Source organism: Streptomyces sp. NPDC054863, assembly GCF_053610825.1.
In genome coordinates, this window is record NZ_JBSGZD010000034.1 from 1 (window position 1) to 46091 (window position 46091).

Annotated in this window: 49 protein-coding genes and 9 pseudogenes; 31 read left to right on the top strand and 27 right to left on the bottom strand. The window is 68.5% G+C overall.

What is annotated here, in order from left to right; all coding sequences use genetic code 11:
* Window positions 1–2: 2 nt before the first annotated feature.
* On the bottom strand, window positions 3–95 hold the full coding sequence (locus tag ACWGIG_RS09515; RefSeq protein ID WP_453321004.1) for an albusnodin family lasso peptide: 93 nt from the start codon (window positions 93–95) through the stop codon (window positions 3–5).
* On the bottom strand, window positions 59–595 hold the full coding sequence (locus tag ACWGIG_RS09520) for an ISL3 family transposase (protein WP_453320962.1): 537 nt from the start codon (window positions 593–595) through the stop codon (window positions 59–61). Before ACWGIG_RS09520 ends, ACWGIG_RS09515 begins: the two co-directional genes overlap by 37 nt.
* A 1467-nt stretch (window positions 596–2062) precedes the next feature.
* Between ACWGIG_RS09520 and ACWGIG_RS09525 the strand changes: the two genes are divergently transcribed.
* From ACWGIG_RS09525 to ACWGIG_RS09535, 3 genes are all read left to right on the top strand, one after another.
* The gene (locus ACWGIG_RS09525; protein ID WP_453320963.1) at window positions 2063–2899 is read left to right on the top strand and encodes a helix-turn-helix domain-containing protein; all 837 of its coding nucleotides are present in this window, start codon (window positions 2063–2065) and stop codon (window positions 2897–2899) included.
* An 82-nt stretch (window positions 2900–2981) separates the two neighbouring features.
* Window positions 2982–3452, top strand: coding sequence for a cupin domain-containing protein (locus ACWGIG_RS09530; RefSeq protein WP_453320964.1), 471 nt, complete (start codon window positions 2982–2984; stop codon window positions 3450–3452).
* Window positions 3449–4168: an SGNH/GDSL hydrolase family protein gene (locus ACWGIG_RS09535; protein WP_453320965.1), complete on the top strand. Its 720-nt coding sequence runs from the start codon at window positions 3449–3451 to the stop codon at window positions 4166–4168. Before ACWGIG_RS09530 ends, ACWGIG_RS09535 begins: the two co-directional genes overlap by 4 nt.
* Here the strand turns inward: ACWGIG_RS09535 and ACWGIG_RS09540 are convergent.
* Genes ACWGIG_RS09540 through ACWGIG_RS09550 form a run of 3 tightly spaced genes read right to left on the bottom strand, consistent with a single transcriptional unit; the run spans window position 4152 to window position 5707 of the window.
* Window positions 4152–4880: a VOC family protein gene (locus tag ACWGIG_RS09540; protein WP_453321005.1), complete on the bottom strand. Its 729-nt coding sequence runs from the start codon at window positions 4878–4880 to the stop codon at window positions 4152–4154. The genes ACWGIG_RS09535 and ACWGIG_RS09540 overlap by 17 nt on opposite strands.
* A 27-nt stretch (window positions 4881–4907) precedes the next feature.
* Window positions 4908–5291: a VOC family protein gene (locus ACWGIG_RS09545; RefSeq protein ID WP_453320966.1), complete on the bottom strand. Its 384-nt coding sequence runs from the start codon at window positions 5289–5291 to the stop codon at window positions 4908–4910.
* A gap of 38 nt (window positions 5292–5329) precedes the next feature.
* Complete coding sequence (locus ACWGIG_RS09550; protein WP_453320967.1) at window positions 5330–5707, bottom strand: VOC family protein; 378 nt, start codon at window positions 5705–5707, stop codon at window positions 5330–5332.
* Window positions 5708–6052: 345 nt separating this feature from the next.
* Here ACWGIG_RS09550 and ACWGIG_RS09555 point away from each other — a divergent pair, with 345 nt between their 5' ends.
* Window positions 6053–6670 carry a TetR/AcrR family transcriptional regulator gene (locus ACWGIG_RS09555; RefSeq protein ID WP_453320968.1) on the top strand — a complete coding sequence of 206 codons (618 nt, stop codon included), beginning with the start codon at window positions 6053–6055 and terminating at the stop codon, window positions 6668–6670.
* A gap of 89 nt (window positions 6671–6759) precedes the next feature.
* Window positions 6760–7851, top strand: a pseudogene (locus ACWGIG_RS09560) (winged helix DNA-binding domain-containing protein).
* Here ACWGIG_RS09560 and ACWGIG_RS09565 read toward each other — a convergent pair.
* The 3 genes and pseudogenes from ACWGIG_RS09565 to ACWGIG_RS09575 all read right to left on the bottom strand — a co-directional run.
* Window positions 7832–8307 (bottom strand): annotated as a pseudogene (locus tag ACWGIG_RS09565) (IS110 family transposase); the annotation flags it as partial. The pseudogenes ACWGIG_RS09560 and ACWGIG_RS09565 sit on opposite strands and share 20 nt — an antisense overlap.
* A 313-nt stretch (window positions 8308–8620) precedes the next feature.
* Complete coding sequence (locus tag ACWGIG_RS09570; protein ID WP_453320969.1) at window positions 8621–9403, bottom strand: maleylpyruvate isomerase family mycothiol-dependent enzyme; 783 nt, start codon at window positions 9401–9403, stop codon at window positions 8621–8623.
* 433 nt (window positions 9404–9836) lie between these two features.
* Window positions 9837–10154, bottom strand: a complete 318-nt coding sequence (locus tag ACWGIG_RS09575; protein ID WP_453320970.1) for a hypothetical protein — start codon at window positions 10152–10154, stop codon at window positions 9837–9839.
* Window positions 10155–10579: 425 nt separating this feature from the next.
* On the opposite strand from ACWGIG_RS09575, the gene ACWGIG_RS09580 reads away from it, so the two are divergent.
* Window positions 10580–10732: a hypothetical protein gene (locus ACWGIG_RS09580; RefSeq protein WP_453320971.1), complete on the top strand. Its 153-nt coding sequence runs from the start codon at window positions 10580–10582 to the stop codon at window positions 10730–10732.
* A 376-nt stretch (window positions 10733–11108) separates the two neighbouring features.
* Window positions 11109–11360: a hypothetical protein gene (locus ACWGIG_RS09585; RefSeq protein ID WP_453320972.1), complete on the top strand. Its 252-nt coding sequence runs from the start codon at window positions 11109–11111 to the stop codon at window positions 11358–11360.
* Window positions 11361–11848: 488 nt separating this feature from the next.
* Here ACWGIG_RS09585 and ACWGIG_RS09590 read toward each other — a convergent pair whose 3' ends face one another.
* From ACWGIG_RS09590 to ACWGIG_RS09615, 6 genes and pseudogenes are all read right to left on the bottom strand, one after another.
* A complete protein-coding gene (locus ACWGIG_RS09590) occupies window positions 11849–12553 on the bottom strand; it encodes a cation transporter (protein ID WP_453320973.1) in 705 nt (234 codons plus the stop codon).
* A gap of 1 nt (window position 12554) precedes the next feature.
* Window positions 12555–12890: an ArsR/SmtB family transcription factor gene (locus ACWGIG_RS09595; protein ID WP_453320974.1), complete on the bottom strand. Its 336-nt coding sequence runs from the start codon at window positions 12888–12890 to the stop codon at window positions 12555–12557.
* A 299-nt stretch (window positions 12891–13189) separates the two neighbouring features.
* Window positions 13190–13466, bottom strand: a pseudogene (locus ACWGIG_RS09600) (hypothetical protein).
* Between the two features lie 604 nt (window positions 13467–14070).
* Window positions 14071–14721 (bottom strand): response regulator transcription factor, encoded by a 651-nt coding sequence (locus ACWGIG_RS09605; RefSeq protein WP_453320975.1) that lies wholly within the window; start codon window positions 14719–14721, stop codon window positions 14071–14073.
* Between the two features lie 329 nt (window positions 14722–15050).
* A complete protein-coding gene (locus ACWGIG_RS09610) occupies window positions 15051–15239 on the bottom strand; it encodes a hypothetical protein (RefSeq protein WP_453320976.1) in 189 nt (62 codons plus the stop codon).
* A gap of 14 nt (window positions 15240–15253) precedes the next feature.
* A complete protein-coding gene (locus ACWGIG_RS09615) occupies window positions 15254–15577 on the bottom strand; it encodes a hypothetical protein (protein ID WP_453320977.1) in 324 nt (107 codons plus the stop codon).
* 345 nt (window positions 15578–15922) lie between these two features.
* On the opposite strand from ACWGIG_RS09615, the gene ACWGIG_RS09620 reads away from it, so the two are divergent.
* The 3 genes from ACWGIG_RS09620 to ACWGIG_RS09630 all read left to right on the top strand — a co-directional run bounded on the left by ACWGIG_RS09620 (window position 15923) and on the right by ACWGIG_RS09630 (window position 19229).
* The gene (locus ACWGIG_RS09620; protein ID WP_453320978.1) at window positions 15923–16399 is read left to right on the top strand and encodes a VOC family protein; all 477 of its coding nucleotides are present in this window, start codon (window positions 15923–15925) and stop codon (window positions 16397–16399) included.
* A 217-nt stretch (window positions 16400–16616) separates the two neighbouring features.
* Window positions 16617–17525 carry a transposase family protein gene (locus ACWGIG_RS09625; RefSeq protein WP_453321006.1) on the top strand — a complete coding sequence of 303 codons (909 nt, stop codon included), beginning with the start codon at window positions 16617–16619 and terminating at the stop codon, window positions 17523–17525.
* Between the two features lie 711 nt (window positions 17526–18236).
* The gene (locus tag ACWGIG_RS09630; protein ID WP_453320979.1) at window positions 18237–19229 is read left to right on the top strand and encodes a polyprenyl synthetase family protein; all 993 of its coding nucleotides are present in this window, start codon (window positions 18237–18239) and stop codon (window positions 19227–19229) included.
* On the opposite strand, the gene ACWGIG_RS09635 is transcribed toward ACWGIG_RS09630, so the two are convergent.
* The gene (locus tag ACWGIG_RS09635) at window positions 19213–20928 is read right to left on the bottom strand and encodes a hydroxysqualene dehydroxylase (RefSeq protein WP_453320980.1); all 1716 of its coding nucleotides are present in this window, start codon (window positions 20926–20928) and stop codon (window positions 19213–19215) included. The genes ACWGIG_RS09630 and ACWGIG_RS09635 overlap by 17 nt on opposite strands.
* A 300-nt stretch (window positions 20929–21228) precedes the next feature.
* On the opposite strand from ACWGIG_RS09635, the gene ACWGIG_RS09640 reads away from it, so the two are divergent.
* From ACWGIG_RS09640 to ACWGIG_RS09665, 6 genes and pseudogenes are all read left to right on the top strand, one after another.
* On the top strand, window positions 21229–21459 hold the full coding sequence (locus tag ACWGIG_RS09640; RefSeq protein ID WP_453320981.1) for a hypothetical protein: 231 nt from the start codon (window positions 21229–21231) through the stop codon (window positions 21457–21459).
* Between the two features lie 409 nt (window positions 21460–21868).
* Complete coding sequence (locus tag ACWGIG_RS09645) at window positions 21869–22162, top strand: hypothetical protein (protein ID WP_453320982.1); 294 nt, start codon at window positions 21869–21871, stop codon at window positions 22160–22162.
* A 107-nt stretch (window positions 22163–22269) separates the two neighbouring features.
* A complete protein-coding gene (locus ACWGIG_RS09650) occupies window positions 22270–22548 on the top strand; it encodes a transposase family protein (RefSeq protein ID WP_453320983.1) in 279 nt (92 codons plus the stop codon).
* 140 nt (window positions 22549–22688) lie between these two features.
* Window positions 22689–22895: pseudogene (locus tag ACWGIG_RS09655) on the top strand (ISL3 family transposase); the annotation flags it as partial.
* 59 nt (window positions 22896–22954) lie between these two features.
* A complete protein-coding gene (locus tag ACWGIG_RS09660; RefSeq protein WP_453320984.1) occupies window positions 22955–23893 on the top strand; it encodes a transposase in 939 nt (312 codons plus the stop codon).
* Between the two features lie 375 nt (window positions 23894–24268).
* Window positions 24269–24502, top strand: coding sequence for a hypothetical protein (locus ACWGIG_RS09665; protein WP_453320985.1), 234 nt, complete (start codon window positions 24269–24271; stop codon window positions 24500–24502).
* Between the two features lie 152 nt (window positions 24503–24654).
* Here the strand turns inward: ACWGIG_RS09665 and ACWGIG_RS09670 are convergent, their stop codons facing one another.
* From ACWGIG_RS09670 to ACWGIG_RS09680, 3 genes are all read right to left on the bottom strand, one after another.
* On the bottom strand, window positions 24655–24876 hold the full coding sequence (locus ACWGIG_RS09670) for a hypothetical protein (RefSeq protein WP_453320986.1): 222 nt from the start codon (window positions 24874–24876) through the stop codon (window positions 24655–24657).
* A gap of 37 nt (window positions 24877–24913) precedes the next feature.
* Window positions 24914–25123: a hypothetical protein gene (locus ACWGIG_RS09675; RefSeq protein ID WP_453320987.1), complete on the bottom strand. Its 210-nt coding sequence runs from the start codon at window positions 25121–25123 to the stop codon at window positions 24914–24916.
* Window positions 25124–25400: 277 nt separating this feature from the next.
* Window positions 25401–25778, bottom strand: coding sequence for a hypothetical protein (locus ACWGIG_RS09680; protein ID WP_453320988.1), 378 nt, complete (start codon window positions 25776–25778; stop codon window positions 25401–25403).
* Window positions 25779–26173: 395 nt separating this feature from the next.
* Between ACWGIG_RS09680 and ACWGIG_RS09685 the strand changes: the two genes are divergently transcribed.
* Together ACWGIG_RS09685 and ACWGIG_RS09690 are read left to right on the top strand one after the other, a co-directional pair.
* Window positions 26174–26380 carry a hypothetical protein gene (locus ACWGIG_RS09685; protein ID WP_453320989.1) on the top strand — a complete coding sequence of 69 codons (207 nt, stop codon included), beginning with the start codon at window positions 26174–26176 and terminating at the stop codon, window positions 26378–26380.
* Window positions 26381–26465: 85 nt separating this feature from the next.
* A complete protein-coding gene (locus ACWGIG_RS09690) occupies window positions 26466–27392 on the top strand; it encodes a hypothetical protein (protein WP_453320990.1) in 927 nt (308 codons plus the stop codon).
* Between the two features lie 143 nt (window positions 27393–27535).
* On the opposite strand, the gene ACWGIG_RS09695 is transcribed toward ACWGIG_RS09690, so the two are convergent.
* Both ACWGIG_RS09695 and ACWGIG_RS09700 read right to left on the bottom strand, forming a co-directional pair.
* Window positions 27536–28075, bottom strand: coding sequence for a DUF5131 family protein (locus ACWGIG_RS09695; protein ID WP_453320991.1), 540 nt, complete (start codon window positions 28073–28075; stop codon window positions 27536–27538).
* Complete coding sequence (locus ACWGIG_RS09700) at window positions 28072–28299, bottom strand: hypothetical protein (RefSeq protein ID WP_453320992.1); 228 nt, start codon at window positions 28297–28299, stop codon at window positions 28072–28074. Before ACWGIG_RS09700 ends, ACWGIG_RS09695 begins: the two co-directional genes overlap by 4 nt.
* Before the next feature lie 222 nt (window positions 28300–28521).
* Between ACWGIG_RS09700 and ACWGIG_RS09705 the strand changes: the two genes are divergently transcribed.
* The 4 genes and pseudogenes from ACWGIG_RS09705 to ACWGIG_RS09720 all read left to right on the top strand — a co-directional run bounded on the left by ACWGIG_RS09705 (window position 28522) and on the right by ACWGIG_RS09720 (window position 30647).
* Window positions 28522–28821 (top strand): transposase, encoded by a 300-nt coding sequence (locus ACWGIG_RS09705; RefSeq protein WP_453320993.1) that lies wholly within the window; start codon window positions 28522–28524, stop codon window positions 28819–28821.
* A gap of 71 nt (window positions 28822–28892) precedes the next feature.
* The gene (locus ACWGIG_RS09710) at window positions 28893–29177 is read left to right on the top strand and encodes an IS3 family transposase (RefSeq protein WP_453321007.1); all 285 of its coding nucleotides are present in this window, start codon (window positions 28893–28895) and stop codon (window positions 29175–29177) included.
* Window positions 29171–29704 (top strand): annotated as a pseudogene (locus ACWGIG_RS09715) (IS3 family transposase); the annotation flags it as partial. The gene ACWGIG_RS09710 and the pseudogene ACWGIG_RS09715, both read left to right, overlap by 7 nt.
* A 100-nt stretch (window positions 29705–29804) precedes the next feature.
* A complete protein-coding gene (locus ACWGIG_RS09720) occupies window positions 29805–30647 on the top strand; it encodes an IS5 family transposase (protein ID WP_453320994.1) in 843 nt (280 codons plus the stop codon).
* Window positions 30648–30680: 33 nt separating this feature from the next.
* Here ACWGIG_RS09720 and ACWGIG_RS09725 read toward each other — a convergent pair whose 3' ends face one another.
* On the bottom strand, window positions 30681–31259 hold the full coding sequence (locus ACWGIG_RS09725; protein WP_453321008.1) for a GNAT family N-acetyltransferase: 579 nt from the start codon (window positions 31257–31259) through the stop codon (window positions 30681–30683).
* Between the two features lie 1771 nt (window positions 31260–33030).
* On the opposite strand from ACWGIG_RS09725, the gene ACWGIG_RS09730 reads away from it, so the two are divergent.
* Entirely contained in the window at window positions 33031–33291 is a 261-nt protein-coding gene (locus tag ACWGIG_RS09730; RefSeq protein ID WP_453320995.1) for a hypothetical protein, read from the top strand.
* A gap of 287 nt (window positions 33292–33578) precedes the next feature.
* Here ACWGIG_RS09730 and ACWGIG_RS09735 read toward each other — a convergent pair whose 3' ends face one another.
* Window positions 33579–33776, bottom strand: a complete 198-nt coding sequence (locus tag ACWGIG_RS09735; RefSeq protein WP_453321010.1) for a hypothetical protein — start codon at window positions 33774–33776, stop codon at window positions 33579–33581.
* 238 nt (window positions 33777–34014) lie between these two features.
* Here ACWGIG_RS09735 and ACWGIG_RS09740 point away from each other — a divergent pair, with 238 nt between their 5' ends.
* The 5 genes and pseudogenes from ACWGIG_RS09740 to ACWGIG_RS09760 all read left to right on the top strand — a co-directional run.
* Window positions 34015–35121 (top strand): ricin-type beta-trefoil lectin domain protein, encoded by a 1107-nt coding sequence (locus tag ACWGIG_RS09740; protein WP_453320996.1) that lies wholly within the window; start codon window positions 34015–34017, stop codon window positions 35119–35121.
* 45 nt (window positions 35122–35166) lie between these two features.
* Window positions 35167–35304 (top strand): annotated as a pseudogene (locus ACWGIG_RS09745) (IS701 family transposase); the annotation flags it as partial.
* A gap of 68 nt (window positions 35305–35372) precedes the next feature.
* Window positions 35373–36983 (top strand): annotated as a pseudogene (locus tag ACWGIG_RS09750) (glycoside hydrolase family 43 protein); the annotation flags it as partial.
* Window positions 36984–37016: 33 nt separating this feature from the next.
* Window positions 37017–37430: an RICIN domain-containing protein gene (locus tag ACWGIG_RS09755; RefSeq protein WP_453321009.1), complete on the top strand. Its 414-nt coding sequence runs from the start codon at window positions 37017–37019 to the stop codon at window positions 37428–37430.
* A 325-nt stretch (window positions 37431–37755) separates the two neighbouring features.
* Window positions 37756–37860 (top strand): annotated as a pseudogene (locus ACWGIG_RS09760) (transposase); the annotation flags it as partial.
* A gap of 188 nt (window positions 37861–38048) precedes the next feature.
* Here the strand turns inward: ACWGIG_RS09760 and ACWGIG_RS09765 are convergent.
* Window positions 38049–38885, bottom strand: a pseudogene (locus tag ACWGIG_RS09765) (UvrD-helicase domain-containing protein); the annotation flags it as partial.
* Window positions 38886–38902: 17 nt separating this feature from the next.
* On the opposite strand from ACWGIG_RS09765, the gene ACWGIG_RS09770 reads away from it, so the two are divergent.
* The 3 genes from ACWGIG_RS09770 to ACWGIG_RS09780 all read left to right on the top strand — a co-directional run bounded on the left by ACWGIG_RS09770 (window position 38903) and on the right by ACWGIG_RS09780 (window position 41119).
* Complete coding sequence (locus tag ACWGIG_RS09770) at window positions 38903–39052, top strand: DUF6192 family protein (RefSeq protein ID WP_453320997.1); 150 nt, start codon at window positions 38903–38905, stop codon at window positions 39050–39052.
* A 538-nt stretch (window positions 39053–39590) separates the two neighbouring features.
* A complete protein-coding gene (locus ACWGIG_RS09775; RefSeq protein ID WP_453320998.1) occupies window positions 39591–40244 on the top strand; it encodes an RNA polymerase sigma factor in 654 nt (217 codons plus the stop codon).
* Window positions 40241–41119: a hypothetical protein gene (locus ACWGIG_RS09780; protein ID WP_453320999.1), complete on the top strand. Its 879-nt coding sequence runs from the start codon at window positions 40241–40243 to the stop codon at window positions 41117–41119. The genes ACWGIG_RS09775 and ACWGIG_RS09780 overlap by 4 nt, the downstream gene beginning before the upstream one ends.
* A 503-nt stretch (window positions 41120–41622) precedes the next feature.
* Here ACWGIG_RS09780 and ACWGIG_RS09785 read toward each other — a convergent pair.
* From ACWGIG_RS09785 to ACWGIG_RS09800, 4 genes are read right to left on the bottom strand one after another with little or no spacing between them, the layout of a single operon-like run.
* The gene (locus tag ACWGIG_RS09785; protein ID WP_453321000.1) at window positions 41623–42660 is read right to left on the bottom strand and encodes a hypothetical protein; all 1038 of its coding nucleotides are present in this window, start codon (window positions 42658–42660) and stop codon (window positions 41623–41625) included.
* A gap of 28 nt (window positions 42661–42688) precedes the next feature.
* Window positions 42689–43921, bottom strand: coding sequence for an ABC transporter permease (locus tag ACWGIG_RS09790; RefSeq protein ID WP_453321001.1), 1233 nt, complete (start codon window positions 43919–43921; stop codon window positions 42689–42691).
* Complete coding sequence (locus ACWGIG_RS09795; RefSeq protein WP_453321002.1) at window positions 43922–44599, bottom strand: ABC transporter ATP-binding protein; 678 nt, start codon at window positions 44597–44599, stop codon at window positions 43922–43924.
* On the bottom strand, window positions 44596–45996 hold the full coding sequence (locus ACWGIG_RS09800) for a peptidoglycan-binding domain-containing protein (RefSeq protein ID WP_453321003.1): 1401 nt from the start codon (window positions 45994–45996) through the stop codon (window positions 44596–44598). Before ACWGIG_RS09800 ends, ACWGIG_RS09795 begins: the two co-directional genes overlap by 4 nt.
* Between the last annotated feature and the right edge of the window lie 95 nt (window positions 45997–46091).

A 46091-nucleotide genomic window follows, 5' to 3' on the forward strand; every position in this document is an offset into this window, starting at 1 on the left:
GATCAGCAGTCGTAGGCGCGTCGTTTGTCCTCGCTCTGGCCTGCACCCTGGCCCTCGGTCAGTTCGGCGGTGCCGCCGACCTCGACCGGCAGCAGTTCGTCGTCGGGGATGACGGTATGGGTCGCAAGCAGCCGCGGTGCCGGTAGACGCATTTTTCGGCGGCTTCGCTCAGGTTGTGCCAGAGGTGCCATCGGTCGGCGGCCTGGAGAGCCTGCGGAGCACCGCAGGTGGCGCCTTCGGCGAAGAACGTGGCCCGGTCGCGGCAGAAGATCTCGATACCGGGACGCTCGACGAGCCAGGCCGCGAGCGTGTCGGCCTCCCGGTCGGGAAGGAGGTCGACCGGTCGACGGGTTTCCACGTCGACGAGCACGGTTCCGTAGATGCGGCCCTTGCGCTGGGCGTGTTCGTCCAGCCGACCACACGGGGTGCGGCGCTGGAAGGATCGGGAAACGAGGTGATCAGCCGCAGCAGGGTGTTCCTGCTGACCGGGACCTGGAAGGCATCCGTCATGCGGGCGCCGGCCCGACCTGAGGCGGAAGCTGGACTCGGCCGGGCAGTCGGCGACCACCGGCAGCCCGCCGCACAGGCGGATCATGGCGGGATAGCTCGCCCACTACGGCGCCGGGACGATCACCTCGTCCCCGGGCGAAGGGTGGCGAAGAACGCGTTGAAGATGACCTGCTTCGTGCCGCAGCCCACCGCCACCTGGGCGTCCGCGTACTCCAGTCCGCGATCCCGCTCCACCGCGTGCCGCACGGCCCGGCGCAGTTCGGGCAGGTGTTGGCGGGGCTGTGGCCCAGCACACGGCTGGCCGCCTCCTGGGCCGCGGCAATGACATGGCCGGGCCGGGCGAAATCTGGCTCACCGAGCGTGAGATCGACGGTGTGACGACTCTGCGCGCGATGCTCGGCCGCGCGGCGGGCCATCTCCAGGATGGGCGATCCAGCAGGCGTCCCCAGGCGACCGGTCACCGCGCATCCCTCCCGCAGGGGAACGACAGCTGCGCACCGCCAGGGGTCACCTTGTGCCGCAGGGACAGACGCCCCGGGGCACCGAGTATCGAAGCAGGCATGCAGACACACTGATGTAACTGTGCAAGGCACTACAACCATTACACGACAGGCCCGAAAGCCGTACGAAAGGGCTGGTCACAGCCGCCCATCGAGCCGGCTCGGGCACGGACCGGCGCGCCCTGGGAGATCGGTACCGCCCGGGCAGCGACTCAGTGGCTCCGGCCCGGGTCCGGCTGGCCGGTGCCGTGGTGGCCGAGCCCTGGCACGTCCTGCGTGTATCCCGGGAGGAGGTCGGCGTGCTGGGGTCGGCCTTCAGGTGGACGAGCAGCTTGGTCTGCTGGGGAGGGGGCAGACACAGCCGAAGTTCCGCGGCCGCTGGTACGCAACGCACTACTTGCGCTGGACAGACGTGAAAGCCGTCACTGAGCCCGCGCAGCACCTCGTCGACGGCCTGGTCCAGTTCCGCGCCCGCTCCGGCCACCGTACGCAGCCCCGGCGTCTCCGCAGGATGTTGGCGCACCGCCCTGGGAGCCGCAGAACGGCCGGATACGGAGACCACCTTCTCCAGCACGATGTGCTCGGGACCGAAGAAGCGGTAGCGAACCAGGTGGATGCTGCGCCTGCCGTTGTGGCGTTACGGCCCGAGGGCTCAGCGGTGGTCCTCGCGGGCGGGGACCGTCCCGGAGTAGCGGGTGCCGTAGTGGTACTGCGACACCAAATCGCAGAAGCAGTTTGGATGCTGCACGCCGATGGTGCGAATGAATGAAGCGCGTTGCGCGAAGGGCGTCGTGCCGCCGTTGTACCCGTCCCGTTCATCGGCATGAGGTGGCCCTCACTGTGACGACGGTGCCGTCTCTTCGGCTTCGATCCGCATCACCACTACGGCTTCACGAACCAGATGTAGAGCACGCAGCCGAGCAGCACCTGCAAGAGCACCACACCTATCCGTGCGGCCTTTGAGCCAGCAGGATCGTCACCCGCCGCACACGGCGGTGATCAGTCCTTGGCTGGTGATCTTCCTGGGTTGGGCGGCTCGTACACTGACGAAAATGGAGGACCACACGGCCACCGGGATCGGTGCACGTCCGGCGCCCGCCTTGCGGCAGTACGTCAACTCGTATGTCGGCTTCGACCTCCGCGGCCTCCCGACGGGGGTGCACTGCGGACCCCCGAGCCGCGCGCTCACTGCGGTGATCAGCCTGTCAGATCCTCTGGAGGTGGCGGCGGGCGTTGACGACGGGTCACCGGTCAACCGGTTCGGCAGCGTGGCCGGCGGTCTGATGTGCCGGTCCGTCGCGATTCACCACGACGGACGCCAGCAAGGTGTTCAGGTATCGCTGACACCACTCGGGGCCCGGGCCATCTACGGCATGCCCGCCGCCGAGCTCGCCCACCGACTGGTCCCACTTGACGAGCTCCTCGGGACGATTGCCGTCGAGCTGGTCGACCGGCTCCGATCGGCGACAACATGGGCGGAACGGTTCACCGCGCTGGACGAACTGCTGCTCCGAGCTGTCGGCCGTGACGCCTGTGGCGACCATGTGCGCGGAGTGCGCCCCGAGGTGGCCGAGGCGTGGCGCCGCCTCGTCGCCGCGCGAGGTTGCGTCCAGGTGGGGGCGGTCGCCGCGGAACTCGGCTGGAGCCGTCGGTACCTCACCGAGCGATTTCGCGGTGAGGTGGGCCTGTCGCCGAAGACCTTCGCCCGAGTCCTGCGCTTCGAGCACGCGCACGAACTGGCGGTGGCGCAGGACCCGTTCCCGTGGGGCGATGTGGCAACCGTCTCCGGCTACGCCGACCAGGCTCATCTCGTCCGGGACTGGCGCGAGTTCACGGGTCGGTCGCCGACGGCTTGGCGCCGCAGCGAAGTCCTCCTCGGGGCTGGGTAGCCGCCAATCGTCTGCCCGTCGCGTCGGCTTCTCTTCCCTTTTCTTCAAGACCGACCGATCGCTGTCGTGGACGATCGTCGGCATGAGACTCGTCAACCACGAACACAATGCCGTGGACCTGCGGACCACCCCCGTGCACCTCGGTCTGGGATCGAGAGCGAACCCCGTCGAGGGCTTCACCTGGGACCCGGATGTGCTCCAGGACTACAGCGCCGCGGTCGCGGCAGACGGCGCCGAGGGCCGGATGGTGATGCTCTTCGACGGCGACGGGCTCGGCGACCATTGGGAAAGCCACCCCGCAGGCGACGAACTGGTCGTTTGCCTCAGCGGATCCGTGACGGTCACCCGTGACGTGGACGGGGCGCATGACCGGGTTCTGCTCGGGCCGGGCGAGGCCACCGTCAACCCGGCCGGGGTATGGCACGTGGTCGACACGGAGGGGCCGACGTCCATCCTGGCCATCACTGCGACTCTCGGCACCGTCCACCGTCCTCGGAGCGACATCCGCCCGACCGAACGCGTCGGCACGCCCAGCCCGGAGGAAGCGCCATGACGACACGCATCGCGTGCCTCGGCGACAGCCTCACCCGCGCGCAGTTCAGCGTCGACTACCTGGAACTTCTCGGACGACGCCACCCTCCCGGTGACGTGCAGCTTGCCCGTTTCGGCGCCAACGGCGACTTTGCCTACAACCTCTTGCAGCGCCTCGATGCTGTCGTCACGAACCCACCTGATGTGATCATCGTGTTGATCGGGACCAACGACGCCCGAGCGAGCCTTGCCGGCTATCCCGTCGAGCAGGCCATGAAGCGCAAACAGCTCTCCGACCGCCCGTCGGCCGGCTGGTTCCAGCAGTGCCTGGGAGCCGTCGTCGCACGGCTGCGAGCGGAGACCGACGCGACGATCGGTCTGCTGTCGCTGCCCGTACTCGGCCAACAACTCGACGGAGCAGCGGCACAGGCATCGCAGTCGTACAGCCGGATGATCGCCGAGGTCGCCGCCACCAATGAGGTGACCTACCTTCCGCTCCACGAACGCCAGACGAAGGAACTGCGCCGGGCGGACCCGCCGCCGATTGCATACCGGGAGGTGACGCCCGCAGGGGTCGTCGGCGTCCTCGTCCAGCACGCAGTGCTGCGCCGCAGCCTCGACACGATCTCGCGGCGACGAGGTCTCGTGCTCACGACCGACCACATCCACCAGAACAGCCGCGGCGCCACCCTTATCGCTGAGGTCATCAACGCCGGTCTGCTCACCCAGAGCGTGTAGCTGGTTCCGGCGCCCGGCCAGTCGGATGCCGTCTACCGCGCGGAGGTGGCATCCGATCCAGGCGGTCAACGCCTACGACATCCGGCTCGTCTGGGTTCGTAACCACCGCGAGGGCATCGAGGCTGTCTTCGCGCTTGAGCTTGGCGTTCCCAGGTAGCCCACGGTGCCGGCCGCACCTATGGGAGCGGCCCTGGGCTCGCCGCGATCCTGCCTCGCCGCGCGGACACGGTCGTTGCCTGTGCCGGTCTCCGCTCCCGGGGGGCTTCTGAGTGAGGCCGATGAAGTTGCCGTCGGGGTCGGCGAAGTAGGCGTAGTGGCCGATGCCGGGGGTGATCTCGGTCTTGGTGACGACGGTCTTGCCGCCGAGGGAGGCGACCTTGGCGAGGGTGGCGTCGATGTCGTCGATGGTGAAGACGGTGGTGGGGCTGCCGATGGTGTTGACGCCGTCGGCGGGGCCGCCCTTGTCCGCGCCGTCCTTGATGAGGCCGATGTCGGGGCCGTCGGTGGAGCTGAAGAGGGGGTAGTCGGGCATCTCCATTTTCAGTTCGAGGTCGAAGACGCCGGTGTAGAACTCCCGGGCGGTCTGCGGGTCCTTGACGGTGAAGTCGACGAGCGAGATGTGGTTCGCATGGGTGTCTTCCTTCGGTTTGGTGCTGCGGGGAGGCGGTGACCCGTGCCGGGTCGCCGCGGGCGTGTCGGAGGTCCGGCGCAGTCGGGGCGGGAGGGGAGCCTGAGGGGCTCACCAGTCCTGTTCTTCGGCGACGCCGATGATGTAGCCGTCGGGGTCCTGGAAGTAGAAGAGCCGGGCGTGCTCATCGGTGTGCTCCTTGACGACGTCGACCAGCGGGCGGATCTTCGCGGTGTAGTCGTCGAAGTCGGGGACGTTCAGGTAGAACATGCCGAACGCGCCCGTGGGAGTGTCCTTGAGCTGTGGGAGCCACTGCCGCAGGTTGTCGGCGTTGTAGACCATGAACGCGAAGGCGTCCTTCCACAGGAGCATGCGGATGTCGTCCTCGGGGTTGTCGCTGCCCGGCGCCGTCTGGAAGCCGAGCTGCTCGTAGAAGGCGACGGTCGCGGCGGTGTCCTTCGCGCCCAGGCAAGGGGCGATTCCGCTGGTCTTCATGGGGTTCTCCTTCGCGTACGGGGTCGGCCGGAGGCGGGTCAGGCGGCGGGGGCGCTGAGCGCCATGGCGTAGCCGTTGGGGTCGCGGAAGTAGAGCATCCGGAAACCGCCGTCGCTGGCTTCCTTGAGGACCTCGACCTTGTCGCGGACGCGGGCGACCGCGGCGTCGAAGTCGGGGGCGTTGAGGTAGAAGAACCCGGAGGCACCCAGCTCGGCGGCGGTCTGCGGGATGAACTCCCGGACGCTGTCGGCGGGCTGGATCATGAACGCCATCGCGTCGCCGTTGAAGATCAGGTGGATCGGGTGGTCCCGGGCGACGCTCTCGCGGCCGACGGTGAAGCCAAGACTCTCGTAGAAGTCCAGGGTCTCGGTGACGTCGCGGACGGCGAGACAGGCGGTGAAGTTGGCGGTCTGCACGGGTGCTCCTGGTGCTGGTCGGTACCCCCCGACTCGAACGATACATTTGTACTGTACTGATCCGAACAGGTGGGAGCAAACGGACAAATCCATCGTTGGCCACGCCGCCCCGCCCCGCACCCCCACCACAGGAAACCGGCCCAAAGTGCCGTCGATCACCGGAAACAGCCAGTTCGCGGGGCCTTCCGCGAGGCGGTAGAACCGGGCACCTGGTGGTTCAGTGCCACCCCTGTCATTCCCGTACGTCCGTACTAAAATGCAGGACGCGCCCCTTTCCCCCGACCTGGAGAACCTCATGGACACCACCCCGCCCCAACCTGCGTCCGCTCCGGGAGGTCCTCGCTGATGGCCGACAACGACGCACCGCGCCGGCGCAGGGATCCCCAGCGGCGGATCGAGGAGATCGTCACCGCCACCGAGCGGGTCATCGCCACCAAGGGCATCGAGGGGCTCACCCACCGGGCCGTCGCCGAAGAGGCGGGCGTCCCCCTGGGGGCGACGACGTACCACTTCGCGACCCGCGAGGACCTCATCAAGGCGGCCCTGCAGCGCGCCGTCGACCGCTTCGGCGCCTACCTCGACACCTGGACCGCCCAGCGCCCCAACCTGGCCCCCGAGCAGTACGCCGTCCTCCTCGCCGACGCCCTGATGGGCAGCTTCACCGCGGAGGGCCGCGGGCAGAGCGTGATGGAGTTCGAGCTCTACCTCGCCGCCCTGCGCCGCCCCGAACTGCGGCAGGTCGCCGATCAGTACACCGAGCTCAACATCCGCGCCTGCGCGAAGTACACCGACCCGGTCACCGCCGCCGCCGTCGCCGCCGCGACCAACGGCATCACCCTGCGCGGCCTTGCCAACAGCCGCCCGCCCACCCGCGACGACGTCGAAGCGATCCTGCGCCGCATCCTCACCCCCAACCCCGCCCTCACTCCGGCCACACCGGCCGAATCGGGCGCGGACGCATGAACGGCTCCCGCCGCCACGTCAGCGCGGAAGAACGCCGCGCCCGCCTGGGCATCCGCCACCTCCTGGCACCCTCGCACCACGCCACACGGATGCCGGACGTCGCCCAGGCGCTGATCGGCCTGCACGCCACCGACCCCTCCACCGTGTTCCTGGCCGCCGCCGCCCGCACCAGCGCACCCGACATCACGGCCATGGAGAAGGCGCTGTACGAGGAGCGGAGCCTGGAGCGGATGCTGTGCATGCGCCGCACCATGTTCGTCGTCCCCGCCGACCTCGCCCCGGTCATCGAGGCGTCCACCGGACGGGCCATCGCCGTCAAGGAACGGGCGGCCTGCGCGGTCTACCTCCGCGACGGCGCCGAGTGGAGCGCGGAGCGGTATGCCGCGGTCGAAGCCGACCTCCTGGCCGCGCTCGCCCTCCGCGGAGAGGCGAGCGCCGCCCAGCTCGCGGCGGATTTTCCGGCGTTGCGTGAGCAGGTGACCGTCGCACCGGGCAAGCCGTACGAGGCCCGCCAGGCGGTCTCCTCGCGCATCCTGCGGGTCCTGGCCGCCGAGGGACGCATCCGCCGCGGACGCCCCAACGGCCGCTTCAACTCCAACCAGTTCCGGTGGAGCCTCTCCCCGCTCGCCGACGCCGCCCAAGCGTGGGAGACCGCGACGGCCAAAGCAGAGCTGGCCCGCCGCTAGCTGGCCGCCTTCGGCCCGGTCAGCACCGACGACCTCAAGTGGTGGACCGGCTGGACCCTCACCGACACCCGCAAAGCCATCGCCGCCACCGGCGCCCACACCGTCAGCCTCGACGAAGGCGCCGGATTCCTCCTGCCCGAAGACCTGGAGCCGGTCGCCGCCCCGGAACCGTGGGTGGCGCTGCTGCCCGGCCTGGACCCCACCGCCATGGGCTGGCGCCACCGCGACTTCCACCTCGACCCCGCCCACATCGGCGAGCTCTACGACCGCAACGGCAACATCGGCCCCACCGTCTGGGCCGACGGCCGCATCATCGGCGCCTGGACCCAGCACCCCACCGGCTCCATCAGAACGCACCTCCTCACCGACCCGGGGACGGGCGCCCGCCGCGCCGTGGACGCCCGAGCGCGGGAGTTGTCCGCCTGGCTCGGAGACCTGCGCATCACCCCGCACTACCGCACCCCGCTGGAGCGCCACCTCGCGCAGAGAGGGTGAGCCGGTTGATCGCGCGGGTGCGGTCGTCGGTGAGGTCACGTCGGTGAACGGTGAGGATCTTCAGCTCGGTGACCAATTCGTCCCCGGGCCGCGGGGTTTGCAGGTCCCGCCGGATCCGGGCCTGATCGGCGATGACAGCGGCGTCCTTGGCATCGGCCTTGCCTTCGCCCCGGTAGCCCTCGGATGCCTGATTGACGGCCATGCCGGGGATGTAGAGCATGTGCTGGCCGTGATGGAGCAGCAGGTCGGTCTGCAGGGCGGAACCGCCGTCGGCCAGGTCGATGCCCCAGGTGACCTCGTCGCCCAGGGTGCGGACATCGGCCAGGAGGAGCAGCAGCTCCGGCTCGTCGTTGGCTACCCGTCGCGACAGCAGCCGCTTGCCGGTGTCGTCGACCACCACGCAGTGCAGTGGTGATGGTGCTTACCGGCGTCGGTACCGGCCCAGATCGCTGTCACGCGCACTCTCCACGGATCGCTTGCTTTGCCTGCACCACAGACAAACATCGCTGGCGAGTCCCTACTCAGCGATCGGATCGCAATTCCTAATCAGCAGCCGAGTCGTCGCGGGGTGTCGGGCGGCGAATCGTAAGAAGCCCCGGACGGCAGACCACTGAAAGCCACACCCGACACCCCTGGGCGAGCCAACCCTACGAATGGCTCGCTCGTCCCGATCAACAAGGTAGGGACCACTGACCTGGGAACCAATCATCTGGATGTTCGGCGCGGGTCCGTTCGCGAGTCCGCGACAGGTGTGTGCGGTGTCCTGTCGTCACGCCCAGTCCTCCGGTTCCCAGGCGTAGAGCAGGTCGAGCAGCTCCGGGTCCCCGTCGAGTCGCAGGGCGTCCAGCGGAATGCGGTCGTACCGCCAGAGGACCAGTTCACTGGCCGTGCCGCAAATGGAGAGGCCTGCCGCTTCCGGGGCCTCGCCGTTCGCGGGCAGCCGGGTGGTGCGTGCACCGTCGCCGTCGACCGTGAGGCGCCAGGAGCGCCCCTCGGTGGCGTGAAAGTCGAAGGCCGTGGGCTTGTGTGGCCAGGCACTCCTCGTGAAGCTGGCGATGAACAGGCTGTCCTCGACACCGTCGAGCGCCACTTCGACAGGCAGCGAGGCCGAGTCGCCCACGGTGAGCTGGACATCGTAGGTGTGCACCGCGATCTCGTGGACTTGGTGCCGGGCGACGCCACCGGCGGTGTGCGGCGTCTGCGTGACACCCCAGCCGGTGAAGCAGCCCTGGTCCGGACCGGCCTCCCGCAGGGCCGCCAGCATCAGCTCGGTCGAGGCGGCCAGCCAGGCCAGCACGGCCTCGCGCTCCCACGGCGCGACCGCGTCACCCTGGACCGGGGTCCTGGACGTGGCGTTTGGCCCGGCGGCGACGGTGGCGGCCCAGCGACGGCGGCCCTCGCCGATGTGCTGCACCAGGTCGAACAGCGTCCACTCGGGGCAGGTCGGTACGGGCAGGTCGAGGCTGGGCGCGACGGCTATCGCGGCACGGAAGGCGGTTGAACGTTCGTCGATCAGCTGCAGCAGATCGGGAAACTCCAGAGTCTTGTGCACGGCGGTAGTTCTACCACCATGATCCATTCGCCCGACAGCGGTTTTCCCAGCCGATACGGCGGGGAACTCCGGCCCGGGCGAGCCCACGCCCGGGCTTTCGCCATGCCGCAGCCGACCCCGCGTTCAGGTCGACAGAACCATGCCCCCGACCGCTCCGGCCGCCTCGGCCTCGGCCAAGATCGCGGTGGACAGCCGTTCCGGTCGCGTCCAACTCCAAGCTCCGGAAGCGGCCCTACACAGTCTGCTGCCGATGCCCGTCCCCCTGCTGCCGACAACTGCCACAGGAATCCGCGTTCTTGCTGTTCAGTGCCTCAACGCGCAGCCCAGGACCCCTTGGAATCAATCATCCAGGACTTGTCGTGGACAACAGTGTCCATCGGTTCGCTGAGTTCGGCGACCCGATAGCGGGCGTTCCGATGTCACAGAGGAGGCACTACTCCGGCCTGGAGTTACTTGACCCGGCTGAAGGATTGCTCGCCAGCGGAGGGGCCGGTGGGCGGCGGAGGGTAGCCATGAGCACGGCGACGGCCCCAAGCAGCGCGCCCAGGCCCGCGCCCACCGCACCGAGCGTTCTGACGATCTCCCACGCCGTACTCTCCGCCGGGCGGCAGCCCGGGTCACACACCCACGGGCGGGCGCCGTCCGTCCGCGCGGCCGCGAGAGCGGCCAGGCCCAGCAGCAACAGGACGATGCCGGACCAGAACATTCTTCGGGCGGCTGCCTCGTACCGCCGCGAGCGGGTGTCGGCCATGCCAGCCACAGTCCCACCCCGGAGGACGGGTCAGCAATGGTGCGGATCAAAGAAGACTGGCCGAGGCAGGAAATGGCCACGCTCCTGAGACTAAAGCAGGGCCATCGACCTGAGAAAGGCCGAGAGCCGCAGGCCACAGCGTCGGCATGTGACGAGCGGACGCCGATCCCGGGATGCTGGACATCCCGGCCCTCGGAGTAGGCGTAGGCCCGCTCGATCTCCCGGCGTCCGGAGTTCCCTAGCACGGCCGCGAGATACCTTTCCAGCACCGTCGGCGTGACCTTCCCGTCCGCGTACAGATCGGGCACCGGCACGTCGGCCGGGGGCTCCCCGAGGACCGGAACCTCCTCGCCGTCCGTACGGGCTCCCGGCGCGCTGACCGCCGCCCACACCTGCGCCCCCGTGCTGGCCGTGAGGTGCACACCGTGCGGCTGGCCGTCCTCGGTCCACGCCTCGACCTGCGTGAGGTCAGGAGTCTGCGCAAGGACGTCGAGGAGGAGCTGCTGGAAACTGGCGGGACGCACGGCGGTGCTCCGGTCTGCAAGGGCGAAGCATGTCAGCGTACGGTCGGCCACTGACAATCAGCCGCCGGACCCATGCGAGGTTCCGTGTGTGCCCGCCGGTGCGACGCCGGTCTACGTCGTCAACGCCCTATCGTCATCGGTCGGGCCGGTCAGACCGCTCCCTCTCCATGCTCAGTTCCTGTCCAGCCAGGACTCCGCGACCCATTGGGCCGAGCCCCCGTCGGCTCGGCCGCACGGCCCGCTGAACCAGGAGCACACGCGGCTCGCCCGTCGGTGCGGCTGAGGCCGATGACATCACCGCCACCTCGGGCGCTGCCGGGAGCACTGGCGGTTCGCCCGTCAGGCCAGCTGAGGCCGGCGGCATCACTGCCTGCTCGGGTCCGGCCTCGGGTGCCGCGGGCACGTCGTCCGCTGGGGTCAGGAGGTCCAAGTGCTCACGGAGGCCGACTGTTGCGGCCCGGACTGGAGCGAGGAGCTGTTCGACTTCCGGTCCGAGCCGGGCGAGGGCGACGGCCAGGACGTCGATCCCCGCCAGGGCATCGTCCACGGCGATCCCGGTCGCGTCCGGCCAGCCGGCCAACTCCAGGCTGCATCAAGCTGGCAGGCCGCGACGGTGGCGGTGTCAGCCAGCGCCGATACACGGCAGGCACGTGGCGAAGACGAAGGCACAGTCACACTCTGATCAACGAGCCGCCCCGCCTCGCGAATCGCCAACACGCGGTGGAGTCGGTCACGGCTCGGGGGCTGGGAGCCCGGGGACGTGGACGCGGGGCCTAACTGCCCTACGTCCGAAGGTAGGAGAACAGCCGGGATGATCGGAAGTGGCCGCCCGGGTCCCGCGGCACCACGAGCCGGATCATCTCACCGGCATGCGGCGGGCCCGCACCGCTGCCTCCGCGCATGGAGAAGTCGGCACGCCGGTGGCGGGCGCGACGCGATTCATCCCTCCGACCGTGGGCGGACCGGTGTGAACGTCCGGGGTGAAGCGCGACGTGACCCACAACGCTGCGGGCAACGGCGCCTGGCCGTTTCGCGGTGGGAGGGGGTGCCGCGTCCTGGCCGAGTCAGCGGTGTCGGTTTGATGTGACGTCAGTCGGGGGCTTGCGGCGGGACTGTGAGGTGGCTTCTGGGGTGCAGCCAGCGCAATGGCCTGCCCTGGTGTCTGTTGGTTCAGTGGCAGCACCCGCATCCCGGGAGGCAACCGCAGGAGTCGTCGCCGGCCGGGGGCGTCGTCGCGGCGGGGGCGGCGCAGCAGCCCTTGCCCTGCCAGGCGTCGCGGCCTTCCTTCACCGCGATCACGGCGATGACCAGGGCGGCGATCGGGTCGGCCCACGACCAGCCCAGGGTGGCGTTGAGGACGAGGCCGGCCAGGAGGACGGCGGAGAGGTAGGTGCACAGCAGGGTCTGCTGGGAGTCCGCGACCGCGCTGGCAGAGCCGAGTTCGCGACCGGCCTTGCGTTGAGCGGCGGACAGGAACGGCATGATCGCCAGCGACAGGGCGGCAATGACGATGCCGGGGATGGAGCGGTCGGCCTCGCCGGTGCCGGACAGGGCGCGGACGGCGTCGGTGCTGACGTAGGCGGCGAGCGCGAAGAAGGAGACGGCGATGATCCGCAGGGTGGTCTTCTCGCGAGCCTCCCGTACGGCATGGTCTCGGGCGGAGAACTGCCAGGCGACCGCAGCGGCGGAGGAGACCTCAATGACGGAGTCCAGGCCGAAGCCGATGAGCGCGGTGGAGGAGGCGAGCGTTCCCGCGGTGAGGGCGACGACAGCTTCGATGACGTTGTAGGCGATGGTGACGGCGACCAGCAGCCGTATGCGCTTGGCGAGGATGTCGCGGCGGGCCGGGGTGGGCCCGAGGGATGTCACGGCCATCTCAGCAGCAGCCCTTCGTCTCCGCGTCCGGGCAGGTCTTGTCCTCCTCGACGGCGACGACGGCGGTGCGCAGCTCGTCGAGCGCGTGCCCGAGGCGTTCGTCGGCCAGCTCGTAGCGGGTGCGCCGGCCGTCGGGCACAGCGACGACCAGGCCGCAGTCGCGCAGGCACGCCAGGTGGTTCGACAGCCGGGTGCGGGAGACACCGATCGCGTCGGCAAGATCGGCGGGGTAGGCGGGAGCATCGCGCAAGGCGAGCAGGACACGGCAGCGGATCGGATCGGCGAGCGCGCGGCCGAACCGGGCCAGCACCTCAATGTCATGGGCGAGAGTCAGCACCCTCTGAGAGTACACAGAAATCTGAATTCAGAGAATCATGGATTCTCGGTGGTGCCTGCGCTCAGGCACGATCCCGAAGAAGCCGATGGCCGAGACGCGACATCAAAACCATCGCGATTGATCACGCCCCTACGCGCTCAGCAACTCCCCAACCGTCCTCCGTCATCCGACTGAGGCGGTTGACAGCGAACCCAGTCGCTCCAGGTCAGGGTGGCGCCCTGGACCAACTTCGCTGTCAAAGGACACCCACACACCGCGAAACGACTCCCACCCAGACCCCCATCACCACCGGCTGCTGATCAGGGGGGGGTGTCGCCGGACCAGTCCCAGCGGTTCCGCTCACCGGGGCGCGGGTCGTACAGGGCCCGGCCGCCCGGGCTCGGCCATCAACGCAACCCCGACGTCGATCGCGTCCGCGCTCCAGCCGGTGATGTCGAGCAACAGGCCGTCCAGCGGGCCGCCGACCAGTTCGACATGTACCCGGCCGGGCTTGGGACCGGGCCGGGGATGATCGTGGTCCTCGCCGTAGATCCGGCCAGGAACAACCCGCCCGACAGGACAGCACCGGCCGGGCAACCCCGAAACCGGGGGACAGAAACAAACAGCCTCACCCGGGACACCGACAGGGAAAAATGCGGCACGTACGCCATGCCCCTACACCAACCGTTCTACTGTCCCGCACGTCACCCATACGGCCGGTGGCACACTCCGCGCATTCACCGACACCCCCTGCACCTCCGCGCTCCCTCAGCCGTCCGGTCGTTCGCCGACCGGCGCTACGACTACGAGACCTCGTCGCCTCCAGCAGGCTTGCGGCCTCACACCGACGATCACCCGCAAAGCACAGCGCGCCGTGCCTGCCTGGCCAGACCATGTGGGTCGTCGAGCGGTCCTTCGCCTGGCTCCATCAGTCCGAGCGACTACGAACCCGCTATGAGGTACGCGCCAACCTCCGCCTGGTGCTCCTCCAACTCGCCTGCAGCATCCTGTGCTTCGGAAGCCCAGCGGCTCCGGTGTGGAACTCGCCCAGCGGCGCACACCTCGCTCGCGAACAACGTGCAAGGTCGTCTCCTTTCCCCGTACGGGGAAAAGGACCCCGCTGGGACCGGTGGTGCCTCGTCGTGCTTCGGAGTTTCGTGGGCGTGGTCCGGGGCGAGGTGGAGCGCGCCAACGGGCGGCTTCACGGCAGGTTTGTACCGAGAAGGAGGCCTGCTCGCTCCGCGCGGAGTGCCGCCTGGACCCGCCCCGTTGCTTCCAGCTTGCTCAGGACCGTGCCGACGTGGTCCTTGACGGTGCCGTGGGCGAGGTGGAGGCGTCGGCCGATCTCTGCGTTGGAGAGGCCCGCCGCCATCAGCACCAGTACGGCGCGTTCCCGGGCTGTCAGTCGTTCTACCAGTTCGGTGTCTGTGCGGCGGGCGGTGTGGGCAAGGAATTCGCCGATGAAGGTGCGGCTGATCTCGGCGGAGATCATCGTCCACCCGCCGGCGATGAACCGCGCCAGTGGTGCGTAGCGGTCGGGGGCGATGGTCTTCAGGACGTATCCGCGGGCACCGTGCCCCAGGGCGAAGGCGGCGAGGTCCTCGTCCGGTTTTCGGGAGAGGACACAGACCGCAGGCCTGACGGGCATACGGTCCAGGGCGTGCTGGAGGGCGGGCGTCTCCTCGGGGCAGCAGTCGAGGAAGACCACCTGGGGCTGGTACTCCGTGAGCCTCTCCGCTGCCTCGCGGACGGGCAGGAGGGCGGTGGCCTTGATGTCGTCGGCCACGGCCAGTACGTGGCCCAGCCCAGTCCTGACCAGCGGTTCGTCGTCGACGACTACAACTTCGATCATGGGTGCTCCCACCACGTGCCCCCTGAGTATGTGTTCCCAGTGGGGCGCAAGGGGAAACAAGGGGCTGCGCGGGCCTCTGGGCGCGGGGGTCCGCAGATTCGCCTGCCGTCGCCGATCCCGCGGAGGGGATGCGGAAGCGAGCCGTGCGACAAGGTAGCGGGCCGTCCGCCAGCACATGGCCCGAGCAGGCCTTTATCTGTCTGCGCACTGCGAGACCAGGGGCACGGTCCGTCGGTGTCCTTGGGGCGACACGGCAGCGGTTCACCCGCTCCCGGTCTCGCGCTGCCCGTGGGGTGGCGGGGCAGCGCGGGACCGGAGTGTGCGGCGGGTCAGCGGCGGGGCGCCGTGCCGTCCCTCGGGTGCTTCTTGTGCTTGTCGATCCTGCCGAGGGCGTACGTCATGGCTCCGGCGACGACCGCGGTGGCGAGGAGTTCACCCCAGTACGGTCCGATCAGGAATCTGTCGGCAAGCACGAGCACGGTGAACGCCACGGCGACGGTGATGATTCTGGACACCATAGCGGTGGTTCCTTTCACTTGAGCAGCGCGGTGATGCAGCCGGTGGCACCGGCCGCCACCGTGTTCACAGCGATCTCCCGCGCGACCTTCTTGTTGACCCGGCCCACGATCAGGGCCGCGGCGCTGCCGACACCGGCCCGCAGCAGGCAGTCCTTCGCCGTCTTCGTCATCGGCCGACCCTCCAGCGCCTTGCAGTACTTCGCCTTGTTCGTCTCCCGCTTGTCGAAGTAGCACTTCGAGATGTTGTACTCCTGCCGCGGATCCACGGCGTGGGCCGGTACCGCTCCGAACACGCTCGTGGCGAGCACCAGCGCGGCAACAACTTTGATCTTGTTCACTGCGTCCCTCGGGTCACACCGGCACGGACCAGGACCGCCCGGTTGACATGATCATGCGAGAGCGGGCCCGGTCGCCGACATCCGCCGAACGTCCTGAACCCTCCCCCGCCGAACGGCGGGGGCAGAGGTGCCACTGTGCCGGAACACCGCACGGCACACGGGAGCCATGTCGCGAGCGGCACGCCCTCTGGCCAGGGGTGCAGCCACCGCAGGCGCCCTGTCCTCCGGGTGGCGGGGCTGCTCCCCTCGCCGCTTGTCGGCAAAAGCAGGGGCCGCATGTCGCCGCGCGGGCAGGCGCACGTCGGCCCCATGGTGGAAGCACACCCCGCAGGAAGGGAGAAGACGATGCCCATCGTCACCCCGGACTACCACCTCGGCGTGGTCGTGGAAGACCTCGACCGGGCCATGACCGAACTCATCGGTATGCGCTGGCTGCCCGTGTTCCGCAGCGGACACCAGGTCGCCGGAACCCACACCCCGGGCTCCGGCCCGCTGATGACCTACTCCCGGCAGGGACCGCCCTACCTGGAACTCCTCGAACTCCTCCCGGGGAGCGTGTGGTCAAAGCCCGGCCTGCACCACGTCGGCTTCTGGACCGCCGACGTGGCAGCGGAGTCCGCGCGCATCACAGCGGCCGGATTCCCCCTGGAAGCCTCAGCGGCCGTCCTCGCGGACGACACCGAACCCGGCGTCTGCTACCACCGCACCTCCGACAACCTGCTCCTGGAGCTCGTCGAAATAGGCCGGGGCGCCCCGGCCCTCGCCCACTACCTCCACACCGACACCCAGCAACACCACCCACCCACCGACCCGCCCGCCTGACACGGCCACGGGACCCATCGGCTGTGCGCCACCGCCACCGTCGGCCACCAAGGCGGCAAGCGGCACCCAGCGGGCGAGAGCACCAATGTGCAACACCCTTCAGTGGAACCGACGGGGGTCGTCCGGTGTCAACTCCCCTCGGAGACAGTCGAGTCGAGCGCGACTGCTTACGAGTTGGTGCGTGATAGCGGGTGGGCATGCTCTGGTGATGAAGGGCATGGTCGATCGTGCACTCTTGGCGCATCCCCTGTTTACGGGCGTCTCGATAGAGCATCTGGCTGCCCTGGTTGCGGAGTTGTCCAGTCCGTGGACGGCTGCTGAGGAGGGGCGGCGCTATCAAGTTCGTGGTGGGCGCAGGAGGCGTGCACCGGGTGCAGGCGCCCGGTACCAGCTGGTGTTCGTGGACCGGGTGATCGTCACGCTGATCCATCTGCGTCACGACCTGCCGCATGCGGTGCTGGCCCTGTTGTTCGCGGTCGACCGGTCGACGGTCACCCGCGGTATCGGCGAGGTACGCACGCTGCTCGCTCAGCGGGGATGCGCCGTTCCCGACCGTCCTGGACTGCGTCTTCGGACTCTTCAGGACGTGTTCGCCTATGCGCAGGCCGAAGGCATCGAGCTCCGCCTGGATGCCACGGAGGTCCAGGTCCGCCGACCCGCCGCCGGACGTGGCGGCCGGCGCGCTTTCGTCTCGGGGAAGAAGAAGCAGAACACCATGAAGGCCACCGTCATTGCCGACTGGCGTGGCCGCACCTTGTGGGCGGATGCCCTCAGGCCGGAGCGGATGCACGACGCAACGGCTGCCCGCGCCGCGGGCATCACCGGCTGTTTCGAGCACTTCGGCGAGGTCGAAGTGCTCCTGGACGACGGATATCTGGGCCTGAGCCGCGACCACCCCGGACAAGCCATCACTCCGCCTCGCAAACCACGTCCCGGTGTGCCTGCACGCAGGATTGAACAGTGGGACCACGACCGACACGCGCACCCGTCCGACCGGATCACCGTCGAACACGCCCTCGCTCACCACAAGTCCTGGAAGCAACTCCGCCGATGGACTCACCGGCACGACCGGCTTCCCGATACCTACCGTGCCGTCGTCAGCCTCATCTCCGACTGTCGGGCATGACTTGAAGCAAGCCGTGGGCAGGACAAAGACGGCTCACCCGCTATCACGCACCAACTCGTTACTGCAGCGGTCCGGTGGACCGGGCAGCGGAGGATGTGCGGGAGCCACCCAGACCCGCCCGGGCAGGCTCCCAGGTGCCGGCGAACAGGTACCCCTACCGCCGGTGTCACGGAGCGTGTGGGCGGAGCGGTCGGCGTGGGGGTGTTCCGGGCGGCGGCATGATCACGCCGAGCGTGGGCCGGTCCTCCCCACCCGCGTGGGGGTGTTCGGATCACCAACGGTGAGTACCCTCCCGGCTCCCATCCTCCCCACCCGTTCGACCTCGGTCAAGGCCTCGCGGGTCGCCGACTCAGCAAGCCGACTCAGCAAGCCGACCCCACGACGCCCGAGGGTAAAGATCAAGCCCAGCAGACGATGACACCGCCGCCTTCGGCTTTGGCGCGTACGGAGGCGGCAACGATCTTGTTGAAGCATTCGGTGACGTACTCCGTGCCGTAGCCGCTGACTTCACCAAGGCGATCCCAGTGCGGGCGTATCGCTCCGCACTCGGCCGAGAAGTCATCGATCTCCCTCGGCTCGCCCCGGCAACCAACTGAACCCACAGGAAAAGGATCAGCCGATTACCGGACACACCCGGACTACGGGTGGTCTCCCGCCACTCGGTGCACGGTGCATGATGTCGTGTGGAGCTGACGACAGGGGGACTTCACCGTGGACACGGTCGATGAGGTACTGCGCAGCGCGGGCGATGCTTGCGAGGGGCAACTGCGGCGGTGGGTGGGATCGCTTCAGGGGCCCGCCGCGGAGGTTGCCGCCTATCAGTTCGGCTGGTCGGGGCAGGGCGTACGCCAAGGCGGTAAGTACGTGCGTGCTGCCCTGACGCTGGCGTGTGCGCGTGCGGTCGGAGGTGTGGACCGGCAGGCGGTGCCAGCGGCCGTGGCAGTGGAGATGGTGCACAACCTGTCGCTTCTCTACGACGATGTTCTGGACGGTGACACGGTGCGGCGCCACCGGGCGGCCGCGTGGCAGGTCTTCGGCCCGTCGTCCGCCGCCCGCTCCGCGGACGCCCTGATGCTGACCGCGTTCGACATACTCTCGGAGACCGGCGACGAGCCGGTGGTTCGTGAGGCGTCGGCCGCCTTGCTGGACGTGCTGATCCAACTGGCCGTCGGCGAGAGCCTCGACCTGGTCTTCGAAGGCCGGAGCCAGGTGGCCTTGGCCGAGTGCCTGGAGATGGTCTCGGGCAAGACAGCCTCGCTGTTCGACTGCGCCTGCAAGTTGGGTGCCCTCTACGGTGGCGCGGACCCGGCTGCAACCGATCAGTGGGCTAAGTTCGGGCACGATCTCGGTATGGCCTTCCAGCTCGTGGACGACCTGCTCGGTATCTGGGGCGACCCGGCGGTGACCGGAAAGCCCGTATTCAACGACCTGCGGAGCCGCAAGATGTCGGTGCCCGTGGTTGCCGCGCTGACGTCCGAGACTCCGGCCGGTGACGAACTCGACCGCCTCTACTCACGGTCCGAAAGCGATCCGGCCGACCTCGCCCGCCTGGTCGAGGAGGCGGGCGGACGGCGCTGGACCAAAGACCGCGCCGCCCAGCACGCGACTGCCGCACGCGACCGGCTGCACCGCCTCGCAGCAGTACCCGCAGCTCTCGTCGACCTCGAAGCGCTGTGCACGGTCGTCGTCAGACGCGCGCACTGACCGCCCACGGCGGCGGTCCGTCCATGATGTGAGCGCGACCCTGCTCGAACAGCTCTGCGTCCACCTCCTTGAGCCTGCGCAGTTCCCCCGGCTGATGCAGGGTGTGTACGAGCGCGGGAGCCCCGGTGCCGCCAGCCGCCTCCAGCAGGGCGTTCACGGCGAGGCGGGCGGCCTGGTTCGCGCCTTCCATCGTCGCCAGGTTCACCGGGGAGCGCACGTAGTCCCCGGCCATGAACAGGTTCTCCGCCGCCGTCACCGCCCGCGGGCGCGCCGCCCAGGAACCGGTGGTGTTGATCAGCAGCGGCTCGTCATTGACGGCCGGCCCCGGCTCGTCCAGGTTCCGTATCGCCGGATCCAGCTCCCAGCAGTGCAACAACCCGTCATGCAGGCGGGTTTGACCAGCTCCGTTGAGCCCCTCGCACAGCTGCGCCCAGACCTCGGCCGCGATCTGCGCACGGCTGCACTCACGGGCCGGCTTGCCGTACAGGATGCCCGGGGTGTCCCAGGAGGAGATGTCCACCGACAGGCAGTCGGCCACCGTTCCGTCGCCGTAGGTGGCCGTGAAGTCGCCGTCCCAGAACTGGGCCTGGCTGATCGAGGTGAGCGCCCATGGCGAGTCCAGGAACAGGACATGGCCATGGGTGACCGGCACGGGCTGGGTGAGGTAGAACTGCATGCCGACCATCCAGTCCGTGTGCAGGCCCGCCACGCTCTTGAGCTCGGCGTCAGCTTCCGCCAGACCGCGGTCCAGCAGGGCGCCGACGCGATGGACCGGCAGCGCGCAGACATACCAGTCAGCTTCCAGCTCCCGCCGCCGGCCGTGCGGGCCGCGCACTTCGGCCCCGGTGACACGGCGGCCGCTCAGGGAGAGCCTCTCGACCCCCCAGCCCAGTTCCAGCCGCACTCCCAGCGACCTCAGATGCCGGATCCACGGGTCGATCCAGGCGGTACTGGTGGGGCCGTTGAGCACCCGGTCGGCCGGCTGCAGTTCTTCGCCCCGGCCGAGGAACCCGTAACTGAATGCCTCCAGGAACCCGCCGACCGTGTGCGCGCTGCAGACCTCTGCGCGTGCCGCGACGACTGTGCGGGTCGCGCCCACCACACACGCCTTGACGTACTCCTCGGAGGCTCCGTCGGCCGCGGCGAAGTCCCACCACGAGGCCGCCTCCCACTGGCCCAGCCGCCGCTCGTCACTGCTCGTCATGTAGACGAGCATCCGGTTCGCGAAGTACAGCAGTTCCTCGCTCGTCAGCCCCCTGCCACCCGCTTCCAGCCCGACAGCACGCAGGAACTCCATCGGAGTACGGGCACCGGCAGCCACGGACACATCCGTGACCCGCTCCCCCACGCGCCCCGAGCGCGCGGAAAGCATCTGTGTCGCCTCCCGCAGGTTCCCCGCCACACCTTCCGTGCTGCCGTCGACCGGGATACGGCGCAGAGTGTCCGGCAGACTCCGGTAGAACCCGGGAAAGAACCGGAACCCGTGCTCACTGGGCAGGTCTAACCGCCCGCCGCTCCCTGTTCCCGGCACCCACGCACTGCGGGCCTTGCCACCCCAGTCGGCGGGCTCCACCACCGTCACCTCGAAGCCGCGCTCCGCCAGCTCCATCGCCGCCGTCAATCCCGCCACGCCACCACCCAGCACCGCGACCCGCAAGCCCCGCCCCACTGCCACCACCACATCCACTACCGGGGCCACCAGCGAAGCCCCCTCCACCACGTCACGACGAGTAGATCACTGATTTGATCTGCGTCACGGACGAGCCCCCGTCCCCCTCGATACCTCAGCGGAACCCGGCTCGTCACGCTCCACACCACCGCGTCCGGCGAAAAGACCGGCCACGCCCCGATGGACCAGCAGGCCCTCGTGGGCAGAAGCTCACGCCCCGCACCCCTTCACCACGAGGCCTACGGACGTCAGCTCACGCCCGAGGTGTGCCGACGGGGCGGACCGGCGTTGCGCGGGAGACCGGGGCTCGTTGAGGGGGCGTGCAGGTCGATGATCGACATTGTGCAAATGGTCGGCCGGGCCTCCCGTATGGAGCCGGGTGAGAGGAAAATTGTGTCGCTGGTCGTCCCGGTGTTCCTCGGTCCCGGCGAGGAGACCGGTGAACTGGTGGTGGTTTCGCCGGGCACGGAAACGCTCGGGAAGGACCTTGAAGCCCTCCGGGCGCACGACACCGACACCATCGAGGCGCTCGCTGATCCCCGTATCCGCAGCGGGAGTTGAGAGGCCGAGGACACCACTGAAGCAGGTGACGAGGAGGGCCAGGAGCAGCCCGGCGAGAGGCATACTCCGAGTGGTCCGGCAAGGGAACTGCTGAAGTTCTCGATGCCCAGGGATCCGGCGGAGGTGGCGCGGTCCGTGGCACTGCGGGGACTGCATCCGGAGGCGGACTTGGCGCAGCGGCATCACCGCGGCCGCCCTGTACGTGCAGGAGGGTAGCGCGGGGCGGGGAGTTGCGGGTGCCGTACGACTACGTCACTCCGGAGGTCCCCGACGAGGAAGCGGCCGAGGGGCTGCCCTGGACGCGCCGGGAGGCCCTGGACGAGATCGATCCCGGGTGGTGCCCGGCATGGGACGCGGGATGGCAGCGGTGTCTGCGGCTCGTGCAGGACCACCTGGACAACGGGGCAGCGTGCCCCTGTTGGCCGGGGAGGTCGTCGTCCAGGGCGAGGACCTCGGGCGGTGGGTGCAGGGCTGCCGGTTCGAGTGGGAGCGGCTGCTGCCCGCGCAGCAGTGGCTGCTGGAGAACGCCCTCGGACTCGAACCGGCGGAAGAGTCAGAGCGGTCAGTCACGAAGGGCCGGGAGGCTCTGAGGGCGGCGCTGAGGGCTTTGGGGGGGGTGAAGTTGGGGATGGTCCTGGGCAACATCCGACAGCGCGCCAACAAGCTCCCCGACGAACGCCGGGCTGAACTGGGCTGGCTCTGACGTCGTGAAACGGGTCCTGGCGCGAATTCCGTGAAAGCAATCATGCTTCCGTGCGCCGGTGACACACGGTCACGCTGCTGGGATCCTGGCTGAAGTGTGAGGACCTGATGGAGAGGCTGCTCCCGCACCTGGAAGCGGTGCAGGTGGAGCAAGTGGTGTTAGCAGAAGGCGTGTTACGTGTGCTGGCACGTACGCGAGACGAGCGGGAGTATGCCTGCCCGGCCTGCGGGACACCATCGCGGAGAATACACAGTCGGTACGAACGTCGGCTCGCTGACGCCCCGGTGGGTGGTCGCCGGAGCGTGGTCGAGCTGTCAGTTCGGCGGCTGCCTGTGACAACTCTGGCTGTACCAGGGTCACGTTCGCCGAGCAGGTCGAGGGGCTGACGTTCTTCTACGGCCGCCGGACACCATTGCTGCGGACCCTGCTGGAGGCGGTCGGGGTGGCGCTCGCGGGCCGGGCCGGCGGCCGACTCACCGACGTGCTGTGCGCCCCGGTCGGCCGGTCGGTGCTGCTGCGGCTGGTGATGGCCCTGCCCGACCCGCCCGCGGCCACGCCCCGGGTGCTGGGGGTCGACGACTTCGCCACCCGGAAAGGGCAGGTCTACGGAACGCTGCTGGTCGACGCGGAGACGCACGCACCGATCGACATGCTCCAAGGCCGCGAAGCCGGACCTCTGGCCCGCTGGTTGAAAGCACATCCAGGGGTGGAGATCATTTGCCGCGACCGGTCCGGGTCCTACAGCGACGCGGCCCGCACTGCCGCGCCGGACGCGACCCAGGTCGCGGACAAGTGCATATCTGGAACAACGTCGGCAAGGCCACCGAGCGCTGCGTCACCGCCCATCGCCGCTGCCTGCCCCTATGGGCCCCGGCACCCGAAGTGGGGCCGCTGCAGGCCGACATCGACGACGGCGAAGAAGCATTCCCCGCCTCGCACCAGCGGGCCGTGGAACTCGCCCGCACCCGCTGGCACCACGTCCACGACCTGCTCGACGCCGGGATGGGAATCCGGGCGATCGCGCACTGGCTGGGCTGGGGACGGCACACGGTGCAGCGATACGCGCGGGCCGCCCGCTGGCAGGACCAGGTCACCCTCCGCCCGCGCCGCACCAGCACCCTCGACCCACACGCCGACTACCTGAGGCAACGGTGGCAGACCGGCAACGTGATGATCAAAGACCTCCAACACGAACTCCACGAGCAGGGCTTCGACGTCAGCTACACCACCCTGCGCGACTGGATCAGTCGCACCCTCCCGCCTCGTGAGGCACCTCCCGCGCCACCACCACGGCCACCGACGGTCCGTCATGTGACCGGCTGGCTCACCCGCCACCCGGACACGCTGCGCGAGGAAGAGACTCGCCAACTCAAGATCACGCTCGCCGCATGCCCCGAGTTGGCCACTGCCCACGAACACATCCGCGCCCTCGGGACGATGCTTCAGATGCGCCAGGCCGCCGAACTGCCAGGCTGGATTGAGGAGGTCAGCACCAGCGGGCTGCCCGGCCTTGCCGGTTTTGCCACGGGACTGGCCACCGACCTGGACGCGGTCATCGCCGGCTTCACCAGCGACTGGAGCTCGGGCGTCGTCGAAGGCCGAGTCAGCGACCTCAAGATGCTGAAGCGGCAGATGGCAGGACGCGCAGGATTGCCGTTACTGAGGAAACGCGTCCTGCTCGTCGCAGCCTCCCGACGCTCACGCACTGTGACCTACACACGAGCAGCATGATTGCTTTCACGGAATTCGCGCCAGGACCCGTTTCACAACGTCAGCGCCACACGTACTCCAGCTCCGGCGCGGGTACCGCTCGTCCGCAGACATGAAGTGGGCCCACCGGACGAATTTCGCAAGAACACTGAACACTCTCTTCGAAAGTGAGGACTGGTATTGCCCTGCGCCCGCGATCAACCCTCGCTGGGGCCGGTTGACCAGGTGGGCAGCTCGCATTGCAGGAGACCAGCGAGACATGAGCTCTGCTTGGCTGGCGGACCTTCAGAGATCCCCCGAACCCGGTATGCAGCTCACTCCTTGGCAGCAACATCGCTACGCGTCCGGCATCTTCGTCGCTGCAGTCCGTTGCCGTGCGCGGGATGCCTCGAGGGGATGTGGCGCCCTGTGGACTGGGGCCTCACGACCCCTGCGCGCCGGGAGACCTTCGTCGGTCTGCCGCCCGCTGGCCTGGTGGTCTACATCGCCCAGCAGGATGGCCTGCACGTTCTGCTGACCGAGGGCTGGGGATGGGTCGGCGGGTGCGGGGTGGCCATGTTCGCCCTGACGCGGTGGCTGCAGCGGATCCGCGGTATCGAGCTCGCGGAGCCGGCCACGACCGACGAGTAGGGCCCTTGCCGAACGTCACAGTCCCGCACCTCGGGCGGTGCCGGGATGCAGGGCTGCTCGGGTGCTCGTACGGTCGACGGTGCACGTCCCGACAGGACGACGCCCGGTGGTCCCGCGGCCCTTCGCACGTACGCGGGACCACCACTCCTTGGTCAGCCGACCTCAACGTACGTAACGATGAGAATGCTGCCCAGGGCCGTCGCGTAGAACACGACGCGGATGTCCTCGTGCTGGTAGTCGCGCAACGCCTGGGCGGTGGAGTGCTGCCGTACTGCCGTCGGGTCCGCCGCGATCGCGTTCAGGGCGGCGTCCAGGCGGACCACCTGAGGGTCGGTGAGCGCGTCGACCTGGGTCTCGGCCGGCGGGACGAACACGACCCGCGGGCGACGACCGCGGACGTGCTTGGGGGGCTTAGGCAACGTCCGTCGCCCCGGCCTCGTCCCGTGAGGGGAGGCCCTTCGCGGTCCGCAGGTCTTCCCAGTCCCGGCACTCGTCGAGGTCGATGCCCTCGGCGGCCAGGTGCTCAAGCACGTACGCGAGGGCCGGGCTGTCGGCCAACTCGGCGCGGGCGGCGTCGCGCAGTTGCTGCTGCTCATCGGGATCAAAGACCAGGTGCGCCATCGGGGCCTCCGGGGAAGGGGTGCCCCCTCACCGTACCGGGCCGGTCCGGCCCGCTACAGAGGATCGGGAACTCATTCCTTACCGGTCGCCCGGTGCGGAGGATCGGTATCCGGGTTCGGGGCGTTCGGTCATGCACGGGAGCGTAGTGGCGCCGGGCGAGGGCCTGGGGCCACACGGCAGCTGTCACCCGATCAGGTGTCCTCCCCTTGAACGTGGCCGAGGCGGCCCGCCCAAGCAGGCCACCCTCGGCTACGCGGGAGGCGTTCCCGTACCGCTCCTACGCCTCCTCGATCGCGCCCTCGACCCCGCACATGTGCTGCTGCCACCATTCGTCCCTGGCGCCCTCCTCGGCTTCGCCCCTGTCCCAGGGGGTGAGCGGGTGGGCTTCGATGCAGGAATAGCCCCACTTCCCGTCCGTGCCGGGGACTCCGTCGGCGCCACGCCAGCCACAAGTGCAGCTGGCCATCAGGGCCACGTCCTCCTTGTACATACGGTCACCGTCGGAGTTCCACTGCCACACGGGCAGGGTGTGGAAGCGGTGCCCCTGAGGGTCTTCCTCGTGGCGAACCCGGTCGACGCACTGGCGGTGGTTCTCACCGGCGTGCTCACGGGAGCGGTTCCGTGCGGCGTTCTTCCGGGCGTGATTCTTGACCATGACGGCTCCATACGCGCGCACAGCTATCCGTGATCCGGCGCGTCAGTGATCGCATGGGCATGCCGAAAGGAAGGAATTTTGCTGCGCTGATGCGAGGCACCTGGGGCTGTGAGCACTCACCGGTCACGGGCCGATGAACTGGAGCCGGGCCGACGCTGCGGCCATCGCCCACAGCATAGCCCCTCCACGAACTGGTGTGATCCGAAGCCATATGCACAGTGGTCAGCCGAGCAGGTGCCGGTGCGGCTTCCTGCCGACGGCCGCGTGCTCCGACAGTTGGATCGCGGTGACGCAGGCGGCCTCAAGGCGCTTGGTGCCGTCGGCGCCTGGAGCCAGGCCACCGTCACACCTACCGCTGCTGTCGCTGCCTGATGGGTGAGCGTCACCAAGCGCTGGTGGTCGTCGTCCAGGCTGCACACCGTGCCCCCGGCCCCGAACTGGAAGAACACCAGGTTGCCGCGCACGACGTCGACCCCGACACCGAGCAAGTCCGGCATCTTCGCCGCCACCGGATTCATGGGGTGGACCCGGTGGTCTGCGAAGACGGGCAAGTAGGCACCCAGGGCGAGGATCTCGTCGATGGGGACCTGCTCGTGCATTGACCTTCACCGGCCGCGATCTGAGGGTCTCCAGGCTGAGTACCGGTACTCATGCGTGCGGGAAATACTGGCTGGCAGGATCGGCGTCATGACGAGCGGCACAGCAGCGCTGATGGTCCTGCATCTCTTCCTGGTTTGGGCGCTGATGACGCTGGCGGTGCCGTTGTTCGGCTTCGGGCTGTTCGCGGCGGCCTGGGGTGGTGGGAATGGCACGACGGTGCTGCCTGCCGTGCTGGGGGTGCCGCTGTTGGTAGGTCTGCTGGCCACGGCCAGCATATGCGTGCGGACCGTGGTGCCGATGTGCGGCACCGTGCGAGGGCTACTGGGCTGGGCAGTCCTGGTCTTCGTTCTTGGCACGCTTGGTGTCCTGGCCGGTCTTGCTGCCTACGGTCAAGGCGTCAGCCTGGGTAGCGCCGGCGCCCGGATCGGGCTGACGGGCGTGCCGTACGCCGTGGCCGCGGCGTTCTTCGTCCCGGGCCCGTGGGTGCGGCTGGGAGCGGTGGCTCTTCTGGCGGCCGCCGTGGCCTACGGGGGCTTGCTCGGCCCGGCACAGGAGCGACAGCGCCAGGACGCGGCGCAGGTCGCCCGGTACCGGGAAAGGCCGGAACTGCTGTACCTGGGTGGAGCACCACCGGGTATGGAGGTGTCGCGTGCCGAGGTCGGCCCCGGCTACTTCAGCGTCGACTACCGCCCTGCCCGACAAGGAGTCGAGATAGGATGGGTGGGGTTAACGGTGCGCGCGGCGATCGGACCGGCAATGGCATGCCCAGAGTCACCGGAGAAGGGTGTGACGTGCACGGTGGACGCGAACGGCGAGATGCGCACGGTCCGCGACATCCCCGGCAACGTCCGTGTGATCACCCTCAGCCGCCGTCACCGGAACGCGCAGGTGGAGGTCACCAGCCAGACCTTGGACGAACCCGGACTACGCCATGTCCTCGACTCGCTGCACCCTCTGACGGAGGCAGAGCTGAAGAAGCTGATGAGGGAACAGAAGATCAGCCACCGGCTGTGATGCATCCGCGCCGAGCCTCAGGGTCTGCGGTTTGCGTACTCCCCCACGTGCACCGCACACCTTCGCAGAACAGTCATGCTCGCCTCGACACCATGGACCCCGACCGTGCATGGCGGCGTGTTCTTGGACATTGGCGTAGTTGTCTAGCGGTTCCTCAGTTGAGCGACTGATACTGATCTTCCCTGCAGTCGCAAGCGGGGCCCCAAGTGCAGCCAAGACGTCTTGCACCACGAGGGCCCCACTTGGGCCAGCCACTTGTGATCCTCACTCGCAATAGCGCGGCGACGTCCGACCTCCAGCTCAACAGTGGGTCCTTCCCGCGTCCATACGTGCTGAACAACAGACTGGTCGAGCACCCTGTTTCGCCCAACTCCCGGCTCGGCCGTGAACCCCACGAGGACATCACCGACCCGGGCACTGCCAATCGGACGCCGCGTCATGTCGGCGTACAGGATCAACGTTTCAGGGGCGAGACAGTTGTCACAGCCGTCGGAGACGCAGTCGCAGCCGGTGGTCGGGTTCCAGGTCGCCTCGGTCCATTCGATGCTGCTGCGGCGGGGGCATTGAAGGCCGTACGCCGGTATACGTGTGTGTTCGAGTGCTTCCGGTGAACCCATGACTCGAACCGTCTTTTGAAATCTAGTAGTTGGGGTCTGCCCGGTCGACCACGTGGTTCTCGTCATGCCGTCGAGCGGAGCGCAGGCCGTTGGGGGAGCAGCGAGACCGTTCCGTCCTGCCGGGCAGCCCGCTCGGCACGGACCCGGTGCCGGGCGGCGGCCTCGGTGGCCGCAGCTTCCCGATGGCGCTGTACCCGGGCGTCTACGGTCGGCGCCGGAAGGTCGGACTGCTCGCGCCCGGGGAACGCCTGGGCACTGAGCGCGCGCAGAGCGGCCGTCTGCCGCTTCACCGCCGCCGCGATGGCAGGGTACGACCCGTCGCGATTGCGATCGCCTACATGCAGGCCTCCAGAGAGACCGCCACGGGCGAGTACCGGAGCGGGGATCTTGCGGCCGGATGTTGCGATCCTCGGTCGTCCCGAAGGGCGACCGCCACATGCCCGTCTGAACCTTCCCCTTGATCGTGGACACCTGGAGACTGGGACCTGATGTTCCAGAGGAAGTAGCACCAGGTGGGAAGCAAGTACACGAAGCGGTACACCGAGGAGTTCAGGCGGGACGCGATCGCGCTCGTCGACTCCACGGGTAAGACGGTCACCGCCGTGGCCCGGGATCTGGGCATCAGCTCGGAGTCCCTGCGCGGCTGGTACCGCCAGGAAAAGGCGGACCGGGGCGAGGGGCAGCCCAGTGAGCTCACCATGGCCGAGAAGGAGGAGCTCAAGCGGCTGCGCAAACTCGCCGCCGAGCAGGCCAAGACCATCGAGGTCCTGCGAAAAGCCGCGGTCTTCTTCGCGAAGGAGAGCGACCGGTGAACGACACGGACGCGTTCATCGAGGCGGAGAAGACCACCCACGGCGTCGCTTTCCTGTGCCGGCTGCTGAAGGTGGCCCGCTCCTCGTTCCATGCCTGGCTCGCCGCAGCGAAGACCCGGGCCGCGCGCAAGGCCGCCGACCACGCCCTGGCCCATGAGATCACCGTCATCCACGCGGCCTCCCGCCAAACCTACGGCGCCCCGCGCATCCATGCCGAACTGCGGCGCCTGGGCCGGGCGCTGAACCGCAAACGAGTCGCCCGCCTCATGCGCGAGCACGGCATCCAGGGCGTCACCGTCGCAAGCGCCGTTCGCTCACCCGGCCGGAGAAGAAGGCCAGGCCGGCCCCGGACCTGATCGGCCGCGACTTCCACGCCGAGGTTCCCGGCACGAAGCTGGTCGGCGACATCACCGCCCTGCCCACATCCGAGCACTGGCTCTACCTCGCCTGCTGGCTGGACCTGGCCACCCGCGAGGTTGTTGGCTACTCGATGGCCGGCCGCCACCGCGCCGACCTTGTCGTCGATGCGCTGAGGATGGCCGCGGGCCGAGGCCGGATCCGGCCCGGCTGCATAGCGCATTCGGACCGCGGCAGCGAATACACGAGTAGTCAATTCCAGTCTGAAATAGTCGAGTTGAGGCTCCGCGAAAGCTGCGGACGCACCGGATCTTGCTTCGACAACGCCGCCGCGGAGAGTTTCTGGGCCCTGCTCAAAGAAGAGATCGGCACCCGCGTCTGGCCCGACCGGGCCACCGCCCGCGCCGAGATCTTCGACTTCATCGAGACGTTCTATAACCGCCGCCGACTACGCAAGCGCAAGGGCTTCGGCTACCTCACCCCAGCCGAGACCCGGCAGCGCCATCAACACGACCTCGCTGCTTAGAGGCCGCGCAGATAGGCGCGGTTGGGGGCGCGGGCAACAAAACGGGCACAGGGTTCCGTGGTCATGGAGTTGCGACGCTCTGTGATCATTGGGGAGACCTGTGCCCGCGCTTCCATCATGGCTGGCTGAACCGCTCTGGACCCAATTCGCGGCCTTGCTGCCCGAGCGGCCGGAGTACGACCCGAACCATCCTCTCGGCTGCCATCGCCGACGTATCAGCGACCGGATCATCTTCGACAAGATGCTGCAGCTGCTGCGCTTCGGCTGTTCTTGCGAGGCGATCGCCGACACAGCCTGCTCGGCTACCGCGATCCGGAGCCGCCGTGATGAGTGGATACGACTCGGCGTGTTCGCCCGGCTCAAGCAGATTGCGCTGGACTCCTACGACCGGGTCGTCGGCCTCGTCCTCGACCGGATCGCCGTGGACGGCGCCATCACCAAGGCTCCCGGAGGCGGCGAGGTGGCCGGGCATTCTCCGGTCGACCGCGGGAAACAGGGCCTGAAACGCTCGGGCATGACCGACGGATACGGCATTCCACTGGGTCGCGTTCTGGCCGGCGCCAACTGCCACGACTCCCCGTTGCTCGCCCCGACCCTGGACCGCCTGGATGACCTGGGGCCGTTGCCCGACGACGTCACCGTGCACCTGGACGCCGGCTACGACTCGGACAAGACCCGCACTCTGCTCAACGAACGCGGCCTCCACGGCCGCATCGCGCACAAAGGCGAGGCAGCGCCAATCCAGGCCAGTCAGCGTGGGCACGTCGAACGCACTCACGCCTGGCAGAACGCCTTCCACCGGCTCGCCCGCTGCTACGAGCGGCGTGCCACCGTCGCCGGAGCGTTCTTCGACCTCGCCGACACGATCATCACGGTGCGCGGTCTGATTCGCCGAGCCTGGACCACCAACCGCTGGGACGCACGTCCCCACCGCCGGCCATGACCGCCCCGCTGAGGTCACGAGCGCGCATGGACGCTACTTGGGAGAGCGGCCATTGAGGATCTTCTGGAACAGCACATGGTCACGCCACTCACCGTCGATATGCAGGTAATCGGGCGCGGTACCGATCACATCGAAACCGCACTTCGCCAGCACTCGTTGCGAGGCCGGATTGGCGATCACCGTACCCGCCTCAATTCTGTGCAGATCAAGCTGTTCGTCAGCCGCCCGGCAGACCGCCAGGACGGCCTCGGTCGCCAGACCACGTCCTGCCTGCTCTGCATCAATCCAATATCCGAGATTCGCACTGCGAAAAGGCCCGAGGGCTACGTTGGACAGCGTCACCGCTCCGACGACCTCGTGCCCAAGGCTCAGCACCCACGGGACCAGGCGCCCCGCGTCCTGCTCCTTCAGTTGGCCACGCACACGGTCGGCCTGCCCTTGCTCGGTGAAGAAGCCCTCACCCCTACGGGGCTCCCATGGGCGCAGGTAATCGCGATTTCGCAGATAGGCCCTGCACAGCCCGCTGAAATCCTCTTCCTCCAGAGGACGCATCAACACATCGTGGGTAACGGCCAAAGGGAATTTGATCACTGCGTCATCGTACGACGGCATCACAGTCAAGCAGCCGACGAACACCTTGGCGCCAGTCGTCGCAATCGGCATCGCCCATAGCCTGATCCGCCGCTCCTGCACCAGCCATCGTCGGGCTCCACACATATCACCACCCGTCACCAGCCGCCTATCTGCGCAGCCTCTTAAAGATCGAGTGTCCAAGATCACGGGGAAGCTTCATCCTCCCAGCGAAGTTCCTTGCCGTCCACGCTGGAATGCCCCCGGGTCTCCCGGTCGGCCGGGTCCACGCACGGGGCGGCGGGCGCCGCGACCGAGGAAGGGCTCTGCATGGCATGGCCGATACCGGCGCACAGAACCGGCATGGCCGAGGCCACGAGCCCCACGAGGACAAGGACACGGGGCGGAAGAGAGGTCGGCACATGCAGCTCAACGATCGCCACACGTGGCGGTTCTGAACCAGGCGCAGCCTTGGGTGACCGCGTCGAAAGAACTGGTGCTGGTGAGGGAGACGTCCAGGCCGCCGGTCTCCGTGTCGAATGCCACCGGGCGACAACACTTCCGCTGGCCACCGAAGCACCCCCACCCCCAATGACGCGCAGCTGCTCGCGAGGAACGACAGGGCGACAACCCTGAGTTGTCGGGCCACGGCAACCTCGGGTTGCCGGTCCGCCGGTCCCTGCTGACCGGGTGCCCCTGCTGACCCGAACACTGACCCTTCCAGGTCAGGCCCTTGCGCGTGCACGCAGAAAGCACGCGAGACCAACGGTCAGCGGCGGTCGGCGAGGCCTGGGTGGTCGGCCAGCGCGCGGGCAGTGTCGAGGACGGCGAGGAGGTGTTCACAGCCGCGGGTGAATGCAGGGGAGAACGGCCTCTCCGCAAAGCTCAGCAAGATCCAGACCGCAACACCCCCACGCCGGTGGGGAGAACTTGGAGTGGTCGAGGAGCCGTTGCGCGCACGCCGGAACACCCCCACGCCGGTGGGGAGAAACACCCTCCTCGTCGGACACACAGCACTCGGAACACCCCCACGCCGGTGGGGAGAACGTCGCCCTTGGCGTTCGGGGCGCGCGCGGCGGCGTCTTCCCCACCAGCGTGGGGGTGTTCCGATTCCCGCGCGTCCCTTGCGCGCGGTGATGTCGTCTTCCCCACCAGCCTGGGGGTGTTCCGGCGTTCGGCTTCGAGCGCGGTGAAGTTCTTGAGTCTTCCCCACTGGCGTGGGTGTGTTCCGCCGGTCTCGCCCGACACGATCGCCCGGTACGTGTCTCCCCACCGACGTGGGGGCCCCACAGGGCCATCCCAGGCAACTCGATGGTCGAGCAGGTACCGCACGACTGAACCGAATCAACCACACACCAAGCAGTACGAGTTGGGATGGGTGCGGATCCTCTGGAGGGGTGATCAGCCACTCGCAGACCTGCCGTCGCGGTTCGAATGCGCATGCGATGGAGACATCACGGATTCCACCGCGCAAGAGATCGCCGCAGCCCAGGACGAGGTGGCCAAGGACATGGACTGGTAGACGTCCGGGATGGCGCGTAGAGAACTCACGGATGCTGAGTGGGAGTTGATCGGCCCGTTCCTGCCGATAGGCAGGTCCGGCCCGTATCCGAAGCATCTGCGGGAGCAGTTCGAGGGTGTGATCACAGTGCTTAGTTGGATTCGCTGCACCCACAGACCCATCGCGGGCATCGAACGGGATCGGCGACACCCAGGTGGTGCGGCAGTGGACGCGGGCGCAGGCCGGGTTCCTGGCGGCCGGTGGGCTCGACCACGGTGAGGCGGACAGCGCTGTGCGGGCCCTGCACGCGGTGTGTGCACGAGGCGCAGCGGCCGGGCGCTGGAGGTCGCCGCGGTCGCGGTCCTGGCCGTGAGGGTGCCGGGCAAGCCGATCACCCTCGCCTGGTGCGGGGACGCGCGGGCGTATCTCCACGAGCCGGACGGGGAGGGGCCGGTGCTGCTGACGCACGATCACAACCAGCGGCAGCGGGCCCTGGACTCCGGCCGGTACGCCCCCCGGCAGGAGGGCAGCGTCGACTTCAGGCCCGCCGTGCCGCTCCCGTCGGCCTGCTGAGGCCCGCCGTCTCCGCACGCGGAGAGCACAGGGGCCACCGCGACCGCTCCCGCCACGACGGCGGCTCTGCCGACGAAGCGTCTGCGGTTCCACTCGTTTCTCATGGCGGCGACCCTCCCCGAACGGGTGTCGAAGCGCTTCGCGCGCTGCGAACGCTAACGGCGTACTTTGTGCAGAACAAGGGGTTCCGGAAGAAGAACCTTTCTTGCATTCCAGCCATTGACAATCCAACAGAGGGAATGACAGCGTCGAAGCGCTTCAACAACCTTTACCAGCCTGCTTAGAGGTCAGACTTGTGTTTCCCATCCCTCCCTGCGACCGAGAGGCATCCGTTCCGCGACCCCGCGCTGCCGATGGGCAAGCGCATCGACGATCTGCTCGGTCGGCTCACGCTCGGCGGGCGGATCGCGCTGCTCCACCAGTACGCACCGGACGTGGAGCGCCTCGGCATCGCCTCGTTCCGCACCGGCACGGAGGCGCTGCACGGCATCTCCTGGCTCGGTGAGGGACGGTCTTTCCGCAGTCGAGCACCGGGGCAGGCGGGGCGCCGGATGGCTCGACGCTGTCAACGCTCATCTCGCAAGCGGTCCCCCACCACGCCGTTCCGCCAGTACGTCATGTGTTCGCCGATGCCAACGGGATGGCACAGAAGCCGAGTTGCCGACACGAACGGCGAACAGCCCCCGCCAGATTCAGCATTCACTCGCAGAAGAGGACGACTGCATGAGAAAGCCTTGGATCCTGTCCCTCATCACGCTGGTCACTGCCGCGCTCGGGATGACGGCAGCAGGTGTGGCACCTGCCTCCGCCGCCTCGAACACGCCCTTGCGGGTCATGCCGTTGGGCGACTCCATAACCTGGGGCGTGGGAAGCACCACGGGCAACGGCTACCGGGATCCGTTGTGGGACATGCTCGCGGCGGACGGCCATCCGCTGGACTTCGTCGGCACGTTGCGGGGCGGTTCGATGTCCGACCCCGACAACCAAGGTCACCAGGGATACAGGATCCATCAGATCGCCGAACTCGCCGACGCCCCGCTGACCCGCTACCGGCCCAACGTCGTGACGCTGATGATCGGCACCAACGACCTGGCCGGGAGCTATCAGGTCTCCACCGCCGCCGACCGGCTGAAGTCGCTGGTCAACCAGATCACCGCCGACGTCCCCGACGCGACCGTCCTCGTGGCCTCCCTGGTCGTGTCCACCAGCGGCACGGAGGAGCAGTACCGTGCCGCGTACAACCAGGCCATCCCCCAGATCGTGAGTAAGGCACAGTCCGCGGGCAAGCACGTCGCACACGTGGACATGAGCAGCCTGACCACGGCCGACCTGGACGACGCCCTGCATCCCAACGACGCGGGCTACCAGAAGATGGCCGACGCCTTCCACCGCGGCATCCAGTCCGCGGACAGCGCCGGGTGGCTGAGGAACCCCGCGCCCGCCCCCGCACGCGTGCAGTCCGACATGGGCGGCAAGTGCCTGGATGTCAGCGGCTTCGGCACCGCCGACGGGACCGCCGTCCAGACGTGGAGCTGCGGCGACAGCATCAACCAGTACTGGTCCGCCTACACCGATGGCACCCTGCGCTCCATGGGCAAGTGCCTCGACGCCGCCGGCTTCGGCACGGCCAACGGCACCAAAGTGCAGCTCTGGGCCTGCCACGGCGGCTCCCACCAGATCTGGGAGCCCTACAACGGCGGCTACCGCAACCCCGCCTCCGGCCGCTGCCTCGACATTCCGGGCTTCTCCACGACCGACGGCACACAGCTCCAACTGTGGGACTGCCACGGCGGCTCCCACCAGAAGTGGACCACTTTGACCGCAGGATGACCCCCGCTCCCGGGACCGGAGCCCCTACCCGCCCCGGTCCCGGGCTTCGAGGGCCGCTCCTGGACCGGCTGGCATCACCACGTCACCCTGGTCACCGCCGCCCACGCGTTCCTGGCCGAGCAGCGCCTGGCCCCAAAAGCCGATACGGCGGGCTCACCCTCTACCAGATCCTCGACGCCATCCGAGAATGATGTCCGATATTTCGAACTTCGGTCTCTCGGTCCCCTTACCCGTGAGGAAGCTGATCTCGCATGTCCTGGCTCCAACACCCCCACAGCCGCCGGAGAGTCATGGCGGTCGCCGCCGGCCTGACCGCGGGCGCCACACTGCCGACGATGGGCGCGATGCGCGCGGCGGCGGCCACGACGGCCCAGCAGGAACGGTTCACCAACCCGGTGATCTGGCAGGACTTCGCCGACCTTGAGGTCATCCGCGTCGGCGACGCGTACTACTACACCGGATCGACCATGCACTTCTCGCCGGGCGCGCCCGTGCTGCGCTCCTACGACCTGGTCAACTGGGAGTTCATCGGCCACTCGGTGCCGGTCCTCGACTTCGGCGACGCGTACGACCTCAACGGCGGACGGGCGTATGTCCAGGGCATCTACGCGTCCTCGATGCGCTACCGTCCCAGCGACAGGACCTTCTACTGGCTGGGCCAGATCGGCTGGCAGCGGTCGTACGTATACAGCGCCACCGCCGCGGCGGGCCCCTGGGCCCGGCACGCCGAGATCGGCAGCATTTACTACGACGCGGGGCTGCTCTTCGACGACGACGGCACCCCGTACGTGGCGTACGGCGCCAACGAGATCCACGTCGCGCAGCTCTCCCCGGACATGCGCACCGAGGTCAGGTCCGAGCACGTGCTCACCAAGCCCGACGCGTTGCACCTGATGGAGGGCTCCCGCTTCTACAAGATCAACGGGAACTACTACATCTTCGTCACCCGCCCGCCCAACGGCCAGTACATCTGGAAGTCCACCTCAGGCCCCTTCGGCCCGTACGAGATGCGGGAGGTGCTGTTGGACCTGCCCGGCCCGATACCCGGCGGCGGCATACCGCACCAGGGCTCGCTGGTCGACACCCCGAACGGCGACTGGTATTACATGGGCTTCATCGATGCCTATCCCGGCGGCCGCGTCCCCGCCCTGGCCCCGGTCACCTGGAACGCCGCCGGCTGGCCCGAGCTCCAGACCGTCAACGGCACGTGGGGCGAGACATACCCCTACCCGGTCGTCCCGCACCCGCTCCCGCCGATGACCGGCGCCGACACCTTCGAGGGGACGGCGCTGGCGCCGTACTGGGAGTGGAACCACAACCCCGACACCGCCGCGTTCACCGTCAACAACGGGCTCACCCTCAGGACCGCCACCGTCACCGACGACCTCTACAACGCCCGTAACACCCTCACCCGGCGCATCCAGGGCCCCGCCTCCACCGCAACCGTCGTGCTCGACTGTTCCGGGATGGCGGACGGCGACCGGGCCGGGCTGGCGATGCTGCGGGACTCCTCCGCCTGGATCGGCGTCACGCGGCAGGACGGCGTCGGCAGGCTCGTGATGTTCGACGGCCTGACTATGGACGCCAACTGGAACACCAGCAGCACCGGCACCGAGCAGGCCGGCGCCGAGCTCCCCGCGTCCGGCAGCCGCGTCTGGCTGCGCGCCACCGCCGACATCAGCCCGGGACCGGGCCGCCGGGCGACATTTTCCTACAGCACCGACGGCACCACCTTCACCCCACTCGGCCCGGCCTTCATCATGAACGAGAGACCTCATTTCTTCATGGGCTACCGCTTCGCCGTCTTCAACCACGCCACCAAGGCCCTCGGCGGCAAAGTGCAAGTGGAACGCTTCGACTTGCGCGCGTGCGCGCCGGCGGCGCAAGCGGGCACTGTGGACACGAACGCCTGGTACGTCGTGGTCAACCGCAACAGCGGCAAGGCACTGGACGTGGCGGGCGCGAGCGCCGCGGACGGCGCCGCGGTCACGCAGTGGGGCCGGTACGACGGGACCAACCAGCAGTTCCAGTTCGTGGACTCCGGAGACGGCTACTACCGGTTGAAGGCGAGGCACTCCGGCAAGCTGCTGGACGTCTCCGGCTGGTCGACGGCCGACAACGCCGCCATCAACCAGTGGAGCGACCACGGTGGCGCGAACCAGCAGTTCCGGTTGGCGGACTCACCGGACAGATACGTCCGGTTGATCAACCGCAACAGCGGGAAAGCCGTCGAGGTACCGGGCTTCTCCACCGAGGACGGGACCGGAATCGTCCAGTACTCGGACTGGGGCGGCGTGAACCAGCAGTGAAAGCTCGTTCGCGTCGGCTTCGTGGGCTCGCGCTCCTGCTGACACCGGTATTGGGCGCGCGCCCGAGGTCGCACGGCCGACAGCGAGGTCCAAAAAAACTTGGACCGGGCGCCAACCTTTTCTGAAGAGGATCGAACGCTGGGATGCCCGGTCCTGACCACTGCGTGCTGCGCAGCGCGCTCGGGAGACGGGTGAAGCTTCCCGTTGATCGTGGACACCTGGAGACTGGGACGTGAGGTTCCAGAGGTAGTAGTGCCAGGTGGGAAGCAAGAACAGCCGCAGCAAGCGGTACACCGAGGAGTTCAAGCGTGAAGCGGTCACGTTGGTGGATTCCACGGGCCGCACCGTCACCCAGGTCGCGCCGGATCTCGGCGTGAGCCCGGAGTCGCTGCGGAGTTGGTACAAGCACGCCAGGGCCGACCGCGGTGAGGGCGGACCTGGCGAGCTGACGAGCGAGGAGCGCGAGGAGCTCATTCCGCTGCGGAAACTCGCCGCCGAATCCTGCGCGAGACATGGGTGTTCAGCCGGGCCCACACCAGCACACTTGGTGCGCGCACCAGTTGGTGAACGCCGTCGATCAGGCCGATGTGGGCCTTCACTACCCGCCCAACCACCTCGCCATTCGCGGCCCTTGGCCTTGTGCGCGGTGGAGACGACGACCTCGGCCTGGTCCTCGGTGTCGAGGCGGCGGACGGCCCGGAGGATGACGTCGACGCCGTACTCGTCGATGATGTCCACCAGGGCGAGCAGGTCGGTGCCCGCCGGGTCGTAGGTGGCGTACTCCTGGAGTTCCCCCCAGCTCTCGAAGAGGAAGAGTTCCGGGTGGGTGGCCCGGCGGCCCGCCTTGAGGTCGCCCGCGGCCTTGGCGAGGGACTCCAGGGCGGTGCTCCTGCCGACCAGGGCGACACGCTTCCTCTGCTCCAGCAGGGCGAAGATCTCCGTGATGGTCCCGATGTTGGTGCGGCACAGCACCGCGTCGGCGTCGGTCAGCGGGCCGATGCGGGTGTCGATGGCCGGGGTGCCGGTGAGACGGATCGGCGATTCCACGAGGGACAGCCACCGGTTGGCCTCCTGCGCGAGGGCGGGGCCGAAGCGGAAGGACTGGGAGAGGGCGAGCTGCCGGCCGTCGAAACCGGTCATCACGTCGCGGGCGCCGCGCCACCCGTAGATGGCCTGGGCGGAGTCCCCCACCATGATCATCTGGGCGTGGTCGCGCTGAGCCAGGAACACTTCCTCGATCACCGGGTTGGTGTCCTGGGCTTCGTCGAGCAGCAGGAAGTCGGCCCGGATGCGGGGCTTGCCCAGGGCCCAGATCTTCAGGGCGTGGTCCTGCTTGAAGCGGACCTTGCCGCCCTGCGGGTCGACGATGTCCTGCCAGGCCTTGCGGGCGTACGGGAGGACCACCTGGAGCAGCTGGGCGTGCAGGCTTTCGTCGTCGATCCCGCGCAGCATCGGGCTGCGCGTCCCGGTTGGTGCCGAAGCTGCGGGGGCAGGAGTTCACCGACAGCCAGCATGTTTCGATGGAGAAGGTCCGTGCGACCCGCGGCTGGATTGAGACAGCGGTTGCCACTGCGCAGACCGACCTGGACGAGGCCCTCGCGCAGTTGCTGCGAGGACAGTGATGCCGCGCGGTGTCCCGGCACACGTCCATGCCGAGGCGTCCGTGATGCACTGATCGAAGCCCGCCCGGCCGGTGCCACCACCGTCCGGTTGTGCGCGTCGACCGGCCGCACCGTCTCGCAGGTCCGCGCTGGCATCAACGGCCTGCGGAAACTCTCCGCGAAGTGGGGCCTGCCCTCCAGTGACCTGGACCCGGCAGGGAGGCTGGCAGCTCTCTGAGGACCCCGCGGTCTGGATCGCCTACGAGCGCGTCCTGTTCGAGACCGAGAACAGAGCCCGTTTCACGACGTCGGAGCCACTCATACGGCTTTACGTCACTACAGAGTTCGAACCACACCTCATAACCCTCGTCCTGCCTGCCGCGTTCGTGTGCCTAGATTCTGCTTACGTTACGCAGGATCGCGTACGGGCCGGTCGGGTCTTCGGCACTGCCTCGTGTCCCCTGGCCACAGCGCGGACCCGGGACGACTGGGCACCGCATCCTGGCGGTGTGACGCGCGTCACTGGAACTGTCAGTGGCGTCGCACCAGAGAGATGGGCATGGACTACTTGGACCCAGAGACGCGGACGCGGGTGCGGGCCGGTGACCGGGACGCGTTCGGGCGGCTCTTCGACGCGTACGCGCGCGCGGTGTACAACCACGCGTACCGGCTCACCGGGGACTGGTCGACGGCGGAGGACGTGATGTCGTTGACGTTCCTGGAAGCCTGGCGCCAGCACGGCCGGGTCGGCGAGGAGGGCGGGTCGCTGCGGCCGTGGCTGCTGGGCATCGCGACCAACCTGGTCAGGAACCAACGCCGGGCCGCCTGGCGGCACCGGCAGGTGCTGGCCCAACTGCCGCCAGTGCCCGAAGGCATCCCCGACTTCGCCGAGGAGACGGCCGGGCGGATCGACGACGCGGAGCGGATCGCCGCCCTGCGGGCAGCGTTGGCGCGGTTGCGGAGACCGGACCGTGAGGTGCTGACCCTGTGCGTGTGGGCGGGCCTGGACTACCAGGAGGCCGCCGAGGCGCTCGGCGTGCCGGTGGGCACCGTCCGCTCCCGGCTCTCCCGCGCCCGCGCCAAGCTGCACCGCCTCACCGAGGCAGCCACCTCCGCGAGCCCACGCAAAAAAACGGAACCCGCCCCCACGGCAGACCAGATGAACAGTGGGCCCGCGACCGCGGGTCTGTCCCCCAAGGAGGCACACCTGTGAACGCCGACCAGCGGCCACAACCGGACGGGCGCACCGAACCGCTCGGGCACCTGCCCCGGTTGGCCGACCGCGACCTCCCGCCAGGACGTCACGCCCTCCACCGGGAGCTCCTGATGCGCCGGATCGACCAATCCACCCCCGCCGCCCCGCCCACCGGGCAGCCGGCCCGCCCACGGCTGCGACGGCGACTGGCCTTCACGCTCGTCGGCGCCCTCGCCGCAGCCGCAGCCATGGGCGGCGTCACGCTCTACGACCGGACGACCAGCGATCCGTTCGGCTCCTCAACCCTCGCCAGCTGGACCACCAGCCCGACCCACGTGGACACCTCGACGGGCCCCGGCGCCGCCACCTTGAAGTGGTGCCTGAACACGATGCCGGGTGGCAGCGGCCCCATCAAGGTCACCAACGCGGACCTCCGCGGGAAAGTCACCTCCATGATCGTCAGCCGCGGTGACACCACCACACTGTGCTACGTCGCCTCGAAGAACGGTGGCTTCTCGGCATCGGTCAGCACGGCGCAGACCATCGCGCCCGACGCGATCGCCTACGACACCTCCGGTTCCCACGGTGACGCCCCGGACGTCTTCAGCTACGCCGCCGGCTTCGTCGGTTCCGACGTCAAAGCAGTCACCATGACGGCCCGGGGCCGCACCTTCGAGGTGACCGTCGAGAACGGCCGCTGGACTGCCTGGTGGCCCAGCGCAGCCGGGGGCAGGGACAGCAGCCGCATCGACACCGTCACCCTCACCCTCACCGACGGAACCACCCGCACCGGCACCGCGTCCTCTCTCATCTTCCCGACACCGTCAACCTCACCCTCACCGACGGAACCGTCCGCACCGGCACCGGGTCCTCCGTCATCCTCAGCAAGCTGAACCGCTGCGACCGGCGTCCTCATCACGCAAGGCCGGGGCTTCCTCGGCCGGAGGACCGATGCAACAGCCAGTATGTGCGGCATCATCTGAATTCCCCCTGAGTCCCGCTGAGTGCTTGGCCCTGCGGCCCGGGTGGTTCTTCCTCCTATGAGTGATCCGCCCTCAAATAACGCAGTTTCACGGTTCCTGGAGCGCTCTCGTCCCGTCCGGACACTCTGCGGTCTGAGCGAAGGCGAGGGCGCCCGGGCGGCGGCACCGGCAGTCGCACGGGCCTTCACAACGTTGCCGCCGTTGCTGTCACGGCTCTGGCGGTGGGCCTGCTGGTCGCGGCAGCCCGGAAGCGCTGGGCCCGCTGTGCGGGGCCGGTGGCGTTCGGGTGCCGGCTGTGCACGGTGCGGCGTACGGGCGAGGACGTCCGGGCGGTGCGGTACGCGGCGCGGTGGGAGCGGGTGTGCGGGCGGCACGGCCGGTGGGCTCTGGACGCGGACGCTGACCCCGTCGGATTACCGCGCGGAGAGTGTCTTGTTCGCTTCCTGCAGAATCTGTGCCCACGTCTCGTCGTTCTGGTGCAGTTGCTGTGCGTTCTTCTCGATCAACTGGTTCTGGTAGGCAGTGGTGACCGCCACGACGGTCTCCAGATACGAGGATGTGCGTTTGCAGCCGATGTCAGTGACAGCGACGTTGATCTCGAACGGTGACGGCGGGGGGAGTTGGGCGCCGGGGGGTATGGGCAGCCCCTTGCCGAGCATGGTCTTGTCGTGTCCTGGTTCCGTCGGGTCCGCGTAGTTGAATCCGGCGGATTTCATGCATGCTCGCCAGGCGTCTGTGGCCTTTTTTGCGCGGCTGTCGTTCCGGCTGCGGCTGTCGGCTTCCAGCGTGAGCTCCAGGAGGAAGTGGCCGAGCGCGTCAAGCTGGGCGCCGTTCAGTTGGCGGCGGGCAGCTCCGATACACCCGTCTTCGCCTGCGAGCGGGGCTCGCCCGCCCCTGCCTCGTGCCGCTGTGATCTCCTGGGGCGTGGGGGGCCTGCTGTTTCCCGTCTCCGAGTTGACGATCCCCGCCCGGGCCATGGCCTTGCTGCCGGTCGTCCGGTAGCCGTTGACCTTGGCGCTGTCCAGGTCCACGACACCGTAGAGGTTGGAAGAGTCGATGATCCGGACCCGTGGGACGTCGTGGACCTGGACTGGGTACTCGAGGCCTTGGGCGCGCATGCAGGTTCCTGCGAGGAGGTTCACCGCCTTCGTTACGGTCTTCTGGTTCTCGACCCTCTGGTAGGCGTCCAGGGGGAACGTGACCGAACCGTCCGGGCGGAGCACTCCGCCGCTCGCGTTGAGCACAGGTGCCTTCGTGGCGTCTCCCGATGCGGAAGGCAGGCCGGGAGGCAGGGCGGGTTCGCCGTCGTCGGTGTGGACGATGGATCCGATGCGCACGGATCTGGGAGTGGCTTCGGCCTCAGGGGCAATCGGTTGTGCCGAACTGCCGCACCCGGCGAGCAATACCGCCGCAACGATGGCCCCGACACTCCCGTTTACATACCGGTGCATGATGTGTCTGAATCTCCTCGTGAGCGTTCTAACGACGCAAAGCTTCGGCAGGCTGGACCCTTGCCGCCCGCCGGGCTGGATAGATGCCAGCGACTAGCCCGGTCACCATCCCCAAGGACGGGGCCCATACGACGGTCGCGGGGTCCATCACCGGGGTCCAGCCCTGGCCCACTACCACTGCCAGGACGGTGAGGACCCCCAGCGAGGTACCGATCAGACCTCCGACGAGGCCCAACATGGCGGACTCGGTCAGGAATTGTGCGGTGATGTGACGGCCCTTGGCGCCCAGGGCCCGGCGCAGGCCGATCTCCCCGGTGCGCTCCATGACCGCCACCAGTGTGGTGTTCGCGATTCCGACGGATCCGATGACCAGGCAGACGCCGGCGAGCACCAGGAACAGCTGCCCGAAGTCGGATCCGACGCTGCTGCGCAGCAGCGTCGGATCGGTCGGTGCCGTGACCTTGAAGTTGTCCGGACCGAAGGCGTCCAGGGCGAGTGCGGACTCCCCGGCGATCTGCCGGGCCGCTCCGAGGCGGGTGGAGATCAACATCTTGGCGTGTTCGCCGCCTCGGGGCGCACCCCAGGTCTTCTCGGCGGTGCCGCGGGGGATCATGACGGATAGCAGGAGGTCTGGTTGCCTGTGGAGGTCGTCGATGATTCCGATGACTGCGAACGGACGGTCGGCGATGAATATGGCGGGTGTGGTGTCGAGGGTGGTGATGCCGAGTCTGGCTGCCAAGCCGGAGCCGATGACAGCTACGGGCTGGGCGTGGGTGTCGTGCCACGTGTCGTAGACACGGCCTTGGGCGAGGGTCGGCTCAGCGGCAGCGAAAGTACCGGGGGACATGGCGGTTACGGGGATCTGCCCGTCAGTGGTCTCGTGGCTGACAGGTGTTGAGCGCACCGCACCGCTGCCAAGGGGAAGTTTCCAGTAGACACCTGCGGCTCGGACGCCGTTGAGGCGGCCGATGCGCAGATCTGCGTCTGCGGGGAACGAAAGCCCGGTGCTGCCGGCCGTGTCCGCGCCGATGTCTTCCACGGTGACCTCGGTGGCGGTCAGAGTGTTGAATCGGGCGTCGATCTGTGAACCGGTGGTGGCTGTGAGGCCGAGGACCGCGACGAAGGTGCCCACGCCGAGGACGGTGCCCAGACCGGTGAGCGCGGACCGTGCGGGACGTTGCAGGATCCCGGCCGAGGCTTCCGTGATGAGGGAGCGCAAAGACAGGCGCGTCTGCTGGACCGTCTTGTCACGGCGTGGCATTCAGCGGGCTCCTTCACTCAGGAGGCCGTCACGGATGGAGACCGTCCGCTGGCCTCGCGTGGCGACCTGGGGGTCGTGGGTGATCAGGACGATGGTCATGCCGTTGCTGTGGAGCTCGTCGAGAAGGGTCAGTACGGACTCGGCGGTCACCGTGTCGAGGTTCCCGGTGGGCTCGTCGCACAGGAGCAGTGACGGTTCCCCCACCAGCGCACGGGCGATCGCCACGCGTTGGCGTTCGCCACCTGAGAGCCTGCTCGGCAGAGCGTTCCTGCGGTGTGCCAGCCCGACTTGATCGAGGGCTGCTGTGGCCCTGCGGGTGCTGTCGGGTGTCGAGGTGTAGAGCATGGCGAGCGCCACGTTCTCCAGCGCCGTGCGGTGCGGCAGAAGGTGGAAGGACTGGAATACGAACCCGATCCGCCGTCCCCGGAGCGAGGTGCGGTCACCATCGGCGAGGAGCGCGGTGTCAATGCCGTCCAACAGGTACTGGCCGGAGGTGGGACGGTCGAGCAGCCCGATGATGTTGAGGAAGGTGGACTTGCCGGAGCCCGACGGACCGACGACGGTGACGTACTGCCCGCTGCGGACCGTCAGGTCGCAAGAGCGGAAGGCGCGGACGGAGGGCGGGCCGGGGTAGGTGAGCCCCACGTCCCGCAGGTCGATGACGGCAGGGTGGTTCAACGGGCCAGGTCCTTGATGCCGACGATCACGTGATCGCCTTCCTTCACCGCTCCGGCGGTGACCGGTCTGATCTCTACGCCGCCCCCGCCGACCGCTCCGGTGGCCACCTCGCTCTGGCGGCGCCGCCCTTGCGTGTACACGGTGACCACTGTGCGTCCGTCGCTGGTGGCCGAAACGGCGGAAGCGGGGACCACCAGCACGCGACCGTTGGACGACCCTGCTGTGACGGTCAGACGCACCTGCTGGCCGGCGAGTTTGGGGTCGAGGGGGTGATCGGGGGTCACGATGACGGCATGCCCGCTCGGGGTTGTGCTGTCGGCTCCGTTCGGTGTTCCGGTTGTCCCTTGCTGCTGGGGCGCGGAGTCCGCGGTATCGGACACCGAGGCGATCGTGCCTGTCGACTTCTGGCCGGTCGGTTCAGACAGGATCTCGACTCTCTGGCCGACGCGTACGAGGTCCTTGTCGGAGCGGCCGAGGGTGCCCGTGGCGCCGAGTTTCCCTGCGGCGACGGTCATGACCTTGCCGGATACGGAGTCGCCGACCTTACCGGTCACCGTCGTGACCCGGGCGGGGAAGGATGACAGGTAGACTATTTCGGACGCGGGGACCATTGGTCCGGCCAGGGCCTGGGCTGCTGCCAGTTTCTTCTTCAGCTCTTCAAGGCTGTGCGCCGCGCGGCTGGTCTGTCGGCGAGCTGCCTCGCCATTGTCGCCCCGGTCGGGCGTGGCTGTCTGTGCTTCCTTCGCGTCCTGCAGTCTTTGCTGACCTGCCGTCACGTTGTCCTGGGCCACAGTGACCTGTACGTCGCCGTCGGGGAGTGCGGAGAGCGGGTCGTAGCCCCGCTTGGTGTAGAGGTCTTTGACGGCGGCTTTGGTGGCGCTGTCGAACGTGCCGGTGACGCTGGTGGTGTAGAGATCGAGGCGTCTGAGCGCTTGTTGCAGCTGCCGGACGTCCTGCCCGGTCGATCCGGGCTTCAGGTCCCGGTAGACGGGCAGCTCACCCTGGAGGGCGAGGACCGGGCGCCCGGCGACTTCGAGAAGCGCGTGCCCGGCGTTGATCTGCTCGCCCGCCTTCAGAGGGACCTTCGTGATGACAGGCTTCGTTTCTGGGCCTCCAATGGGGGCCACATCGACCGATTGGCTGCTGACTACGGTGCCGCGGATGACGATCTTCTGCTCCAGCACCTGCCTGGTCACAGGTGCTGTAAGGACGTCCGGGGGCGGCGGCTTGGCCTGCGCCGCAGCCTCGGCGGGGGACTTGACGGCGAATGACGCCACCAGGCCCGCACTGGAGAGCGTCACCGCGCCGGCAATGAGGCCCACGAGGAGTCGCCGCCGGCGAACCATGGTCCCGCGCCCCGCAGTGGCCTGTTCGCTTGTGCTCGGGTTGTTGTCCACGTGCCCTGTCTCTACCTACTGCCGCCGCAGAGGATCCAGCGGATGCGGAATTCTTGGGCTGCCGCCGACCGGCAGCGGCCTCTGTACCGTTGGGT

Excerpts from the sequence above, each read along its gene's own strand:
- ACWGIG_RS09520 (WP_453320962.1), bottom strand. The coding sequence starts at position 595 with ATGATCCGCCTGTGCGGCGGGCTGCCGGTGGTCGCCGACTGCCCGGCC.
- ACWGIG_RS09525 (WP_453320963.1), top strand. The coding sequence starts at position 2,063 with ATGGAGGACCACACGGCCACCGGGATCGGTGCACGTCCGGCGCCCGCC.
- ACWGIG_RS09530 (WP_453320964.1), top strand. The coding sequence starts at position 2,982 with ATGAGACTCGTCAACCACGAACACAATGCCGTGGACCTGCGGACCACC.
- ACWGIG_RS09535 (WP_453320965.1), top strand. The coding sequence starts at position 3,449 with ATGACGACACGCATCGCGTGCCTCGGCGACAGCCTCACCCGCGCGCAG.
- ACWGIG_RS09545 (WP_453320966.1), bottom strand. The coding sequence starts at position 5,291 with ATGAAGACCAGCGGAATCGCCCCTTGCCTGGGCGCGAAGGACACCGCC.
- ACWGIG_RS09555 (WP_453320968.1), top strand. The coding sequence starts at position 6,053 with ATGGCCGACAACGACGCACCGCGCCGGCGCAGGGATCCCCAGCGGCGG.
- ACWGIG_RS09575 (WP_453320970.1), bottom strand. The coding sequence starts at position 10,154 with ATGGCCGACACCCGCTCGCGGCGGTACGAGGCAGCCGCCCGAAGAATG.
- ACWGIG_RS09590 (WP_453320973.1), bottom strand. The coding sequence starts at position 12,553 with ATGGCCGTGACATCCCTCGGGCCCACCCCGGCCCGCCGCGACATCCTC.
- ACWGIG_RS09605 (WP_453320975.1), bottom strand. The coding sequence starts at position 14,721 with ATGATCGAAGTTGTAGTCGTCGACGACGAACCGCTGGTCAGGACTGGG.
- ACWGIG_RS09610 (WP_453320976.1), bottom strand. The coding sequence starts at position 15,239 with ATGGTGTCCAGAATCATCACCGTCGCCGTGGCGTTCACCGTGCTCGTG.
- ACWGIG_RS09620 (WP_453320978.1), top strand. The coding sequence starts at position 15,923 with ATGCCCATCGTCACCCCGGACTACCACCTCGGCGTGGTCGTGGAAGAC.
- ACWGIG_RS09625 (WP_453321006.1), top strand. The coding sequence starts at position 16,617 with ATGGTCGATCGTGCACTCTTGGCGCATCCCCTGTTTACGGGCGTCTCG.
- ACWGIG_RS09640 (WP_453320981.1), top strand. The coding sequence starts at position 21,229 with ATGATCGACATTGTGCAAATGGTCGGCCGGGCCTCCCGTATGGAGCCG.
- ACWGIG_RS09650 (WP_453320983.1), top strand. The coding sequence starts at position 22,270 with ATGGAGAGGCTGCTCCCGCACCTGGAAGCGGTGCAGGTGGAGCAAGTG.
- ACWGIG_RS09665 (WP_453320985.1), top strand. The coding sequence starts at position 24,269 with ATGTGGCGCCCTGTGGACTGGGGCCTCACGACCCCTGCGCGCCGGGAG.
- ACWGIG_RS09675 (WP_453320987.1), bottom strand. The coding sequence starts at position 25,123 with ATGGCGCACCTGGTCTTTGATCCCGATGAGCAGCAGCAACTGCGCGAC.
- ACWGIG_RS09680 (WP_453320988.1), bottom strand. The coding sequence starts at position 25,778 with ATGGTCAAGAATCACGCCCGGAAGAACGCCGCACGGAACCGCTCCCGT.
- ACWGIG_RS09690 (WP_453320990.1), top strand. The coding sequence starts at position 26,466 with ATGACGAGCGGCACAGCAGCGCTGATGGTCCTGCATCTCTTCCTGGTT.
- ACWGIG_RS09695 (WP_453320991.1), bottom strand. The coding sequence starts at position 28,075 with ATGACGAGAACCACGTGGTCGACCGGGCAGACCCCAACTACTAGATTT.
- ACWGIG_RS09725 (WP_453321008.1), bottom strand. The coding sequence starts at position 31,259 with ATGCCGTCGTACGATGACGCAGTGATCAAATTCCCTTTGGCCGTTACC.
- ACWGIG_RS09740 (WP_453320996.1), top strand. The coding sequence starts at position 34,015 with ATGAGAAAGCCTTGGATCCTGTCCCTCATCACGCTGGTCACTGCCGCG.
- ACWGIG_RS09775 (WP_453320998.1), top strand. The coding sequence starts at position 39,591 with ATGGACTACTTGGACCCAGAGACGCGGACGCGGGTGCGGGCCGGTGAC.
- ACWGIG_RS09785 (WP_453321000.1), bottom strand. The coding sequence starts at position 42,660 with ATGCACCGGTATGTAAACGGGAGTGTCGGGGCCATCGTTGCGGCGGTA.
- ACWGIG_RS09790 (WP_453321001.1), bottom strand. The coding sequence starts at position 43,921 with ATGCCACGCCGTGACAAGACGGTCCAGCAGACGCGCCTGTCTTTGCGC.